41 protein-coding genes are annotated in these 40,572 nt (G+C 73.0%); 17 read left to right on the top strand and 24 right to left on the bottom strand.

All coding sequences use genetic code 11. The features are described from left to right. Positions 1 to 134: 134 nt before the first annotated feature. Complete coding sequence (locus E1258_RS04410; protein WP_132397059.1) at positions 135 to 383, top strand: hypothetical protein; 249 nt, start codon at positions 135 to 137, stop codon at positions 381 to 383. Positions 384 to 444: 61 nt separating this feature from the next. Here the strand turns inward: E1258_RS04410 and E1258_RS04405 are convergent, their stop codons facing one another. The 4 genes from E1258_RS04405 to E1258_RS04390 all read right to left on the bottom strand — a co-directional run bounded on the left by E1258_RS04405 (position 445) and on the right by E1258_RS04390 (position 4,193). Next, a complete protein-coding gene (locus tag E1258_RS04405; protein WP_243715173.1) occupies positions 445 to 1,758 on the bottom strand; it encodes a hypothetical protein in 1,314 nt (437 codons plus the stop codon). 82 nt (positions 1,759 to 1,840) lie between these two features. Beyond that, entirely contained in the window at positions 1,841 to 2,413 is a 573-nt protein-coding gene (locus tag E1258_RS04400; RefSeq protein WP_132397055.1) for a TetR/AcrR family transcriptional regulator, read from the bottom strand. After that, positions 2,406 to 3,206, bottom strand: coding sequence for an alpha/beta fold hydrolase (locus tag E1258_RS04395; protein WP_132397053.1), 801 nt, complete (start codon positions 3,204 to 3,206; stop codon positions 2,406 to 2,408). The genes E1258_RS04400 and E1258_RS04395 overlap by 8 nt, the downstream gene beginning before the upstream one ends. A 66-nt stretch (positions 3,207 to 3,272) precedes the next feature. Next, positions 3,273 to 4,193, bottom strand: coding sequence for a proline dehydrogenase family protein (locus E1258_RS04390; RefSeq protein WP_132397051.1), 921 nt, complete (start codon positions 4,191 to 4,193; stop codon positions 3,273 to 3,275). Positions 4,194 to 4,290: 97 nt separating this feature from the next. Here E1258_RS04390 and E1258_RS04385 point away from each other — a divergent pair, with 97 nt between their 5' ends. Genes E1258_RS04385 through E1258_RS04375 form a run of 3 tightly spaced genes read left to right on the top strand, consistent with a single transcriptional unit; the run spans position 4,291 to position 6,337 of the window. Continuing rightward, complete coding sequence (locus tag E1258_RS04385; protein ID WP_243715172.1) at positions 4,291 to 4,578, top strand: hypothetical protein; 288 nt, start codon at positions 4,291 to 4,293, stop codon at positions 4,576 to 4,578. A 1-nt stretch (position 4,579) separates the two neighbouring features. Next, positions 4,580 to 5,746 (top strand): glutathionylspermidine synthase family protein, encoded by a 1,167-nt coding sequence (locus E1258_RS04380; RefSeq protein ID WP_132397050.1) that lies wholly within the window; start codon positions 4,580 to 4,582, stop codon positions 5,744 to 5,746. 18 nt (positions 5,747 to 5,764) lie between these two features. Beyond that, on the top strand, positions 5,765 to 6,337 hold the full coding sequence (locus tag E1258_RS04375; RefSeq protein WP_007073176.1) for a CGNR zinc finger domain-containing protein: 573 nt from the start codon (positions 5,765 to 5,767) through the stop codon (positions 6,335 to 6,337). Between the two features lie 93 nt (positions 6,338 to 6,430). Here E1258_RS04375 and E1258_RS04370 read toward each other — a convergent pair whose 3' ends face one another. Both E1258_RS04370 and E1258_RS04365 read right to left on the bottom strand, forming a co-directional pair. Then, positions 6,431 to 7,237: a sugar phosphate isomerase/epimerase gene (locus tag E1258_RS04370; RefSeq protein ID WP_207919396.1), complete on the bottom strand. Its 807-nt coding sequence runs from the start codon at positions 7,235 to 7,237 to the stop codon at positions 6,431 to 6,433. Between the two features lie 107 nt (positions 7,238 to 7,344). After that, the gene (locus E1258_RS04365) at positions 7,345 to 8,289 is read right to left on the bottom strand and encodes a Ppx/GppA phosphatase family protein (protein WP_132397049.1); all 945 of its coding nucleotides are present in this window, start codon (positions 8,287 to 8,289) and stop codon (positions 7,345 to 7,347) included. A gap of 75 nt (positions 8,290 to 8,364) precedes the next feature. Here E1258_RS04365 and E1258_RS04360 point away from each other — a divergent pair, with 75 nt between their 5' ends. Then, positions 8,365 to 9,171, top strand: a complete 807-nt coding sequence (locus tag E1258_RS04360; protein WP_132397047.1) for a hypothetical protein — start codon at positions 8,365 to 8,367, stop codon at positions 9,169 to 9,171. Positions 9,172 to 9,189: 18 nt separating this feature from the next. Here E1258_RS04360 and E1258_RS04355 read toward each other — a convergent pair whose 3' ends face one another. From E1258_RS04355 to E1258_RS04340, 4 genes are read right to left on the bottom strand one after another with little or no spacing between them, the layout of a single operon-like run. After that, entirely contained in the window at positions 9,190 to 9,582 is a 393-nt protein-coding gene (locus E1258_RS04355; RefSeq protein WP_132397045.1) for a universal stress protein, read from the bottom strand. Continuing rightward, on the bottom strand, positions 9,579 to 11,081 hold the full coding sequence (locus E1258_RS04350; protein WP_132397043.1) for a tripartite tricarboxylate transporter permease: 1,503 nt from the start codon (positions 11,079 to 11,081) through the stop codon (positions 9,579 to 9,581). The genes E1258_RS04355 and E1258_RS04350 overlap by 4 nt, the downstream gene beginning before the upstream one ends. Beyond that, positions 11,082 to 11,708 carry a tripartite tricarboxylate transporter TctB family protein gene (locus tag E1258_RS04345; protein WP_132397041.1) on the bottom strand — a complete coding sequence of 209 codons (627 nt, stop codon included), beginning with the start codon at positions 11,706 to 11,708 and terminating at the stop codon, positions 11,082 to 11,084. Continuing rightward, positions 11,705 to 12,709, bottom strand: coding sequence for a tripartite tricarboxylate transporter substrate binding protein (locus E1258_RS04340; RefSeq protein ID WP_243715171.1), 1,005 nt, complete (start codon positions 12,707 to 12,709; stop codon positions 11,705 to 11,707). The genes E1258_RS04345 and E1258_RS04340 overlap by 4 nt, the downstream gene beginning before the upstream one ends. A gap of 105 nt (positions 12,710 to 12,814) precedes the next feature. Here E1258_RS04340 and E1258_RS04335 point away from each other — a divergent pair, with 105 nt between their 5' ends. Both E1258_RS04335 and E1258_RS04330 read left to right on the top strand, forming a co-directional pair. Beyond that, positions 12,815 to 14,446: an ATP-binding protein gene (locus tag E1258_RS04335; protein WP_243715170.1), complete on the top strand. Its 1,632-nt coding sequence runs from the start codon at positions 12,815 to 12,817 to the stop codon at positions 14,444 to 14,446. Then, entirely contained in the window at positions 14,443 to 15,117 is a 675-nt protein-coding gene (locus tag E1258_RS04330) for a response regulator (RefSeq protein ID WP_132397035.1), read from the top strand. Before E1258_RS04335 ends, E1258_RS04330 begins: the two co-directional genes overlap by 4 nt. 58 nt (positions 15,118 to 15,175) lie before the next feature. Here the strand turns inward: E1258_RS04330 and E1258_RS04325 are convergent, their stop codons facing one another. Together E1258_RS04325 and E1258_RS04320 are read right to left on the bottom strand one after the other, a co-directional pair. After that, positions 15,176 to 15,859, bottom strand: coding sequence for a response regulator transcription factor (locus tag E1258_RS04325; RefSeq protein WP_132397033.1), 684 nt, complete (start codon positions 15,857 to 15,859; stop codon positions 15,176 to 15,178). 13 nt (positions 15,860 to 15,872) lie between these two features. Then, positions 15,873 to 17,183: a cell wall metabolism sensor histidine kinase WalK gene (locus tag E1258_RS04320; protein ID WP_207919394.1), complete on the bottom strand. Its 1,311-nt coding sequence runs from the start codon at positions 17,181 to 17,183 to the stop codon at positions 15,873 to 15,875. Positions 17,184 to 17,397: 214 nt separating this feature from the next. On the opposite strand from E1258_RS04320, the gene phoU reads away from it, so the two are divergent. Next, positions 17,398 to 18,051, top strand: a complete 654-nt coding sequence (gene phoU, locus E1258_RS04315; RefSeq protein ID WP_132397031.1) for a phosphate signaling complex protein PhoU — start codon at positions 17,398 to 17,400, stop codon at positions 18,049 to 18,051. Positions 18,052 to 18,158: 107 nt separating this feature from the next. On the opposite strand, the gene E1258_RS04310 is transcribed toward phoU, so the two are convergent. Next, positions 18,159 to 18,926: a phosphoglyceromutase gene (locus E1258_RS04310; RefSeq protein WP_007073189.1), complete on the bottom strand. Its 768-nt coding sequence runs from the start codon at positions 18,924 to 18,926 to the stop codon at positions 18,159 to 18,161. Positions 18,927 to 19,086: 160 nt separating this feature from the next. Here E1258_RS04310 and E1258_RS04305 point away from each other — a divergent pair, with 160 nt between their 5' ends. Next, on the top strand, positions 19,087 to 20,430 hold the full coding sequence (locus E1258_RS04305; protein ID WP_305847264.1) for an MFS transporter: 1,344 nt from the start codon (positions 19,087 to 19,089) through the stop codon (positions 20,428 to 20,430). A 533-nt stretch (positions 20,431 to 20,963) separates the two neighbouring features. Here the strand turns inward: E1258_RS04305 and E1258_RS04300 are convergent. The 3 genes from E1258_RS04300 to mshA form a co-directional block, all read right to left on the bottom strand. Beyond that, positions 20,964 to 21,851, bottom strand: a complete 888-nt coding sequence (locus tag E1258_RS04300) for a hypothetical protein (protein WP_132397027.1) — start codon at positions 21,849 to 21,851, stop codon at positions 20,964 to 20,966. A 79-nt stretch (positions 21,852 to 21,930) separates the two neighbouring features. Continuing rightward, the gene (locus E1258_RS04295) at positions 21,931 to 22,464 is read right to left on the bottom strand and encodes a YbjN domain-containing protein (RefSeq protein ID WP_132397025.1); all 534 of its coding nucleotides are present in this window, start codon (positions 22,462 to 22,464) and stop codon (positions 21,931 to 21,933) included. A gap of 104 nt (positions 22,465 to 22,568) precedes the next feature. Further along, a complete protein-coding gene (mshA, locus tag E1258_RS04290; protein ID WP_132397023.1) occupies positions 22,569 to 23,933 on the bottom strand; it encodes a D-inositol-3-phosphate glycosyltransferase in 1,365 nt (454 codons plus the stop codon). A gap of 228 nt (positions 23,934 to 24,161) precedes the next feature. On the opposite strand from mshA, the gene E1258_RS04285 reads away from it, so the two are divergent. Together E1258_RS04285 and E1258_RS04280 are read left to right on the top strand one after the other, a co-directional pair. Next, entirely contained in the window at positions 24,162 to 24,926 is a 765-nt protein-coding gene (locus E1258_RS04285; RefSeq protein ID WP_132397021.1) for an SDR family NAD(P)-dependent oxidoreductase, read from the top strand. A gap of 82 nt (positions 24,927 to 25,008) precedes the next feature. Next, a complete protein-coding gene (locus E1258_RS04280; protein ID WP_132397019.1) occupies positions 25,009 to 25,788 on the top strand; it encodes a class I SAM-dependent methyltransferase in 780 nt (259 codons plus the stop codon). Positions 25,789 to 25,846: 58 nt separating this feature from the next. On the opposite strand, the gene hpxZ is transcribed toward E1258_RS04280, so the two are convergent. The 7 genes from hpxZ to E1258_RS04245 all read right to left on the bottom strand — a co-directional run bounded on the left by hpxZ (position 25,847) and on the right by E1258_RS04245 (position 33,264). After that, complete coding sequence (hpxZ, locus tag E1258_RS04275; protein ID WP_132397017.1) at positions 25,847 to 26,257, bottom strand: oxalurate catabolism protein HpxZ; 411 nt, start codon at positions 26,255 to 26,257, stop codon at positions 25,847 to 25,849. Positions 26,258 to 26,342: 85 nt separating this feature from the next. Next, positions 26,343 to 28,031 (bottom strand): regulator, encoded by a 1,689-nt coding sequence (locus E1258_RS04270; protein ID WP_132397015.1) that lies wholly within the window; start codon positions 28,029 to 28,031, stop codon positions 26,343 to 26,345. 13 nt (positions 28,032 to 28,044) lie between these two features. Continuing rightward, positions 28,045 to 28,737, bottom strand: coding sequence for a cysteine hydrolase family protein (locus E1258_RS04265; RefSeq protein ID WP_132397013.1), 693 nt, complete (start codon positions 28,735 to 28,737; stop codon positions 28,045 to 28,047). 8 nt (positions 28,738 to 28,745) lie between these two features. Beyond that, positions 28,746 to 29,435: a cysteine hydrolase family protein gene (locus E1258_RS04260; protein ID WP_132397011.1), complete on the bottom strand. Its 690-nt coding sequence runs from the start codon at positions 29,433 to 29,435 to the stop codon at positions 28,746 to 28,748. Between the two features lie 49 nt (positions 29,436 to 29,484). Beyond that, a complete protein-coding gene (atzF, locus tag E1258_RS04255; RefSeq protein WP_132397009.1) occupies positions 29,485 to 31,299 on the bottom strand; it encodes an allophanate hydrolase in 1,815 nt (604 codons plus the stop codon). A 147-nt stretch (positions 31,300 to 31,446) separates the two neighbouring features. Beyond that, positions 31,447 to 32,112 (bottom strand): GntR family transcriptional regulator, encoded by a 666-nt coding sequence (locus E1258_RS04250; RefSeq protein WP_132397007.1) that lies wholly within the window; start codon positions 32,110 to 32,112, stop codon positions 31,447 to 31,449. Between the two features lie 60 nt (positions 32,113 to 32,172). After that, positions 32,173 to 33,264 carry a UDP-N-acetylmuramate dehydrogenase gene (locus E1258_RS04245; RefSeq protein ID WP_256370953.1) on the bottom strand — a complete coding sequence of 364 codons (1,092 nt, stop codon included), beginning with the start codon at positions 33,262 to 33,264 and terminating at the stop codon, positions 32,173 to 32,175. Positions 33,265 to 33,332: 68 nt separating this feature from the next. Between E1258_RS04245 and E1258_RS04240 the strand changes: the two genes are divergently transcribed. The 6 genes from E1258_RS04240 to E1258_RS04215 all read left to right on the top strand — a co-directional run bounded on the left by E1258_RS04240 (position 33,333) and on the right by E1258_RS04215 (position 40,087). Next, the gene (locus E1258_RS04240) at positions 33,333 to 34,091 is read left to right on the top strand and encodes a maleylpyruvate isomerase family mycothiol-dependent enzyme (RefSeq protein WP_132397003.1); all 759 of its coding nucleotides are present in this window, start codon (positions 33,333 to 33,335) and stop codon (positions 34,089 to 34,091) included. A gap of 293 nt (positions 34,092 to 34,384) precedes the next feature. Beyond that, entirely contained in the window at positions 34,385 to 35,692 is a 1,308-nt protein-coding gene (locus tag E1258_RS04235; protein ID WP_132397001.1) for an extracellular solute-binding protein, read from the top strand. Between the two features lie 83 nt (positions 35,693 to 35,775). After that, a complete protein-coding gene (locus tag E1258_RS04230) occupies positions 35,776 to 36,792 on the top strand; it encodes a carbohydrate ABC transporter permease (protein WP_132396999.1) in 1,017 nt (338 codons plus the stop codon). Continuing rightward, a complete protein-coding gene (locus tag E1258_RS04225; protein ID WP_132396997.1) occupies positions 36,789 to 37,622 on the top strand; it encodes a carbohydrate ABC transporter permease in 834 nt (277 codons plus the stop codon). Before E1258_RS04230 ends, E1258_RS04225 begins: the two co-directional genes overlap by 4 nt. A 58-nt stretch (positions 37,623 to 37,680) precedes the next feature. Beyond that, on the top strand, positions 37,681 to 39,060 hold the full coding sequence (locus E1258_RS04220) for a GH1 family beta-glucosidase (RefSeq protein WP_132396995.1): 1,380 nt from the start codon (positions 37,681 to 37,683) through the stop codon (positions 39,058 to 39,060). 19 nt (positions 39,061 to 39,079) lie between these two features. Then, positions 39,080 to 40,087, top strand: a complete 1,008-nt coding sequence (locus E1258_RS04215) for a LacI family DNA-binding transcriptional regulator (protein WP_132396993.1) — start codon at positions 39,080 to 39,082, stop codon at positions 40,085 to 40,087. 105 nt (positions 40,088 to 40,192) lie between these two features. Here the strand turns inward: E1258_RS04215 and E1258_RS04210 are convergent. After that, positions 40,193 to 40,572: hypothetical protein (locus E1258_RS04210; RefSeq protein WP_207919392.1), on the bottom strand; the 380-nt coding region annotated here is incomplete at its 5' end.

The raw sequence follows: 40,572 nt of genomic DNA, 5'->3' as shown, positions 1-40,572 counted from the left end.
GGTGGGGTGCGGCCATGTCGGCGACATTGCGGTATCCGGGCACCTCTGACCCCGCTATTTCGGCGACATGGTGTCGATCAAGGCACCCGGTGGCTCCGGCGGCGCCACCGGAGCCACCGGGCGGGCGCCCCGTCGTGCTCTACGCAGCCGGGGCGGACGGCAAGCTCTACGGCGCGGGCCAGCCCTCCGCCGGGGCCGCCTTCGGCGCGTGGGGGGTCATGGGCACGGGCCAGCCGGCGGTGGGCTTCGACAGCGACCCGACCGCAGTGCTCAACGGCAACGACGCGATCACCCTCCTGGGTCGCAGCACCGACGGCCGGATCTACAAGACCGACCAGCCGTCTCCCGGCGCCGCCCTCGTCCCCTGGACGGAGATCCCCTGACCCGCGGTGGTGTCGCGCCCGCTCACGACGGTGGGCGGGCGCGGCGCCACCGAAGGCGGGTTCAGCCGGCCGCCGCGCGGGTGTATGCGACGCACTCGTCGTGCAGGGCCGCCCACGGCTCGCCGAACGCCTCCCCGGACGCCTCCTCCGGGGTGCGGCGGTCGTGCACCACCGCCTTGAAGAAGGCGAGCACCCGCTGCTCGCCGAACCGGTCGACGAGGTGCCGGAAGGCCAGGTAGCCGACGCCGTAGCTGCCGCCGACGCGCCGGGCGGAGGCGTCCTCGGCCGGGGTGAGGTCGCTGAGCCGGCCGGTCCAGCCACCTCCCGGGGCCAGCAGCTCGCGTACCTCGGCCAGCCCCTCGTACCGGCCCACCGGCGCTCCGCCGGCCCCCGCGTACTCGGCCAGCCCCTCCACCAGCCACCAGGTCTCCCGGCCCGGGTAACCGCGCTCGGGCAGGGACGCGGCGTGCGTCAGCTCGTGTCGGAGCAGGTCGTCGGCGCCGGTGGCGGGAAGCCCGTCGGCGTTGAGCACCACCTCGTGGTGGCCGCCGCCGACGGTGACGGCGTACCCGCCGGTCCACTCCGGACGACCGCCGCCGTACCAGCTCAGCCACTCCGCCTTTCCGGCGTAGAAGATTCGGTACCGGTCGGGCGGGGGCCCGGCGACCGCGTACCCGTCGGCAATGCGCGCCGCCGCCTCGGCCTGCCGGAGCAGGCCGGGAAGCTTCCCGCGCAGCGCCGGGGTGGTGGCCACGACGGTACGCGGGCCCACCGCGACGGTCAGGTCGCTCACCTCCCACGGCCGGGTGCCGGTCTCGGCGGACCGGGACTCCTCCATGGCGACCAGCCGGACCTGCCCGCCGGAGTCCCGCCACCGGGTGCCGATGAGCACGGGGCTCGGCCGGCAGCCGGGCACCACGAAGCAGTACTGGAAGCGGACCAGGATCCGCCATTCGTCGGGCCGCCCGGCGACGGTGGTCGGCAGGCCGGTCTGCTCGGGCCGCCAGACGGTGACCCGCAGCGCCCGGAGGGCGGCGTACCGGCGGGTGAGGGCGGGGTGGGCGGCCGGCTCGGCGACGGCGAGGAACCCGGCCCGGTCGCCGCCGAGCAGGGCGGCGGCCTGGCTGTCGAGCTGGCCGGAGATCCGCTCGCCGAGCTGCCGGGCGGCCTGGACCGCCGGGTCGTCGGAGGCGGCGGGCCCGAGACGACCGATCGTCGGCCGGTCTGCGGCCTCGCGCAGCACCCCGGCCAGCAGCACCGTCGGCAGGCCGCAGGTGAGCAACAGCAGCACCACGCCGAGTGCGGCCCGCAGTGGCCAGGGCTGACGCCGTTGCGGTTGGTCCCACCGGTGCATGCCGTCCAAGCCGTCGGTCACCCGGCGAAGGGTACGACCTCCGGGCGGGTCGGGCGAACGCGCCACGGCCCGGCGGGCCACCGCGGGGCGGCCCGGGCACCGGTCAGCCCTGCCCCGGCCAGGCACGGAACGCCACGTCGAGGCCGGCGACGAGTTGGTCGTACGAGCGGTCGACGTCGCGCGGCAGCCCGAAGCCGCCGGCCGCCTCCAGGGTGAGGAAGCCGTGCAGGGCGCTGCGGAGCATCCGGGTGGCGTCGACGGCGGCGTCGCCGTCCAGGCCGTACCCCCGCAGGATGGCGTAGATCGCGCCGACGGCCCGCTCGCTGGCGGCGACGTGGTCGGGGTCGCCCGCGTCGGGCGCGCGCTGCGCGGCGGAGTAGCGGCCGGGGTACCGGCGGGCGTAGTCGCGGAAGGCCGCGGCGACGGCGCGCAGCGCGTCGCCGCCCGCGCGGCCGACGGCGGCTGCGGTGAACGCGTCGGCCAACTCGGCGGTGGCCAGCGCGGCGAGCTTCTGGGTCAGCGCGTCCGCGCCCTTCACGTGCTTGTAGAGGCTGGGCAGGGCGACGCCGAGCCGGCCGGCCAGCGCGGCGAGGGTGAGCCGGTCGAGGCCGACCTCGTCGGCGAGCCGGGCCGCCTCCCGCACCACGACCTGCTGGTTGAGCCCAACCCTAGGCACCGGCGGTGGCCTTCAGGAGGGCGACGATCTGGGCGGCGGTTTCGGCCGGCCGGTCGGCGTGCGGGTAGTGGCCGGAGTCCTCGATCATCCGCGCCTCGGCGGTGGCGAAGAGCCGCCGGGCGGCGCGGGCCTCGGCACCGGGGTCGGGGAAGTCGGGGTCCTTCGCGCCCATCAGCACCAGGACCGGCTGGCGCACCTCGCGAACCCGCGTGGTCCAGTGCGGCTCGACCGGGGCGGCCACCCCGCGCATCGCCGCCATCCGGCCGGGTTCGCGCAGGTTGGCCACCATCGCCTTCCGGTACGCGGCGTAGTCCGCCGGCCGGCCGCAGGGAAAGAGGCTGCGGTGGAACATGCCGAACAGTCGAGGGCTGCGCAGCACCGCCGCCACGGCCAGCCGCACGACCGGGTTCAGCTTCGGCTCGGCGACGAACGCGCCCACCTGGACGATCGCGCCGACCAGGTCGGGGGCGTCGGCGGCGGCGAAGACCACGGCGGCACCGCTGGAGGAGCTACCGAGCAGCGTGGCGGGACCGCCGCCGAGGGCGCGGACGACGGCCAGCAGGTCGGCCCCGACCTCCGCCGGGGCGTACGTCGGCCAGCCGGCGCTGGACGCGCCGTGCCCGCGCACGTCCACCGTTGCCACCCGGTACCCGGCGTCGACCAGCAGCGGGACCAGGTGGCGGAAGGCCGCCCGGTTCTCCCCCATGCCGTGCGAGAGCACCACCAGCGGGCCGTCCCCGTGCACCTCGTAGGCGATCCGCCCGCCGCCCCGCTCCACCTGGCTAATGTTCATAGCTTATAAGCTAGCCCGGTTAGCCAAACTCGACAAGCTTGACCTCTAGCCCACGTGGGGTCGCGGTCACTTCTTCGACATCAGGGCCCGGCCGAAGAAGGCCAGGTTCGCGGGGCGCTCGGCGAGCCGGCGCATGAGGTAGCCGTACCAGTCGGTTCCGTACGGCAGGTAGGTGCGCACGGTGTAGCCGTCACCGACCAGCCGGGCCTGCTCCTCCGGCCGGATGCCGTAGAGCATCTGGAACTCGAACCGGTCCGGCCCCCGGTCGAACCAGCGCGCCCGGTCCTCGCCGATGGCGATCAGGCGCGGGTCGTGGGTGGCCAGCATCGGGTACCCGTCGCCGGACATCAGGATGTTCAGACAGCGCACGTACGACTTGTCCACCTCGCGGGCGGCCTGGTATGCCACCGACTCCGGCTCCCGGTACGCGCCCTTGCACAGCCGCACCCGGGACCCGGCGTACGCCAGCTCGCGGCAGTCGGACTCGGTCCGCCGCAGGTACGCCTGGAGCACCGCCCCCGTCGACGGGAAGTCCTTCCGGAGCCGGGCCAGGGTGTCCAGCGTCGAGTCGGTGGTGGTGTGGTCCTCCATGTCAAGGGTGACCGTGGTGCCCGCCGCCTCCGCCGCCACACAGATCGCCCGCGCGTTGTCGTACGCGAGCCGCTCGTCGAACCGCTGGCCGAGCGCGGAGAGCTTCACGCTGACCTCGGCGGCCGGAGTGAGCCCGGCATCGGACAGCAGCGTCAGAAGTTTTAGGTACTCGTCCCGGGTGGCGGTGGCCTGCTCACCGGTGACGGTGTCCTCCCCGAGGTTGTCGAGGGTGACCGCGAGGCCGTCTGCGACGAGTTCACGGGTCGCGCGCAACGCGTCGTCGGTGCCGGCGCCGGCGACGAACCGGCGGACGACGTCCCGGGTGAACGGGGCCGTCGCGACGAGCCGCTCAACCTGGGATGACCGGGACGCGGCAAGGATGACGGAACGGAGCATGAGCTGAGCGTAACGCCCGAGGGCGCCATCCCGCCGGGCGGCGGCACCGCCAAGCCCCGGGGCGGGCGACGTGGCGCGGATCGGCTACAACGATGCCGTGGAACAACGCCCCCGACGCCGGCTCCGGTCGGCCACCGTGCAGCTCGGCGCGCTGACCGCCCTCGCGCTCGCCCTCTCCGGCTGCAACACGTCCTCCGCCGACGACGACGATGACGACGACTGCGCGCTCGGGCCGGTCGGCGGCGGGACGACCGTGGCGCTGGCGATGCACGTGCCGGCCACCGCCGCCACCACCGACGCCGCGCGCGCCGACTCCCGACCGGTCGCCGCGGCCGTGCCGGAGCGCGGCGGCTTCGGCACCCACCTCGCCTCCTGCGGCGGCTGACGTGCGGCGCGAGGCGGCCACCCCGCGCCCGGGCTGGGACGCCACCGTCCGCTCGCAGGGCCTGGTCTACGTCGACACGGAGCTGCCCGACGGCGGAATCATGTCGTACTGGGACGAGACCGCCGCGTACGTCCTCGGCCTGGAGGAGGTGCTCCGGCTGGAGGAGGCGACCGCCGAGCTGCACCGGATGTGCGTCGCCGCCGCCGAGCACGTGGTGGCCCGGGGCCGGTACGCGGAGTTCGGCATCCCCGGTTGGGCGGCCGAGGCGGTGGCCCGCTCGCTGCGCGAGGCACCGCCGAGCCTCTACGGCCGGTTCGACCTCTGCTACGACGGCAGTTGGCCGCCGAAGCTGCTGGAGTACAACGCCGACACCCCCACCTCGCTGGTCGAGGCGAGCATCGTGCAGTGGTTCTGGCTGGAGGAGTCCCACCCGGAGGCGGACCAGTGGAACAGCCTGCACGAGCGCCTCGTCGCGGCCTGGGCACGGATCGGCGCGGGCCTGCACGACGGGCAGGTGCACGTGGCCTGGTCGGGCGAGGAGGAGTCGGGCGAGGACCAGATCACGGCCGGGTACCTGGCCGAGACCGCCCGGCAGGCGGGGCTGAAGCCGGAACTGCTGCCGATCCAGGACATCGGGTGGGACGGTCGGCGCTTCGTCGACGCCGCCGACCGGCCGGTCACCACCTGCTTCAAGCTCTACCCCTGGGAGTGGATGCTCACCGAACCGTACGGGCCACTGGCGCTGGAGCCGGGCACCCCGACCACCTGGATCGAGCCGGCGTGGAAGCTGCTGCTGTCCAACAAGGCGCTGCTCGCCGTGCTCTGGGAGCTGTACCCCGGGCACGAGTACCTGCTGCCCGCGTACCTCGACTCGCCGCGCGGGATGACCGAGTACGTGGCGAAGCCGCTGCTCGGCCGGGAGGGCGGATCGGTACGGATCGTCACGGCCGGCGGTGAGGTCAGCAACCCGGGTGACTACGGCGACGAGGGCTTCTGCTACCAGGAGTTCCGGGCCCTGCCGCGCTTCGACGGCAGCCACGTGGTGCTGGGCAGTTGGATCGTCGACGGCGAGCCGGCCGGCGCCGGCCTGCGGGAGAGCGCGAGCCTCATCACCGACAACTACGCCCGGTTCTTGCCACACTACATCGACACGCCGCGACTCCCGTGAGTCGTCTACCGTTGTGGGGTGAACTTCGACGCGTACGCCCGGACCGGGGTTGACCTCGTCAACGCCCGGCTGGACGACCTCGACGACCTGCGGGCCCTCTTCCCCGACGAGAACGCGTGGATGCGCGACGAGGTCGCGGACCGGGACCTGGCGATCTTCCGGCGGGCGCAGAAGCGCCTGCGGGACATCTTCGACTATGGCACCTCGGGGCGTGACGCCCAGGCGGTGGCCGAGTTGAACGCGCTGCTCGAGGCGTATCCGGTACAGCCGCGCATCTCCGGCCACGACTCCAGCGACTGGCACATGCACGTCACCAGCCGGGGCGCGTCGGTGAGCGCGGAGTACCTGGCCGGCGCGGTGTGGGGCCTGTCGGTGTGGCTCTGCCAGTACGGCAGCGCCCGGTTCGGGGTCTGCGCCGACGAGCGCTGCGGCAACGTCTACCTGGACACCTCGTCGAACTGCTGCCGGCGGTTCTGCTCGGAGCGCTGCGCCACCCGCTCGCACGTGGCCGCGCACCGGGCCCGCAAGCGCGCGGCGATCGGCGAGCAGCAGGCCACCGCCCCGGCCCCTGCCCTGACCCCGGTGAGCTGAGACGCGCCAGCCCGGTGGGGCCGCCGCGCCCAGTGGGGCCGCCGCGCCCAGTGGGGCCGCCGCGCCCAGTGGGGCCACCGCGCCCGAGGCGGTTCAGGCGTCGACCGGGGACGGGGCGGTCAGGTGCGCGCGGGCGAACTCCAGGGCCTCGCGCAGGTCGGCCTCGCGGACGGCACGGCTCTTCGCGCCCCGCGTGGTGACCTCCACGGCCACCGAGCCGGTGAAACCGCGCCCGGCCAGCGAGCGGAGCAGCTCGCCGCAGGGCTGCCCGCCGCGCCCCGGCACCAGGTGCTCGTCGCGCCCCTCGCCGGTGCCGTCGCCGAGGTGCACGTGGGCGAGGCCCGTGCCCATCCGGTCGGCCATGGCCAGCGCGTCGGTGTGCGACGCGGCGCAGTGCGACAGGTCGAGCGTGTACGACGGATAGCCGGTCTCGGTCGGATCCCACCCGGGGACGTACGGGACGAACTGCCGGCCGGCCATCCGCACCGGATACATGTTCTCCACCGCGAAGCGCAACCCGCCGAACCGCCCGGCGACCTGGTCCAGCCCGTCGGCGAAGTTGCGGGCGTAGTCGCGCTGCCAGGTGAACGGCGGGTGCACCACGACGGTGGGCGCCTCCAGGGTCTCCGCCAGCTCGGCGGCCCGGCGCAGTCGCTCCCACGGGTCGGTGCTCCACACCCGTTGGGTGACCAGCAGGCAGGGCGCGTGGACGGAGAGCACCGGCACGCCGTAGTGCTCGGCGAGGCCGCGCAGCGCGCCGGCGTCCTGGCTGACGGCGTCCGTCCAGACCATCACCTCGATGCCGTCGTACCCGAGCGCCGCGGCGAGTTGGAACGCCGCCGCGGTCCGCTCAGGGAACACCGAGGACGTGGACAGGAGCACCGGGACGCGGAAAGTCACAGCTGCCAGGGTAGCTTGGCGGACGTTGCGACATCGTGACGAGCAATCGCAAATCGCCCGTATCGCAGCATGGGGCCGCTGGGTCGTCACATTCCATCACCTCGCGCTCAGTTCTCGGTGAGTCGGTCGAGCTGGCGCAGGATGACCCCCTCCCGTAGCGCCCACGGGCAGATGTCCAGCGCGGGCACGTCGAGCCGGCGCATCACCGCCTCGGCCACCACAGCACCGGCCAGTAGCTGGTGTGCCCGGTCGACGCTCACCCCCTCCAGCGCGCACAGGTGGCGCGGCGAAATGTGCCGGACGAACCCGAGCACCTGCCGCAGGCCGTCCCGGGTCAGGCTGCGCCGGGCCCACAGCCCGGCCCCGGAGGGGGCCGCCCCGGCCAGCCGGGCCAGGGTGCGGAACGTCTTCGAGGTGGCCACCGGGCGCTCCCAGGCCACCTCGGCCATCTTCTCCACCACCGGGTCGAGCAGCCCGTCGACGTACTCCCGGAGTTCCTCCACGGCCCTCGCCGGCGGCGGTTCCGTGCTGTCCTGGTCGACCCGCAGCCGGTCCCGGGTCAGCCGGCCCGCGCCGAGCGGCAGGGAGACCGCGGCGTCCGGGTCCTCGTCGATGCCGGCGGCGATCTCCAACGACCCGCCGCCGATGTCCAACGCGAGCAGCCGGCCCGCCGACCAGCCGAACCAGCGCCGGACCGCGAGGAACGTCATCCGTGCCTCGTCCGCGCCGGAGAGCACCTCCAGCCGTACGCCGGTGGCCTCGCGCACCCGGGCCAACACCTCGGCCGCGTTGGTGGCGTCGCGCACGGCGGAGGTGGCGAAGGCGAGCAGGTGGTCGCTGCCCAGCCGGGTCGCCGAGGCGCGGGCCGCGCTGACCGCCTTGACCAGTCCGTCCGCCCCGGCCTCGGCGAGCGCCCCGTCCGGGCCGATCTGTTCGGCGAGCCGGAGCACCACCTTCTCCGAGTGCGCCGGCCAGGGGTGCGCGCCGTGGTGGGCGTCGACCACCAGCAGGTGCACGGTATTGGAACCGACGTCGAGGACTCCCAGTCGCATGTTGAAGACAGTAGGGCCTGGCCGGTTCGGCGGCTCGCCGGTGCGACCGGGGACACCGGGCGTACGCTGGTCCGAGTGACGAGCCAGATCGAGATTCAGGTCCTGGTGAACGACCCCGACGACCCGCGCAGCCGCGAGGTGGGGCTGGACTTTCCCCGGGAGTGGATCGAGTTCGTGGACCCGGCCGACGCCACGCACGTGATCCGGGCGGACCTGACCTGGCTGCTGTCCCGCTGGACCTGTGTGTTCGGCCGGGGCTGCCACGGCATCGTCGCCGGCCGGGCGGTCGACGGCTGCTGCTCGCACGGCGCTTTCTTCACCGACTCCGACGACGAGAAGCGGGTCCGCGCGGCGGTCAAGCGGCTCACCCCGCAGCACTGGCAGCACTATCGACGTGGGATGAAGAACTGGACCGAAAGCGACACGGTCGACGGCAAGACCCCAGCGCGGCGCACCGCCACCCGCGCCGCTGACGCCCCGTGCGTGTTCCTCAACGACGCCGACTTTCCCGGCGGGGGCGGCTGCGCGCTGCACGCCCAGGCCCTGCGCGACGGGGTGCACCCGCTGGAGTACAAGCCGGACGTCTGCTGGCAGCTGCCGATCCGCCGGGACCAGGAGTGGCACCGGCGGCCGGACGACACGAAGGTGCTGGTTTCCACGCTGGCCGAGTTCGACCGGCGGGGCTGGGGCGCAGGCGGGCACGACCTCGACTGGTGGTGCACCTCGTCGACGGACGCGCACGTCGGCACCGAGCCGATGTACGTCTCGTACGGCCCGGAGCTGACCGCGCTGGTCGGCGCGGAGGCGTACGCGAAGCTCGCGGAGCTGTGCGCGGCCCGGCTGCGGCAGGGCCAGGTCGCCCCCCACCCGGCCAGCGCGTAGGAAAAGCGGCTCAGCAGCTCAGCCGGCCTTGACGGCCAGCACCGGGCAGGGGACCCGGAGCAGGATCTCCTGCGCCGTCGACCCCATGATCAGCTTGCCGACGGCGGTACGGTGCCGGACGCCGATCACCACCAGCGACACGTCCTCCGCCTCGACGATGTCGACGATCTCCTCGGCTGCGTCGCGGCCCCGCACGAGCTGCCGCACCGTGTGCGGCACCCCGGCGGCGGTCAGCTCGCGGGCCACCCGGTCCAGGTCGGGTTCCTGGGCGAAACGCGGGTCCACGTACGCGTCGCCGCGCGAGGTGTTCACCACCAGCACCGGCTCGTCGCGGAACCGGGCCTGCTCCACGGCGGCCCGCAGCGCCGCCTCGCCCAGCACCGAGGGCACGTACCCCACCAACACCGTCATCCGACCAACCTTTCCCGCAGGGGGCGTACGACATGGCGGCCGAGCAGCGGCCAGAGCAGCACCACGGCGATCGTGGCGTAGATCGACCAGGACACCCAGCCGCCGAGCAGGCCGTGCAGCTCGCCGCCGGACAGTTGCAGCGCCCGCCGGCCCTGGAGTTCGGCGCGCGGACCGAGGATCACGCCGACGATCAGCGGCAGGATCGGCAGCCCGAACCGCCGCATGCCGAACCCGAGCAGGCCCAGCACGAGGAGCAGGAACAAATCGAACGGCGCGGCGTTGACCGCGTACGCGCCCATCGAGGCGAAGAACAAGATGCCGGCGTACAGGTACGGGCGGGGGATCCGCAGCAGGCGCGCCCAGACCGGCGCGAGCGGCAGGTTGAGCACGAGCAGCAGCAGGTTGCCCACGAACAGGCTGGCGATCAGCGTCCAGACCAGGCCGGACTCCCGCTCGAACAGCAGCGGGCCTGGCTGGATGCCGTACTGCTGGAAGGCGGCCAGCATCACCGCGGCGGTGGCGTTGGTGGGCAGGCCGATGGCCAGCATCGGCACGAGCGTGCCGGCGGCGGAAGCGTTGTTCGCGGCCTCCGGCCCGGCGACGCCCTCGATCGCGCCCCGGCCGAACTCCTCCGGGTGCTTCGTGAGCTTCTTCTCGGTGGCGTACGACAGGAAGGTGGGGATCTCCGCCCCGCCCGCCGGCAGCGCACCGAACGGGAACCCGTACGCGGTGCCGCGCAGCCACGGCTTCCACGACCGCTGCCAGTCCTGGCGGCCCATCCACGGCTGGCCCACTTCGATCACCTCGGCGGCCCGGCGGCGCAGGTGCGCGGCGATCCAGAGCGCCTCGCCGACGGCGAAGATGCCGACGGCCACCACGACCACGTCGATGCCGTCGGCGAGCTGCGGGACGCCCAGAGTGAGCCGCTGCTGGCCGCTGACCATGTCGATGCCGACCATGCCGATGACGAGGCCGAGCAGCAGCGACGCGAAGCCGCGCACCCGGGACGCGCCGAGCACGGCGGTGACCGCCACGAACGACAGCAGCATCAGCGCGAAGTAGTCCGGCGCGCCGAGGCCGATCGCGAACGCGACGACCGGCGGGGTGACCACGACCAGCAGCAGGGTGGCGATGGTGCCGGCGACGAACGAGCCGATCGCGGCGGTGGCGAGGGCCTGCGCGGCCCGGCCCGCCTTCGCCATCTTGTTGCCCTCGATCGCGGTCACCACCGACGACGACTCGCCGGGGGTGTTGAGCAGGATCGAGGTGGTGGAGCCGCCGTACATGCCGCCGTAGAAGATGCCGGCGAACATGATGAACGCCTGGGTGGGCTCCATCCCGTACGTCACCGGCAGCAGCAGCGCCACGGTCATGGCCGGGCCGATGCCGGGCAACACGCCGACGGCGGTGCCGATCGTCACGCCGAGCAGCGCGATCAGCAGGTTCACTGGGGTCACCACGTTGGCGAACCCGTCGAGCAGGTTGCTCAGGTTGTCCATCTACAGGATCCCTTGCAGCACGCCGGCGGGCAGGCTGACGCCGAGCCCGATGGCGAACGTGTAGAAGGTGACCAGCGACAGCACGACGGCGATCAGCAGGTTCCGCACGTGGTGCCGGTTGCCCAGCGCGAACGCCGAGCCCCAGAACAGCAGCGCCCCGCTGATGACCCAGCCGAGCCGGTCGATCAGCACGGCGTTGACCAGGAAAGCACCGATCAGCAGCAGGACGGTCCGCCAGTCGATCGGGGTGGTCAGGTCGACGTCCTCGCCGGCCTCCGGCTCACCCCGGCCGCCCCGGGCCACGTCGACGGCGTAGACGGCGGCCACGACCAGCAGCAGCGCGCCGAGCAGGATCGGCACGGGCTTCGGGCCGATCGGGTCGGCGGAACTGATCGCGTGCCCGGTGCGCAGGGCGTCCGCGATGACCAGGCCCCCGACCAGCGCGAGGAAGGCGCAGACCCCGTACTGGGCCCGGTCGCCACCCGGGGCCGCGTCCGGCGCGGCCTGCACGGCCTGCGCGGGACCGCCCGGCGGCGGGGCGTCGTCCGCCCCGGGCCGGTCCGGCTCCCGTTCGGGGTACGCCGGCGGCGCGCCGCCGGCGTCCGGTCGGGTCGCCTGGCCGGTCATGCCAGCCCGAGCTGCTTGAGCAGGTCGGCCACCGACCTGTCCTGCTCGGTGAGGAAGGTGGCGAAGGCGTCGCCGGTGACGAAGGCGTCGGTCCAGCCGCGCTTGGTCAGCTCGGCCTTCCACTGCGCGGACTCGTGCATCCTGGTCAGCGCGTCGATCCACACCTGCTTGTCGGCGTCGGAGATGCCGGGCGGCGCCACGATGCCCCGCCAGTTCGTGAAGACCAGGTCGATGCCGGACGCCTTGAGCGTCGGCACGTCCTTCAGCGCCTCGACCGGCGCCTCGCTGGTGACCGCGAGGACCCGGAGCTGGCCGGCCTCGACCTGGTCGAGGAACTCGCCGAAGCCGCTGGCACCGAAGGCCACCTTGCCGCCGAGCAGGGCCGGCAGCAGCTCACCGCCGCCGTCGTACGAGACGAAGTTGACCTGGCGGGGGTCGATGCCGACGGTCTTCGCGAGCTGCATGGGCAGCAGGTGGTCGGGGCCGCCGGGCGACGAGCCGCCGCCGACGGCGAGGCCCTTCGGGTTGGCCTTCCAGGCCGTGACCAGGTCGCCGATCGTCCGGTACGGCGAGTCCTTCGGCACCACGATCGCGCCGGCCTCCTCGATGAGCTTGGCCAGCGGGGTGGTCTGGGTGAGCGTCGCCTGCGACTTGGAGGTGTACGAGGCACCGACCACGCCCAGCCCCATCAGCATGGCGAGCTTGCCGTTGTCCTTTTCGTTGACGGTGCGCTGGAGGCCGACGGTGCCGCCGGCACCGGGCAGGTTGAACACCTGCAGCCCGGTGGCGATCTTCGCGTCCTCCATGACCTTCGCGGCGGTGCGGGCGGTGGTGTCGTACCCGCCGCCCGGGGTGTTCGGCACCATGATCCGCAGGCCGGTCGCCGGCCCGCCGCCACCGGAGCCGCCATTGGCGCTGTCGGCGGTGGCACCGCAGGCGCCCAGCGCCAGCGCCGTGACGGCGGCGACGCCCGTGACCAGGATGTTTCTCCGAGTTGCCATCATGTTTCTCTTCCGTTTCGAAGGGGTCCGGCGGCAAGATGATGGCTTCCGGACGGGCGTGCCGTCTGCCTTCTGTCACCAGCGGAGATTGAGGTCTTTGTGGTCGTGGTCACTCCCCGCCGCACCCTGGCCGGGCAGTTGCTGGTCCTCCAGCTCGCGATCATCGTCGTCGTGCTGGTGGCGGTGGCCGCCGTGTCGCTGGCCCAGTCGGCGGCCACCTTCAACCGGGTCGAGGGGCGGCGCGTGGCGGCCCTCGGCGAGCAACTCGCCGGCAGCCCGCTGCTGCGCGACCGGCTGAACACGCCAGCGCCGGCGGAACTGGTCGCCCCGCTGGTGCAGAACGCGCGTACCCAGTCGGGGGTGACCTCGGTGACCGTGGCGGACGCCCGGGGCCGGGTGGTCAGCTCCACCGACCCGACCCTGGTGGGCACCCCGCTGGTGCTCGGCGACCCCCGGGTGGTGCGGGGACGAAGCTGGTCGGGCGAGTTGGCGGTCGGCGGGTCACGGGAGCTGGTGGCCCAGGTGCCGGTGCTCGGCGCCGGGGCGGAGAACCTCGGCGACCAGCTCGGCGTGGTGGTGATCGGGGAGGCGGCGCCGAGCTGGTCGGCGCGGCTGGTCGGCGCGTCGTCGTACCTGTTCACCTATCTCGGCATCGCCAGCCTGCTCGGGGTCGTCGGGTCGTGGCTGCTGGCCCGGCGGATCAAACGGCAGACGCTGGGCCTGGAGCCCCGGGAGATCGCCGGGCTGGCTGAGCACCGGGAGGCGCTGCTGCACGGCATCGCCGAGGGGGTGATCGCCCTGGACCCGCAGCAGCGGGTCACCCTGGTCAACGCGGTCGGCAGCAGGCTGCTCGACCTGCCCGAGCAGTGCCTCGGCCGCAGCCTCGCCGACCTGCGGATCTCCGGCCGGCTGCGGGACGTGCTGGCCGGCACCGGCGACCCGGAGGCGCGCGACGAGGTGGTCGTCCGGGGCGGCCGGGTGCTGGTGATGAACCGGATGACGGTGGTCAAGGACGGCCGCCGGCTCGGCTCGGTCACCACCCTGCGGGACCGCACCGAGCTGGCCCGGCTGGAACGGGAGATCGGGTCGTTCCGCAGCACCACCGAGCTGCTCCGGGCGCAGACCCACGAGTTCGCCAACCAGCTGCACACCATCTCCGGGCTGATCCAGATCGGCGAGCACGACGAGGTGGTCCGGTACGTCGACGCGCTGAGCCAGCACCGGGCCTCGCTGGACCTCACGGTGACCAGCCGGATCCACGACACGGCGGTGGCCGCGCTGCTGATGGCGAAGTCGGCGCTGGCCGCCGAGCGACGGGTGGAGCTGCGGATATCCGAACGGACCGGCCTGGACCGGCTGGAGCCGGGGCTGGCCGTGGACGTCGCCACGGTGCTCGGCAACCTGGTCGACAACGCGGTGGAAGCGGTCGCGGACGGGACGGCGCGGGACGACGACCGGCCGGCCTGGGTGGAGGTCGAGCTGCGCCGGGACGCGACGTCGGTCGAGATCGTCGTGCGGGACTCCGGGCCGGGGGTCGCGCCGGAACTCGCCCAGGAGGTCTTCACGCACGGCTTCACCACGAAGGCGGCGCAGGGCGGGGAACGCGGCATCGGGCTGGCGCTCACCCGGCTGGTGTGCAAGCGTCGCGGCGGCGAGGTCGCGGTCACGAACACCACGGAGGGTGCCATGTTCACCGCCCGGATGTCGGTGACCGCCGTCGCGGAGGGGGTCTCATGATCGACGTGCTGATCGTCGACGACGACTTCATGGTCGCCCGGATCCACCGGGGGTTCGTCGAGCGCGTCGACGGCTTCCGGGTCGTCGGCACCGCGAGCACCGGGGAGCAGGCCGTCGCCGCCGTCGACGAGCTCCGCCCCGACCTGGTGCTGCTCGACCTCTACCTGCCGGACATGTTCGGCCTGGACGTGGTGACCCGGCTGCGCGCCGCCCGGCACGACTGCGACGTCCTGGTCATCAGCGCCGCCCGGGAGGCCGAGGCCGTCCGCCGCGCGGTCCGCTACGGCGCGGTCAACTACCTGCTCAAACCGTTTCACTTCGACGAGTTGCGGGCCCGGCTGGAGCAGTACGCCGCCCGGCGCAACTCGCCCCGGGCGGCCGTGGTCAGCGACCAGGCCGACGTCGACCGCGTGCTGTCCCGGGCCGGCGCGCACATTCCCACCTCGGCGCTGCCCCGGGGCCTGAGCCCCGAGACCGCCGAGCTGGTCGAGCGCGCCCTGCGCGAGCACACCGGCACGCTCTCGGCCGCCGAGTGCGCCGACCGGGTGGGAATCTCCCGGGTCAGCGCCCGCCGTTACCTGGAGCACTTCTCGGACACCGGTCGGGCGGAGGTGAGCCTGCGGTATGGCGTAGCCGGCCGGCCGGAGCGCCGCTACCGCTGGACGGGATGACCCCGTCCGCCCGGCAGGCGGCCGGGCCCGGCCCGGTGGGGGCCCGCCGGGCGGCCGGTCAGGGCTCGAACTTGTAGCCCAGGCCCCGGACGGTGACGATGAAACGCGGCGCGGACGGCTCCGGCTCGATCTTCGAGCGCAGCCGCTTGACGTGCACGTCGAGGGTCTTCGTGTCGCCCACGTAGTCGGCACCCCAGACCCGGTCGATGAGCTGGCCCCGGGTCAGCACCCGGCCGGCGTTGCGCAGCAACAGCTCCAGCAGCTCGAACTCCTTGAGCGGGAGCTGGACGGCGCCCCCGTCCACGGTGACCACGTGCCGCTCGATGTCCATCCGCACCGGGCCGGCCGCCAGGGTCGGCGCTCCCGACTCGGCCACCTCGGGGCTCTGCCGGCGCAGCACCGCCCGGATCCGGGCCACCAGCTCCCGGGGCGAGTACGGCTTGGTCACGTAGTCGTCGGCCCCGATCTCCAGGCCGACCACCTTGTCGATTTCGCTGTCCCGCGCGGTGACCATGATGATCGGCACGTGCGAGCGCTGGCGGAGCTGCCGGCACACCTCGGTCCCGGACATCTCGGGCAGCATCAGGTCGAGCAGCACGATGTCCGCGCCCGTTCGGTCGAACTCGGTGAGGGCGGACGGGCCGGTGGCCGCGACCGAGACCTCGAAGCCCTCCTTGCGGAGCATGTACGACAGGGCGTCGGAGAACGACTCCTCGTCCTCGACCACCAGAACGCGGCTCAACGGGGTATTCCTTTCATAGCGGTCGGACCTGCCGAGGCTCGGCCGGGCCGGCCTCGATCCCACCGGGTGACGGTGTCGGCAGCAGGTCGTCCGGTGGACGGGCGGGCAGCCGAAGGGTGAACGTCGACCCACCACCAAGAGTGCTCGACACCTCGACCCGGCCGCCATGGTTGCTGGCGATGTGTTTGACGATGGCCAGGCCGAGGCCGGTGCCGCCGGTGGCCCGGGAGCGGGCCTGGTCGGCCCGGTAGAACCGTTCGAAGATCCGCTCGACGTCCGTCGGCGCGATCCCGATCCCCTGGTCGGCGACGGAGATCGTGACGTGCTCGTCGTCGGCCTGGGTGGTGACCCGGACCGTGGTGTCCTCGCCGGAGTAGGTGATGGCGTTCTCGACCAGGTTCGCCACGGCGGTGGCGAGCTGGGAGTCGCTGCCGTACATGGTCAGGCCACGCTCACCCTCGGTGATCACCTCGACCCGTCGGGCGGCGGCGGTGGTGCGGGTGCGGTCGATCACCTCGGCGATGACCCAGTCCACGGCGACCGGCTCCGGGGCGGGCTGCGGCTCGGCCCCCTGGAGCCGGGTCAGTTCCAGCAGTTCCTGCACCAGCCGTCCCAGCCGGGTCGACTCGTGCTGGATGCGCTCGGCGAACCGGCGCGCGGCGACCAGGTCCTCGGAGAGGTCGGGGGCCGCCGCGCCGGCCGGCTCGGTGGCGTCCAGCAGCGCCTCGGCGAGCAGTTGCAGGGCGCCGATCGGCGTCTTCAGCTCGTGGCTGACGTTGGCCACGAAGTCCCGGCGGACCCGCGCCAGCCGGTGCGACTCGGTGACGTCGGCCGCCTCGACGGCCACGTGCCCGCCGCCGATGGCCATCGCCCGCAGGTGCACGCCGAGCGGGTCGGGGCCGGAGGCGTCACGGCCGCGCGGCAGGTCCAGCTCGATCTCGCGCCGCACGCCGGTGCGCCGGACCTGACCCGCGAGGGTACGGATCAACGGGTGCGCGGCGATCGAGCCGGGCGTGGCCCCGGTGCGGAGCAGCCCCATCGCGCGGGCCGCCGGATTGACCAGGACCGGCACGTCGTCTGGGCCGAGCACCACGACGCCGGCCCGCAGCGAGTCCACGGTTCGGCGGCCCAGGCTGGAGAGGCCCGTCTGCTGATCGTCGACCATCACGGGCCTCCCCCTGGTCTGGGACAGGCGGCCGGCGCCGCCGCGTCCGGCGGCCGGGCCGCGGCGGTGCCACGCCCGCACGAGCCGGGGCAGCAGCGAACCGATGGCCAGCCCGGCCACCAGCGCCACGACCACCGCCGTCGTCACCGCCCACTCCACCGGGCGATCGTAGGGTCATTGTTCACCCTAAGATCGCTACAAACAGGATGAAACGCTCTCGCTTCTGGCAATGTTCACTCCTCGGTCCCGCGTCGTTCACCGGCGTTCACCTCCGATCATCTCCCCCGGCCTACGGTGGTCGCGCACCCTGCCAGAGCCTGCGCCGGCGCCCGTACCCCATCGGGCCGGCGACCACCGACCACAGGACGTGATGATGCGCGACGAGTTCCGGGCCGACCTCCAGATTGTCAGCCAGCTGCTGGTGGACATGGCCGAGGCCATCCGCGCGGCCATGCGCCAGGCCACCCACGCCCTGCTCACCGCCGACCGCCGGGCCGCCGAGAACGTGATCGAGCGGGACGCCGAAATCGACGAGCTGTACCGGCACGTCGAGGAGCGGGTCTGCGACCTGCTGGCCCGGCAGGCCCCCGTCGCCTCCGACCTGCGCGCCATGATCACCGCTCTGCACGTGGCCGCCGACCTGGAGCGGATGGGCGACCTGGCCGACCACGTCGCGAAGACCGCGCTGCGCCGGCACCCCTCACCGGCCGTACCGGCGGAGCTGCGGCCGATCTTCGTCGACATGGCGTCGGTCGCGGACCGGATGGCCGAGAAGATCGGCTCGGTGCTGGCCAAGCCCGACGCGGACCTCGCCGCCGAGCTGGACCGCGACGACGACGCGATGGACGACCTGCACAAGAGCCTGTTCGGGGTGCTGCTCAGCGACGACTGGCCGTACGGGGTGGAGACGGCGATCGACGCCACCCTGCTGGGCCGCTTCTACGAGCGGTTCGCCGACCACGCCGTCAATGCCGGCGAGCACGTCGTTTACCTGATCACCGGGGAGCCCGCCGCCGCGACCGAGTGAGCACACGCACCGCCCGACGGGCGCCGCGCGACACGCCGGCGGCGGCACGCGTCAGGAAGGGCCCCTTGTCATCGCCGAAGCGATGACGAGGGGCCCTTCCTTGCCGGTCAGCGGCCCTGGTTGGCGACCGCCGCGGCGGCCTCCTTGGCAGCGGCCGGGTCGAGGTACGTCCCACCGAGGACCTGCGGGCGCAACTGCGGGTCCAGGTCGTAGCGCAGCGGGATGCCGGTCGGGATGTTCAGCTTGGCGATCGCCTCGTCGGAGATCTGGTCGAGGTGCTTGACCAGGGCGCGCAGCGAGTTGCCGTGCGCGGCCACCAGCACCGTCCGGCCCGCAAGGATGTCCGGCACGATCGAGTCGTACCAGTACGGCAGCATCCGCTCGACGACGTCCTTGAGGCACTCGGTGCGCGGCATCAGCTCGGTGGGCAGCAGCGCGTACCGGGGGTCGCCGACCTGCGACCACTCGTCGTCGTCGGCGATCGGCGGCGGCGGGGTGTCGTACGACCGGCGCCAGAGCATGAACTGCTCCTCGCCGTACTCGTCCAGCGTCTGCTTCTTGTTCTTGCCCTGCAACGCGCCGTAGTGGCGCTCGTTGAGCCGCCACGACCGGCGCACCGCGATCCAGTGCCGGTCGGCGGCGTTCAGCGCCAGCTCGGCGGTGCGGATCGCCCGGCGCATCACACTGGTGTGCACCACGTCCGGCAGCAGGCCGTGCTCGTGCATCAGCTCACCGCCGCGGCGCGCCTCCGCCTCGCCCTTGGCGGTCAGGTCGACGTCGACCCAGCCGGTGAAGAGGTTCTTCGCGTTCCAGTCGCTCTCGCCGTGCCGCAGCAGGACCAGCGTCCCGACGGTGGGCCCTTCGCTCGCAGTCATGCCGATCATCCTGCCGCACGCCGCCAACGGACACGCGGGGACCTGCGGTGACGACCACCACGTGGAAAAGCCGGTGACCGGCCTGCGACGCCGCGACTAGGGTGTAAGGCGCTATAGATACATCGGTCATTACCGAAGCGGGGGCGCGAGCGTGCGGACGATGCGGGGCTGGTTGCGGGACACCACTGGCGGGCTGCCGAGGACCTTCTGGTACCTGTGGACCGGCACCCTGATCAACCGCCTCGGCTCGTTCATCCTGGTCTTTCTGGCCATCTACCTCACCCAGGAGCGCGGCTTCAACGAACTGGCGGCCGGCCTGGTGCTCAGCCTCTGGGGCGTCGGCGGCGCGGTCGGGACCACGCTGGGCGGGATGCTCGCCGACCGGTGGGGCCGGCGGCCGACGCTGCTCACCTCCCACCTCGGCGCGGCGGTCATGATGCTCGCCCTCGGCTTCGCCCAGGAACTCTGGGCAGTGGCCGGCGGCGCGCTGCTGCTCGGCTTGTTCGCCGAGGCGGCCCGGCCGGCGTTCGGCGCCATGATGATCGACGTGGTGCCGGAGCAGGACCGGCTGCGCGCGTTCTCGCTCAACTACTGGGCGATCAACCTCGGCTTCGCCTGCGCTGCGGTCCTCGCCGGCCTGGCCGCCGAGGCCAGCTACCTCCTGCTGTTCGTGATCGACGCCGCGACCACCCTGGCCACCGCCGTGATCATCTTCGTGAAGGTGGCCGAATCCCGCGTCCCGGTCCGCGCCAGCAGGATCCCCGCCGGCGCCGCCCGCCCCCGGGGGGCGCTGCGCGTCATCCTCGGCGACCGGGTCTACCTGGGCTTCGTGGCGCTCAACCTGCTTGGCGCGGTGGTCTTCCTCCAGCACATCTCGATGCTGCCGATCGCCATGGCCGACGACGGCCTGAGCCCGTCCACGTACGGCATGGTGATCGCGCTCAACGGGGTGCTCATCGTGGCCGGGCAGCTCTTCGTCCCCCGGCTGATCCGCGGGCGCAACCGCTCGCACGTGCTCGCCCTGGCCGCCGTGGTGATGGGGGTCGGCTTCGGGCTGACCGCGTTCGCCGACGCCGCCTGGCTCTACGGCCTGACCGTGCTCATCTGGACCATCGGCGAGATGCTCAACTCGCCGTCGAACTCCACCCTGGTCGCCGAACTCTCCCCCGCCGACCTGCGCGGCCGGTACCAGGGCGTGCTCTCGCTGTCCTGGCAGGTCGCCGGGGCCACCGCGCCGATCTTCGGCGGCCTCGTGCGGCAACAGGCCGGCAACGCGGCGCTCTGGCTGGGCTGCGCGGCGATCGGCGTCGTGATGGCGGTCGCCCATCTGGTTTCCGGGCCGGCCCGGGAGCGGCGGGCCGCCGCGCTGCGCCCATCGACCGAACCGGCCAGACCGGCCGAACCCCTCACCGCCGTCCGGTCAGCGGTGCCGCAGGCGGCCGAGGCCGCGGTCGCCGCGCCCGCGATCGAGGGGCACGCCCCGGAGCCCACCCCGGCGCGGTGACCGGACGCCCGCCAGCCTCGGCTTGCCAGGTGACCGGTCCCGGGCGGGCCTGCCGCCCGCACCTTCGAATCTTGGACAGTTGACGTGCGGCAGGAACGGCAGGTGTCCACGTTCGGGGCGTACCGGCCGAACCGTCCGGGCCAGCAACGCGGGGGGAGACGGGACAACGCAAAGCGCCCACCTCGACCTGTCGGTCGTGATGGGCGCCCGCGTCGTGCCGGCGGCGGCGGGCGACACTCACCCCCGTAAGCGTCGCCCGCTCGCGCCGCCGGTTCCAACGGGCGGCGCCGTCCCCCAACGGCGGGATCCACCCGTTCCTGCGCCCGCGCTCGTGCACGGATCTGAACGATCCACCGCTCCCCCGAACGGTTCCGAGCGTGGCGCGTACAATAAAGTTAGTTCGCCCTGATTGCGGATTCAACTCGAATCGGCTGTCTCGCCGGTCACAGCACCACCATCCGAAACAGCGTTTCCGCTCTCCAGGCTCAGTGTCAGCCATCCGGGACTACCCGTGGGCCGTTCCCGCAAACACCCTAGGCGTCCTCACGATCGGGTGACTCCGTACGGAAGAAGTTGCTCTGCCGTCCGTCGCGCAACTGCTCCTGATAAATCAGGTTCAGCCTGCGGCCGTCGAAGGTCCGGAACCACTCGTCCCAGGTGATCTCGCGTACCCGGCTGCTCTCCCGGTAACCCGGCAGGTTGAACGTCAGCACGCCTGCCCGGCCTTCTCGCTCGGTGCCGGCGATCGTGGCCGGCCGGGCGTTACGCTCCCGCGCCCACCGCCGGATCACGTCGTGGTTCGTGGTGACCAGGCTGCGTCCGGGACGCTCCGGCCGATCCTGCAGCGAGGTGATCGGCTGCGAGGACCGCGCCGACCGGGACGACGACCGCCCGGTCCGGATTGCCGACCGCTGGATCGGGCCCTGGCGGGCCTGCGCCGGTGCGCCCGCCCGCTGGGCGGGACCCGCCTGCCCCGCCGGGGAGGTAGCCGCCTGGCGGGCGCGGACCCCCGTCGCCCGCCGGGTCGGGGCGGCCTTCGCCCGTGCCGGGGACGGGGCGGCCTTGGCCCGTGCCGACGTCGCCTTCGCCGGGGAGGGGGCCGCCTTGCGCGTACCCCCGGAGGCCCTGCTCGCGGCCGTCGCCTTCGTGCCGCTGGCCCGGCCCGCAGGCCCGGTGCCGCGCCGCGCCGCACCGCGACCCTCGGCGCGCAGTGTGCGGGCCAGGGTTTTCACCAGCTCCGGCTTACGCAGCGCGGAGATCCCGGCGACGCCCCGACGGCGCAGTTGGCCGCGGATGTCGTCCACCCGCATCCGGGAGATCTCCGACTCGGAGATGGTCGGGGTGTTCGGGGTCTGGTTGCCCGTCTGCCGTTTCGTCCTGGTCGCAGTCCCGCCGCGACCTGAGCTGTTCCGCTGAGCCATGGGATGCTCACGCTCCTTGACAGTCCGTCCTCGGCGCGCGGTGGGCCCTATGCCGCACCCGCGCGGTGCGGCATACCCGTCAGGACGGCTCCGAACCTCCCCCCGCGGCCTTCGCGGCCGGCGACGGCTCGATGAGGTGCGCGAACGCCGCCAGGTTGGCCGTCGACTCGCCGCGCTTCACCCGCCATTCCCACTCCCGCCTGATGGCGGTACCGAAGCCGATCTCCAGCATGGTGTCGAACGACTCGTCGGCGTACGTCAGCACGCTGCCCAGCAGCCGGTCCAGCTCGTCCTCGTCTACCCCGGCCAGGTTGACCCGGCCGGTCAGGTAGACGTCGCCGACCGCGTCGATGGAGAAGGACACCCCGTACATCCGGGCGTTGCGCTGCAACAGCCAGGTCCACAGCTCCTCGCGCCGTTCGTCCGGCTGGCGCATCACGAACGCCTCGATCCGCAGCGCGTGCTCGCCCACGACGAGGTTGCAGATCGTCTTGAGCTTGTGGGTGCCGGGCAGGGTGACCGCGTACGATGCCTCGCCCGTGGACTCCACCGTCAGCTCCCGCTCGGCGCAGACCGACTCGATCAGGGCGGCGACTTCGCTCCTCGCGCTCATCCGCCCCACTCTACGGCCGCCGCCGCCCAGCTGCCGTGGACGTGGACGTGGTGAGAGGGGTTCCCCTCTTTACCGCAGGCGTTAACAGGGGGCCCTTCCTCGTGTCACCAGGCGCAGGAGAGCGCCGGGTCCCCCGCGAGCTGGCTGGCGAGCCGCCCCCGGTGCTCGGCGATCGTCTGGCTGTAGACGGCGAGCAGGTTGCCGACCGTTCGGTCCCAGGAGAAGTTGCGGGCGTGCCGCTCGGCGCCCCGCCCCAGGGCGGCCCGCCGCGCCCGGTCCGGCAGCAGCCGCGCCAGCGTACGGGCCCAGTCGACCGGGTCGTGGCCGTCGATGAGCACTCCGCTGACCTGGTCGCGCACGGCGGTCACCAGGCCCCCCACGGCGGCGGCCAGCACGGGCGTGCCACACGCCTGCGCCTCCAGGGCGACCAGCCCGAACGACTCGTTGTACGAGGGCACGGCGACCAGGTCGGCGGCCCGGTACACGGCCGGCAGGTCGTCGCCGGTGCACGGCGGCAGGAAACTCACCCGGTCGGCGACCCCGAGCGAGGCGGCCAGCTCGATCAGGGCGGTGGGCCGGTCCAGCCCGCTGCCGCTGGGGCCGCCGACGATCACCACGGTCAGCTCGTCGGCGAGCCGGGGGTCCCGTTCCCGCAGCGCGGCGGCGGCGCGGATCAGCACGTCGGGAGCCTTCAGCGGCTGGATCCGGCCGACGAAGGCGACCACGTACCCCTCGGTGGGCAGGCCGAGCCGGCGACGGGCGGCGACCATGGCCGCGTGCCGGTTCCCGGCGGCGGGCCGGAACCGGTCCAGGTCGACGCCGGGCTCGACCACTGCGACCCGGGCCGGGTCGGCGTCGTACCGGTCGAGGAGTTCACGGGCCTCGACCTGGGTGTTCGCGACCAGCCGGTCGGCCTCGACGACCACCTGCTCCTCGCCGATGACCCGGGCCTTCGGCTCGGGCCGGTCCCCGGCGGCGAGCCGGGCGTTCTTGACCTTGGCCAGGGTGTGCGCGGTGTGCACCAGCGGCACCCCCCAGCGCTCCCTGGCCAGCCAGCCGACCTGGCCGGAGAGCCAGTAGTGCGAGTGGATGAGGTCGTAGTGGCCGGGCGGACGCGCCGCCTCGGCGCGCAGCACCCCGGCCGTGAACGCGCAGAGCTGACCGGGCAGTTCCTCCTTGGTCAGCCCCTCCAGCGGGCCGGCGGTGACGTGCCGGACGTGCACGCCCGGGGACATCTCGACCACCGACGGCAGGTCGCCCGAGGTGGCCCGGGTGAAGATCTCCACCTCGACGTCGGCCTCGGCCAGCCGGCGCGCGACCTCCAGGATGTAGACGTTCATCCCACCCGCGTCGCCCGTGCCGGGCTGGTGCAGGGGCGAGGTGTGCACCGACAGGGTGGCGATGCGCCGGGGGCGCGGCCGCGGCCGGGCACCTCGCTGACGACCGACGCCGGTGTGCTGTTCCGCCACGTCCGCTCCCTCTGCCACGGTTGATGCCGTCCCGCACGACCGGCGCTCCTCGATCAACCCGCGCGCCGCGTGACATCTTCCCCATCGGGTACCGGAAATGCGTACCGGCGGCCCCCGAGGGTGACGGACCTCATCGACACTCGCCGCGAGACCGGACGTGACGGACCTCATCGGCGCGACCGCCCGGCCGGCGACGCGCGCCCGCTCCGGCGGGGTGAGAATGACCCGATGAGCTCTGTCGCGATCGTCACCGGGGCGTCCAGCGGAATCGGCGCGGCCACGGCCCGCCGGCTGGCCGCCGAGGGGTTCCACGTGCTCGCCGCCGCGCGGCGCACCGAACGGCTGGCCGCGCTCGTCGCGGAGATCGAGGCGGCCGGCGGGTCCGCCACCGCCGTCGAGTGCGACGTCACGTCCGCGGAGTCGGTGGCGGGCCTCGCCGAGGCCGCCGCAGCGTCCCCCGGCCCGGTCACCCTGCTGGTCAACAACGCCGGCGGCGCGCGCGGGCTCGACCCGGTGGAGTCCGGGTCGGTGGGCGACTGGCAGTGGATGTACGACGTCAACGTGCTCGGCACCCTGCGCGTCACCCAGGCGTTGCTGCCCGCGTTGGAAGCGTCCGGCGCCGGCACGATCGTGATCGTCTCCTCGACCGCCGGCCACGTCGTCTACGAGGGCGGGGGCGGCTACAGCGCCGCGAAGCACGCGCAGACGGCGATCGCCGGCACGCTGCGCCTGGAGCTGTGCGGCCGGCCGGTCCGGGTGATCGAGATCGACCCGGGGATGGTGAAGACCGACGAGTTCGCGCTGATCCGCTTCGGCGGCGACACCGGCCGGGCCGAAACCGTCTATGCCGGGGTGGCCGAGCCGCTGGTCGCCGAGGACATCGCCGACTGCGTCGCCTGGTGCGCGACCCGCCCGCACCACGTCAACGTCGACCGGCTGGTGGTCCGCCCGTTGGCCCAGGCCGCGCAGCACAAGGTGCACCGGTCGAGCTGATGAGGCCCCGGTCGCGGCGGGACGGCGGGCAGCCGAGGCGGGCCCGGGGCAACCGGCGTCCGGCGCGCTGGCGCTGGCGGCGATGAGGCCGCAGGGCGTCGTCACCCGGGGGACGACGAACCCGAACCGGCTGCGCCGGGTGGACAACTGGATCGTCGAGACCTGCGGCGGCCGGCTACGGGACGCGGCGGACCCGCTGGTGGTCGACCTCGGCTACGGTGCCACCCCGGTCACCGCCGTGGAGCTGCGCGCCCGGCTGGCCGCCGGGGTCCGCGCCGACGTGCGGGTGGTCGGGCTGGAGATCGATCCGGTACGCGTCGCCGCCGCACAGCCCGCCGCCGACCCGCCCCGGCTCACCTTCGCCCGGGGCGGGTTCGAGCTGGCCGGGCTGCGGCCGGCCCTGGTTCGGGCGTGCAACGTGCTCCGCCAGTACGACGAGGCCGAGGTCGCCGCCGCCTGGCGCACGATCACCGACCGGCTGGCCCCGGGCGGGCTGCTGGTGGAGGGCACCTGCGACGAGTTGGGCCGGCTCGGCGGTTGGCTGCTGATCGACTCCGACGGCCCCAGCACGCTCACCCTGGCCGCGAAGCTCGGCATGCTGGGCAGCCCCGCCGAGCTGGCCGAGCGGCTGCCGAAGGCGCTGATCCACCGCAACGTGCCGGGCGAACGGATCCACGACCTGCTCCGCGACCTCGACGACGCGTGGCGCTCCGCCGCCGGGTACGCGCCCTTCGGGCCCCGCCAGCGGTGGCTGCGGGCGGTGGCGGCGGTCCGCGATGCCGGCTGGCCGGTCCTGGACGGGCCCCGCCGCTGGCGGCACGGCGAACTCACGGTCGGCTGGCCCGCCATCGCCCCCGCCTGAGCCGGGGCAGCGGCAGCGGCAGCGGCAGCGGCAGCGGCAGCGGCAGGGTCGGCCGGGCTCAGCGGGCCGTTCCGTCTGCCGGGTCGGGGCGGCAGGCAGCGGGTTCGGAGACGTGGGCGGTGACGATACGCCAGCCGGCGGGCAGGCGTACCCAGGTCTGGGTCTGCCGGCCCCTGGCGGCGGTGCCGGCGTACGTGAAGCGGGTGGTGACCACCGCGAGGTCGGCGCCGAAGGTGGTGATCACCGTGTCGACGAGGCGGCGACCGGGCGGCAGTGGCGGCTGAACAGCCCGCCACGCACGCTGCGCGCCGAGCCCGTACTGATGGTCGTCGATGCCGAACCGCACAGTCCGGTCGGAGTCCCAGAAGTATCCGCAGATCCGGTCGGCGTCGCCGTCGACCAGCGCCTGTTCGTAGCCGGCGAAGGCCGCCGCCACCTCGGCGACCACGTCGGTCCGGTCGATCTCCACGCGAGCATCCTCTCCGCACGACGGGCCGGGCGTACGCGGGGCCCGGTCGGGCGGCCGGTGCCGCCACCCGACCGGGTCGGCGGGTTCAGCCGCTCACCGCGCGCTCCCGCTGCCCGCCGTCGGCCGGGTCCACCGGGCCGACCGGCTCGGCGACCGCGGCCGGCTCCGCCGGGGAGGCCACGGTGGCTGGCTTCGCCAGGGTGGCCTCGCCGTGCAGGCGGTCCAGTTCGATCTCCTCAGGCTCGGGGACCCGGGGCGCGACCCGGCCCAACGCGAAGACCCCGCAGATCGCCGCGATGAGGAGGTAGCCGAGCGAGACCGGGCCGTTCGCGTTCCACTCGATCCTCTCGCCGTGGATCAGCCCGACGAACGAGAGCACCGCGCCGGACCCGGCGAAGATCGCCGCCCGGACGAACCGCTTGTCGATGATGAAGACCACCACCGCGCCGAGCACCAGGCCGGCGAGGATCGCGCCCTGGCCGAGCACGAGCAGGCCGTCGTAGACCACGCCCGCACCGGCCAGCGCCTCGTCGCCCACCTCGGCGGCCGTGGTGCCGGCCGCCGCCAGCGTGTTGTCGATCTGGCTGGTGGCCCAGGCCGCGATGTTCGGGATCAGCGCGGCGACCACGGCGGCGGCGTGCGCCCGGGGCGTCGCCTGGAACGCCTGGGCGCCGATCAGCAGCCCGATGTAGAGCAGGATCGGCACGATGGCCGCCGTCGGGAAGACGGTCGCGAGCAGCCCGAACATGCCGAGGAAGCAGAGGATCGCGATCACGATGCCGGTCGCCATCGAGTAGCCGCTCCGGCCGCCCGCCGCCTTCCAGCCCGGGTGCCCGACGTAGACGGCGGGCGGGAACGGCGAGCCGAGGGCCGCGCCGATCACCGCACCCGCGCCGTCGGCGAGCAGGACGCTGCGCAGGTTGTAGTTGTCCCCAGCGGTCGCCGCGCTCTCCACGTTGGACATGCCCTCGGTGAAGTTGTAGACCCCCAGCGGAATCGCCGTCGCCAGCAACGGCGCCATGTCGGCCAGGCCGGTGAAGAGCAGGTCGAGCTTGAACGAGGGTACGGCGAACGCGATGTCCCGGGCGGCGGCCGTGACGTCCGGCACCGACATCGCGCCACCGGCCCAGCCGAGCGCCGTGCCGACCAGCAGCGCGGCGAGCCCGATCGGAAAGTTGAACGGCAGCTTGACGTCTGTGAGCAGGCCGATCAGCAGCAACGCGAAGACGGGCAGCGCGATCCAGGCCATCTGCCACATCTGCCCGGCCGGGTTCATCGAGATGAAGGTGACGGAGATCCCGGCGAGGGTGCCCAGCAGCGCGGCCCGGGGTGCGTACCGGCGGATGTACGGACCGACGAACGCGCCGATCAGCACGATCACGCCGATGATGAAGGCCCACGCCAGCCCCGCCTCCCACGCCCGCACCGGATCCTGCGTGCGCAGGTAGATCGGGAGCATGATGACGAAGATGACGATGAACATGTGCGGCACGCTCGGCCCGTACGGCAGGGCGGTGACGTCGGAGCGGTTCTCCCGCCGGGCCAGGCGGCGCGCCAGGTAGGTGTAGTAGATGTTCCCGGCGACCAGCGCGATGCCGAGCGCCGGCAGGATCGTGCCGAACACCTCCCGGTCGCAAAGCTTCACCACGGCCAGGCAGAGCCCGGTCAGGGTGAGCACGTTGACCAGGACGTTGACGCCGAAACCAAAGAACGCGTTGGTGTCGCCGCGCACCCAGAACGGGAGCGGGGCGGCGGAGGGCTTGGTGGGGACCATGGCTGCTCCCGATTCAGGAGGAGGGTTGCGACACGGTGGCGCTGGGCAGCGCGGCGAGCACCTCGGTGGAGTCGACGACCCACCCGAAGATCCCGCCCTGGGCGGCGATCATGTCGAGCCCGACCCGCTGGAACTCGGGGAAGTAGGACCCGACGCAGTCGGCGAGTACGAGGCACTCGTACCCGCGGTCGTTGGCCTCCCGGACGGTGGTGTGCACGCACACCTCGGTGGTGACGCCGGTGACCAGGAGGCTGCGGATTCCCCGCTGGGCGAGCAGGGCGTCCAGCCCGGTGGCGTAGAAGGCGCCCTTGCCGGGCTTGTCGACGACCGGCTCACCGGGTAGCGGCGCGAGTTCGTCGACGATGTCGTGGCCGTATTCGCCCCGCACGAGGATGCGGCCCTTGGGGCCGGGGTCGCCGATCCGTTTGCTCGGCGCGCCCCGCTGGAGCTTTGCCGGCGGGCAGTCCGAGAGGTCGGGCAGGTGCCCCTCGCGGGTGTGCACGACGGTCAGGCCCACGGCGCGGGCGCCGGCCAGCAGCGCCGCGAGGGGCGCGATGGTGCGGCGCAGTTGGCCGACGTCGTTGCCCAGGCTCTCGCCGAACCCGCCGGGCTCCAGGAAGTCGCGCTGCATGTCGATGACGAGCAGCGCCGTGGTCGCGATGTCGAAGGAGTACGGGAAGGGCCGCGCGGCAGCAACGGTCGGCATGGCGCACCTCACCTCGCCGTGGCGGCGATGACGTCGTCGGATGTGGCGACGCAGCCGAACACGCCGCCCTGCATGGTCACCATGTGCAGCGCCGCGTCGTGGTTGCCCTTGTCGGTGGCGCCGGTGCAGTCGGAGAGGATCAGGCACTCGTACCCCCGGTCGTTCGCCTCGCGCATGGTGGTGTGCACGCAGACGTCGGTGGTGATGCCGGTGAGGATGAGGTGGGTGATGCCCCGGGTCCGCAGCACCAAATCGAGGTTGGTGGCGTAGAAGGCGCCCTTGCCGGGCTTGTCGACGATCACCTCGCCGGGCGCCGGGGCGACCTCGGGCACGATCTCCCAGCCCGGTTCGCCCCTGACCAGGATCCGGCCGCACGGGCCGGCGCCGCCGATCTCGGCACCGATCCGCGCCGAGCGCCAGCGCTTGTTCGCCGGCAGGTCGGACAGGACGGGGTCGTGCCCCTCGCGGGTGTGCACGACGAGCATCCCGAGCGACCGGGCGTGTGCCAGCAGCCGGGCGGTGGCCGGCAGGCCGGACCGGGTGAGGCTGATGTCGTAGCCCATCGCGTCGACGTAGCCGCCCGGCCCGCAGAAGTCGGTCTGCCAGTCGATGCAGAGCAGCGCGGTGCGCGTGGTGTCGGCCGCGCCGTCGTACGGCCACGGGTAGGGATTCGCGGTTACCGGCCCGATCCTTGCCATCCTCTCCTCCTCCTGTGTCGTTGCCGCTCCCGCCCGGGGCGGCAGCCGCTCATCGCCGGCCAGCGCTCCGGTACGCCCGCCAGCCCCCGGCGGCGCTGATGTCCTCCGCCTCCGGGCCAGCGGCGTACGCCTCGCAGAGGAAGCCCAGGACGGCGCGCCCGTCGTCCAGCCGGACCCAGCCGAGCGAGAGCGGGGCCGGGACCCCGGCCAGCAGCCCGCCGACGGCGGACGTGGGCAGTCGCCACAGCTCGACGTCGATGCGGTGGCCCCGGGCCGGGTCGACCCGGACCAGGCCGGGCAGCCCCTCGCCGTCGGGGGTGTCCATCCGGTAGAGCCGGTAGCAGGGTGCGGTGCGGCTGGTGCCGGCGAGGGTGGCTCCCAGGTCGGTCAGCTCACCGTTGCGGGACTCGCCGCTCAGGTGCCGCCCGACGACGGCGACGAGCACCTCCACCGGTCCCGGTTCCGGTGCCGGCCCGGTGCCGGCAGCCGGCGGGCCGGCGTCGGCCGGTTCCGCGCCGGTCCCGGCGGCGAAGGCGGCGGCGAGCCGGGCCAGGGTGGTGTCGCTGAACGCCGGGCCGACCAGGGTCAGGCTCGCCGGCCGGCCGGCGGCGGTGAACCCGTTGGGCACGGTCACCGCGGCCAGGTCGAGCAGGTTCGCGAACTGGGTGTAGCGGCCGAGCATCGCGTTGCGCCCGATCGGGTCCTCGGCGATCTCGTCGAGCGTGAACGTGGTGCCGACGGTGGGCACGACGAGCACGTCGACCTCCTGCCACACCTGGTCTACCCGCGCCCGCAGCTCCCGGAGCCGGTGCCGGCCCCGGAAGGCGTCGATCGCGTCGTAGCGTCGCCCGGTTTCCAGCACGGTCCGGGTGACGGCGAGGACCGCCTCGGGGTGCTCCCGCAGGAAGCCGTCCAGCCCGGTCAGCCGCTCGGCCACCCAGGGCCCCTGGTAGAGCAGGTCCCCCGCCTCGAAGAAGGTGCCCAGCGGCACCGGCTGCGCGTACGCGACCAGGTCGCGCAGCCGCCCGACGCCCGCGGTGAACCGGTCCCGCTGCCCGGCGTCACCGAAGAACTCCAGGTCTTCTGCCCGGGGTGCCCCGAGGCGTAGCGTCCCCGGCATGCGGGCAGGCACCCGCTCGGCCGGCAGCGGACGCCCCCACGGGTCGGCCGCCGTGACGCCACGGGCGGCGTGCAGCACGTCCATGGCACCGGCGACGTCGGCGGCGAAGACCGAGACGCAGTCCAGCGAGCGGCAGGCCGGGACCACGCCGGCCGTGCTGAGCAGGCCCCGGGTGGGCTTGACGCCGACGATGCCGTTGAGGGCCGCCGGCACCCGGCCGGAGCCGGCGGTGTCCGTGCCCAGGGCGAAACTGACCTGGCCGGTGGCGACCGCGACGGCCGAGCCGGAGCTGGAGCCGCCGGAGATGAGCCCGCCGCCGAAGACGCTCTCGCAGCTGCCGTACGGCGAGCGGGCGCCGGTCAGGCCGGTGGCGAACTGGTCGAGGTTGGTCTTGCCGACCAGCAGCGCGCCGGCGTCGAGCAGCCGGCGCACCACGGGTGCGTCCGCGTTCGCCTCGTATCCGAAGTCGGGGCAGCCGGCCGTGGTGACCATGCCGGCGACGTCGATGTTGTCCTTCACCGCGAACGGGATGCCGTACAGCGGAAGGGTCGCCGGGTCACCGTCCCTGGTCAGCGACGCGGCGCGGGCCCGCAGGCGGTCGGCCGGGACGGTGCTGATCCAGACCGGAGCGCCATCGCGGCCGGCGAGCCCGGCCAGCACGCGTTCGGCCTGGTCGGTGGGGGTCAGGGCACCCTCGCGGTACGCCGACCGCAGCTCCGCGAGCGATCCGATCCGTTCTGACATACAGTCGATTGTCGACCGTTCTGTTACAGGGAACGGCGCGGCAGGTAACGACGACATGACGCCGGCCGCACATCTGGCCCCGGGCGGACCCTCGCGTCGGCCACCGGCCCGCCTGGTCGAGGTAGGAACTAGCCGAGGTACGAACGCCTAACCGAGGTACGAACGCGCGCCGTGCTCCGAGAGCACCGCGAGCACGGCCTCCGGATCCTTCCCGGCGACCGCCTCGAACAGCCGTTCGTGCCGGTGGACCCCGTCCGACGGCTGCGCGACCTCCGCCTCACGGCGCAGGTTGATCGCCATGTATAGCTGCAACTTCATCAGGATCGAGTCGTACACGGCGGAGAGCTGCCGGTTGCCGGCCAGCGCCACCAGCGCGACGTGGAACGCCCGGTGCGACTCGGCGACCGCCAGCCGATCACCGATCCGGGTCGCGTCGCGCATCTGGTCCAGCGCCGTTCGCAGCCCGGCCAGGTCGGCCTCCCGGGGCACCGGGATCGCCCTGCGCACCGCCACCCGCTCCAGCACGTCGCGCAGCTCGTACAGCTCCCGCACGTCCCGGTCGGAAAGGGTGGCGACCCGGACCCCCCGCCGGGGCACGTGCTCCACCAGCCCCTGCTGTGCCAGCAACCGCAGCGCCTCCCGCAGCGGGGCCCGGCTGATCCCGAGCCGCCGGGTCAGCTGCTCCTCCACCAGGCGTTCGCCCGGCTCGCTCCTACCGCTGAGGATCTCCCGGGTCAGCCGGGAAACGGCGAGATCCACCAGGCTGGGGCTCTCCAACTCGCCATCCATCGGCGATGCGGCCACGTCGCTCACTTCGAAGAGTCTGCCATTGCCACCAAACGGTCGGTGTGGGCGCGCCCCGCGCCCCCGCCGTCAGACGGCGCAGTTGACCAGGACCGGTTCCGGGTGCAGGGGTACGCCGAAACGGGCGTGCACGCCGTCGCGGATGTCGCGGGCCAGGGCGATCAGGGCGGCCGTGCTGGCCGTGCCGCCCCGGTTGGTCAGGGCGAGGGTGTGCTTGCTGGAGATGGCCACCCCCTCCGGGCCGGGGTGGCCCTTGGCGAAGCCGGCCTTGTCGATCAGCCAGGCGGCGCTCACCTTGACCGTGTCGCCGGCCCCGGGCCAGTGCGACGGCTCGCCGAGGTCGGCGGCGCGCTCCCGCAGCAGCTCGTACGCTCGGCGGTCGAGCACGGGGTTGGTGAAGAACGAGCCCACCGAGCGGGTGTCGGGGTCGTCGGCGTCGAGCACCATGCCCTTGCCGGCGCGCAGCCGCAGCACGGCGGCCCGGGCGTCGGCCAGCGGCACCGCGTCGCCCGGCTCGACGCCGAGCGCCCGGGCCAGCTCGGCGTAGCGGACCGGGCCGGACAGCGGGGATCGGGCGAGCCGGAAGTCGACCGAGAGCACCACCCAGCGCTCGCTGTACTTGAAAACGCTCGACCGGTACGCGAAGCCGCAGTCGGCCGCCTCGATCCGGCCGAGGGTCCCCTCGGCGCGGTCGTGCACTCCGACGCCGACTATCGTCTCGGCCACCTCCTGGCCGTACGCGCCGACGTTCTGGATCGGGGTGGCCCCGGCCGACCCGGGGATGCCGGCGAGGCACTCCAACCCGGACCAGCCGTTGGCCACGGTGGCCGCGACGAGGTCGTCCCACGGCTCGCCGGCCTCGACCCGTACCGTGACGGTGTCGGCGTCCTCCGCGACGACCCGCAGCCCCCGGGAGCGCACCAGCACGACGGTGCCGGGGAATCCGGCGTCGCCGATCACCACGTTGCTGCCCCCGGCGAGGATCAACACCTCCTCGTCCCGCAGGCGGGCCTGCTGCACCTTTTGTACGATCTCCTCGGCGCTGGCAGCGATCTCGATCCGTCCGGCCGGGCCACCGAGGCGCAGGGTGGTGTATCCCGCCAACATCGTCGAGTCGGCGGCGCGGGTTTCGGTGGCCGGGTGGGCACTAACGTCTGACACGCCCTTCACCCTAGGCTGAGAGGGAGCCGTGGCACCCACTGGTGGCCCGGTCGCGCGGGAGGATCGTGATGAGCAGACTGCACGGCACGAAGGACTTCTGGATCGGCGCGCTGCGGGCTGAGGGGCCCGCGTTCGCCGCCGCTGTCGCGGACGCTCCCCCCGAGACACCCGTGCTCTCCTGCCCGGGCTGGACGGTCACCGACCTGACCCGGCACCTCGGCGAGGTCTACCACTGGGTGAACATCGTCGTGACCGCCGGGGGCACCACCCGACCGGAGCACCCGGAGCTTGGCGCGCTGCCCGCCGGGACGTCCGCGCTGGAGTTCTGGCAGCAGGAATACGGCCGGCTGATGGCGACCTTCGAAAGCCTGGAGCCGGAGGTCCCGGCGTGGAACTGGGCGCCGCAGCCGAAGAAGGCCGGTTTCTGGCCGCGCCGAATGGCGCACGAGACGGCGGTGCACCGCTGGGACGCCCAGCTCGCCATCGCCGCCGGCGAGCCGATCGAGGCCAAGCTCGCGGCCGACGGGGTGAGCGAGGTGCTGGACACCTGGCTGCCGGCCGGCAGGCGCACGGCCACCGGCCGGTGGCACGGGGTGGTGCACCTGGCCGCGCCCGACGCGGGTCAGGACTGGTACCTGCGGCTGCGCGGCGAGGGGGTGGCGCTGCTGGACACCGACACCATCCTCGACCACGACAACCACCACGCCCGGGCCGAGGTCACCGGCACGGCGAGCGACCTGCTGCTGGCGCTGATGGGGCGGGTCAGCTTCGACACCCTCGGCGTGCGGGGCGACCGGGCCCTCCTCGACGGGCTCCGCACCGGCTGACCGCCCGCGCGACTCCCGCCCTCACGTGGCCTCTCGGCGTACCCGGGGGGCCACGCGTCGTCGTGCCGACCGACCCACGCGGGCGGGCCGTGCGCGACGGGGCGCTGGTCAACTGGTTGAGAAGGGGCCCCTGCTCTACCGGATGCGTTAACAGGGGGCCCTTCCATAACGCATCGAGGGCGTTCTCTTGACATCTCCCGGGCCAGCGATCACTCTCTTGTGAGAGCGCTCTCTCACCGGTTAAATCCCGTCCCCACCACCACCTGCACGACCTGAGAGGGGTCCAAGAACAGATGGGTGTCTTTCCGCGCCGCCACCTCGCGGCCGTGGCCCTCGTCGCGGCCACCGCACTGCTCACCACCGCCGGCTGCGGCGGCGGAGACGAGCCCGCCGAGGGCGGGCCGATCACGCTGACCGTCGACATCTTCGGCCAGATGGGCTACCAGGAACTCTACAAAGAATACATGGCGGCCCACCCCAACGTGAAGATCGTCGAGCGGGGCACCGGCGGGACCCTCGACGAGTACTCGCCGAAGCTCACCCAGTGGCTCGCCGCCGGGAAGGGCGCCGGCGACGTGGTCGCCATCGAGGAGGGCCTGCTCGTCGAGTACAAGGCCAACCCGCAGAACTTCGTCAACCTGCTCGACCACGGCGCGGCCGAACTCAAGGGCAACTTCCTGGACTGGAAGTGGAACCAGGGGCTGACCGCCGACGGCAAGCAGCTCATCGGCCTCGGCACCGACGTCGGCGGCATGGCGATGTGCTACCGCAGCGACCTCTTCGCCAAGGCCGGGCTGCCGACCCAGCGCGACGAGGTGTCCAAGCTCTGGCCCACCTGGCAGGACTACATCGCCACCGGCGAGAAGTTCAAGGCCGCCAACACCGGTGCGTCGTTCCTGGACTCGGCGACCAACACCTTCAACACCATCGTGCTACAGACCGCCGGCAACGCGCAGGGCTACCACTACTACGACACCGCCAACAACCTGGTGGTGGACAGCAACCCGGCCGTGCGGCAGGCCTGGGACACCACGATGGACATCCTCGACTCCGGTCTGTCCGGCAAGTACAGCTCCTGGTCCGAGGAGTGGGTGTCGGCGTTCAAGCAGGCCAAGTTCGCCACCATCGCCTGCCCGGCCTGGATGACCGGCGTCATCGAGGGCAACGCCGGCCCGGCCGCCAAGGGCAAGTGGGACATCGCCCAGGTGCCCGGCAACGGCGGCAACTGGGGCGGCTCCTTCCTCGCCGTGCCGAAGCAGAGCAAGCACCAGGCCGAGGCGATCGAGCTGGCGAAGTTCCTGACCAGCGCCAAGGGACAGATCGGAGCGTTCAAGGCCAAGGGGCCGCTGCCGTCCAACCCGCAGGCGCTGGACGACCCGGCGGTGGCCGATTCGACGAACGCGTACTTCTCCGACGCCCCCGTCGGCAAGATCTTCGCGGCGGGCGCGAAAAGCCTCAAGCCGGTCTACATGGGCCCGAAGAACCAGGCCGTCCGCACCGAGGTGGAGAACGCGGTCCGCACCGTCGACCTCGGCCAGCGCAGCCCCGAGCAGGCATGGGCCGACGCGGTGAACAACGCCAAGAAGGCCGCCGCCAAGTAAGCCGGCGCGGGCGCGCGGGCGGCGCTCCGGTACGCCGGGGTGCCGCCCGCGCCGCGCAGAAAGCGGAAAGGAGTGACCGGGCCATGAGCGTCCAGCTCGACGCCCGGCCGCCGGTGAGACCGGCGGTCCGGGGCAGCGCCCGCCAGTTGTGGGAGTATCGGCTCAGCCGGCTCGACGAGAAGTACTCCCCCTACCTCTACATCGCCCCGTTCTTCCTGCTCTTTGGCGTCTTCGGGGCCTACCCGCTCGCGTACACGTTCTGGGTGTCGCTGCACGACTGGGACCTGCTCGCCACGGAACACCAGTTCGTCGGCGGGGAGAACTACAGCCGGCTGCTGGCCGACCCCGACTTCTGGCACTCGCTGACCAACACCCTCGGCATCTTCGTCATCTCGACCGTGCCGCAGTTGCTGGGCGCGCTCTGGCTGGCCAGCCTGCTCAACCGGCGGCTGCGGGCCCGGACCACCTGGCGGATGGCGGTGCTGGTGCCGAACGTCACCTCGACCGCCGCCGTGGCGATCGTCTTCGGCGTGCTGTTCGGCCGACAGTTCGGCATGATCAACTGGCTGCTCGACCTGGTCGGCGTCGGCGCGATCGACTGGAAGGCCAACCGGTTCGCCTCCTGGGTGGCCATCTCCGCCATGGTCGACTGGCGGTGGACCGGGTACAACGCGCTGATCTTCCTGGCCGCCATGCAGGCCATCCCCCGCGACCTGTACGAGTCGGCGGCGATCGACGGGGCCAGTCGGGCCCGGCAGTTCTGGTCGATCACCGTGCCCCTGCTCAAGCCGACGATCATCTTCGCGGTGATCGTCTCGACCATCGGCGGTCTCCAGCTCTTCACCGAGCCCCGGATGTTCCACTCCGGAACCAACCCGATCCGGGGCGGGTCGCTGCGCGAGTCGCAGACGATGACCATGTACATGTTCGAGAACGCTTTCGCGCCGCACTACAACTTCGGCTACGGCTCGGCGGTCGCCTGGCTGCTGTTCGCCCTGATCGCGATCGTCGCGGCGATCAACGTCGTGGTTCTGCGCCGGCTCGGCGGCGTTGACCGGCCGGCGCGGACCCGCCGGCCCCGCAAGGAGCGCTCCCGATGAACCGACTCTGGTCCGCCAACCGGCTCACGTACGCCGCCCTGGCCGTCACCGCCCTGCTGTCGGTCTTCCCGATCTACTGGATGTTCGTGGTGGCCAGTCGGTCCAGCGACGCGATGGGCCAGATACCGCCGCCGGTCACCCCCGGCGGCAACCTGGGCGCGAACATCTCCCGGCTGTTCGCCAACACCGACGCGTACTTCCTCACCGGCCTGATCAACTCGGCGATCGTGGCGGTCACGGTCACCGTCTCGGTGGTCTTCTTCTCCACCCTGGCCGGGTTCGCCTTCGCCAAACTGCGGTTCCAGGGCCGCAACGCGCTGCTGCTGGTGATCATCGCGACGATGATGGTCCCCACCCAGCTCGGGGTGATCCCGCTGTACCTGCTGATGACGAAGTTGAACTGGAACGACCGGCTGCCGGCCGTGATCGTCCCGGCGCTGGTCACCGGGTTCGGGGTGTTCATGATGCGCCAGTACGCCAGCCAGGCGGTCAGCACCGAACTGATCGAGGCCGCCCGGATCGACGGCTGCGGCACCGCGCGGATCTACTGGAACGTGGTACTGCCGGCGCTGCGCCCGGCCGCCGCCGTCCTCGGCCTGCTGACGTTCATGACGACCTGGAACGACTTCCTCTGGCCGTACGCTGTCCTCAACGACCCGGGGAACCCGACCGTGCAGCTGTCCCTGCGGGCGCTGTCGGACGGCTACTACCAGGACATGTCGCAGGTCTTCACCGGCACGGCCATCGCAACCCTGCCTCTTCTGCTGGTCTTCGTCCTGTTCGGCCGCCAGATCATCGGCGGAATCATGGAAGGCGCGGTCAAGGCGTGAGCGCGAGGAGTGAGCCGACCCTGCGAGCCCCACAGTCGCGAACGAAAGAGGGTAAGGCGTGAGCGAGCTTCGATTCCCCGACAACTTTGTCTGGGGCGCGGCCACCGCCGCGTACCAGATCGAGGGCGCGGCCCGCGACGACGGTCGCGGCCCGTCGATCTGGGACACCTTCAGCCGTACGCCGGGCCGGGTCCACGCCGGCCACACCGGCGACGTCGCCTGCGACCACTACCACCGGTACGCCGACGACGTGGCCCTGATGGCGGAACTGGGACTGAAGGCGTATCGGTTCTCGATCGCATGGCCCCGCATCCAGCCGGACGGCACCGGGCCGGTCGAGCCGCGCGGGCTGGACTTCTACGACCGGCTCACCGACGCGCTGCTCGACCGGGGCATCGACCCGATCGTCACGCTCTACCACTGGGACCTGCCGCAGGCCCTGGAGGATCGGGGCGGCTGGACGAACCGGGAGACCGCCGAGCACTTCGCCGCGTACGCGGCGGCCGTGCACGGCCGGCTCGGCGACCGGATCCGCACGTGGACCACGCTCAACGAGCCGTGGTGCTCGGCCTACCTCGGGTACGGCAACGGGTTGCACGCCCCCGGCGTACGGGACGCGGGCGCGGCCTTCGCCGCCGTACACCATCTGCTGCTCGGGCACGGCCTGGCGGTCCGGGCGCTGCGCGCGGGTGGCGCGGAGGTCGTCGGGATCACCCTGAACCCGGCGCAGGTGCAGCCGGCGGACCTGGACAGCGCGGCGGACGCGGCGGCGGTCCGGCTGGTCGACGGGTTGCAGAACCGGATCTTCCTGGACCCGCTGACCGGTGCCGGGTACCCCGCCGACGTGCTGGAGCACGTGTCCCGGATGGTCGAGCCGACGTTCGTCCGGAACGGGGACGAGAAGCTGATCGCCGCGCCGATCGACCTGCTCGGCATCAACTACTACGCCCCGACGTACGTGGCCGGGCGGCCGGACGGGGCGGGCGGCAGCGCGTACCCGGGCACCGAGGGGGCGGTGGAGTTCCTGCCGGCGACCGGGCCGTGCAGCGACATGGGCTGGGCGATCGAGCCGGCCGGGCTGGGCCGGCTGCTGGACCGGTTCGCCGCCGACTACCCGGGCCTGCCGCTGATGATCACCGAGAACGGCGGCGCGTTCCCGGACCGGGTGATCGAGGACGGGCCCGACTCCACCGGCCGGGTGGCCGACGCCGACCGCATCGACTACCTCGACGGGCACCTTCGGGCGGCGCACGCGGCCATTGGCCGGGGGGTTGACCTGCGCGGCTATCTCGTATGGTCGTTGCTGGACAACTTCGAGTGGGCCGAGGGGTACCGCAAGCGGTTCGGGATCGTGCACGTCGACTACCTGACCCAACGGCGCACACCGAAGGCCAGTGCCCGGTGGTACCAGGAGGTGATCTCCCGGAACGGGCTGTGACGAGGTAGCGGGCGCTTCGATGACCGAAACTAAACGGCCGACCCTGGAGGCGGTGGCCCGGCAGGCCGGCGTCTCCCGGGCGACCGTGTCCCGGGTGGTGAACGGCTCCACCACCGTCGCCGCACCGATCCGGGAGGCGGTCCGCCGGGCCGTGGCCGAGCTGGGGTACGTGCCGAACCTCGCCGCCCGCAGTCTGGTCACCCAGCGGACCGACTCGATCGCCCTGGTCCTGCCCGAGGAGGCCACCCGGGTCTTCTCCGACGACCAGGTGTTCCCGAGCATCATCCGGGGGGTCGCGCAGGAGTTGGAGGCGGCCGACAAGCAGCTCGTGCTGATGCTCGCCGGTTCGCCCGCCGGGCACGCCCGGGTGGAGCGGTACACCACCGGGCGGCACGTCGACGGGGTCGTCTTCGCCTCGCTGCACGGCGCCGACCCGCTGCCGGCGAAGCTCGCCCGGATCGGCATCCCGGTGGTGTGCAGCGGCCGGCTCCTCGGCGACGTCGGCGTCCCGTACGTCGAAGTCGACCACGTCGGCGGGGTGACCCGGGCGGTGCGGCACCTGCTCGACTCGGGACGGCGGCGCATCGCCACCATCGCCGGCCCGCAGGACATGTTCGCCGGGGTGGAACGGCTGGTCGGGTACCGGGCCGCGATCGCCGAGGCGGGGCTGCCGGAGCGGGTGGCGTACGGGGACTTCACCCGCGAGTCGGGGGCGGCGGCCATGCGGCAGCTCCTCGATGCCGACCCCGACCTGGACGCGATCCTCGCCGCGTCCGACCTGATGGCGCACGGCGCCATGCGTACGCTGCGCGAGGCGGGGCGGCGGGTGCCCGCCGACGTGGCGGTGATCGGGTTCGACGACATCGAGACGGCCGCGTACACCGACCCGCCGCTGACCACCGTGCGGCAGCCGATAGTCGACCTGGGCCGGAAGGCGACCCGCCAGCTGCTGCGGATCGCGGCCGGCGAGGACGTCGAGCCGGCCCTCGTGCTGCCCACGGAGCTGGTGCTGCGCGCCACGGCGTAAGGAGGGGCCCCTTGTTAACGCCTACGGTAGAGAGGGGTCCCCTTCTCACCACCTCCGGCGGGGCGTCACCCTGACGGCTACGGGTTCACAGGGCTAAGAGCCTGCTCAGGCCGATGGCGTCGCAGACGCCGGGCATACCCGCGCGAGCACGAAGGATCTGGCGTCCCCGGCGAGGACGGCCGACCCGCCCACCAGGGTCCAGCCTGCGGGCAGGCGCAGCCACGCCACGTCGGCACCGGCGTCGTCGACGACGAGCGCGCCGCCCTCGGTGGGCACGGTGAGGGCCACGCGCTCCCGGTTCGGGGTGACGAACTCGGGTGTCACGGCGACGAACCGGGCCCCGGCCGCGCCGGCCGGCAGCCCGAACACCCACACGTCCTCGTCGGGATAGGGCCCGCCGCCCAGCCCTGCGGCGCAGGCCGGCTCGCGCGCCGCCGCGGGAAGCGGCGCGTCGGCGGGGTTCAACCGGATCGTCGTACGCGGGC

This window comes from Micromonospora sp. KC207, from assembly GCF_004348615.1.
Lineage (GTDB): Bacteria > Actinomycetota > Actinomycetes > Mycobacteriales > Micromonosporaceae > Micromonospora.
The sequence above is the reverse complement of the archived record's forward strand: the minus strand, read 5'-3'. Positions and strand labels throughout refer to the sequence as shown.

What these genes read in the sequence shown, in the direction of transcription:
- E1258_RS04365 (WP_132397049.1), bottom strand. Translation starts at nt 8,289, where the DNA reads ATGCGACTGGGAGTCCTCGACGTCGGTTCCAATACCGTGCACCTGCTG.
- E1258_RS04390 (WP_132397051.1), bottom strand. Translation starts at nt 4,193, where the DNA reads ATGCTCCGTTCCGTCATCCTTGCCGCGTCCCGGTCATCCCAGGTTGAG.
- E1258_RS04265 (WP_132397013.1), bottom strand. Translation starts at nt 28,737, where the DNA reads ATGCCGACCGTTGCTGCCGCGCGGCCCTTCCCGTACTCCTTCGACATC.
- E1258_RS04355 (WP_132397045.1), bottom strand. Translation starts at nt 9,582, where the DNA reads ATGACGGTGTTGGTGGGGTACGTGCCCTCGGTGCTGGGCGAGGCGGCG.
- phoU (WP_132397031.1), top strand. Translation starts at nt 17,398, where the DNA reads ATGCGCGACGAGTTCCGGGCCGACCTCCAGATTGTCAGCCAGCTGCTG.
- E1258_RS04240 (WP_132397003.1), top strand. Translation starts at nt 33,333, where the DNA reads ATGAGCAGACTGCACGGCACGAAGGACTTCTGGATCGGCGCGCTGCGG.
- E1258_RS04280 (WP_132397019.1), top strand. Translation starts at nt 25,009, where the DNA reads ATGAGGCCGCAGGGCGTCGTCACCCGGGGGACGACGAACCCGAACCGG.
- E1258_RS04300 (WP_132397027.1), bottom strand. Translation starts at nt 21,851, where the DNA reads ATGGCTCAGCGGAACAGCTCAGGTCGCGGCGGGACTGCGACCAGGACG.
- E1258_RS04225 (WP_132396997.1), top strand. Translation starts at nt 36,789, where the DNA reads ATGAACCGACTCTGGTCCGCCAACCGGCTCACGTACGCCGCCCTGGCC.
- E1258_RS04230 (WP_132396999.1), top strand. Translation starts at nt 35,776, where the DNA reads ATGAGCGTCCAGCTCGACGCCCGGCCGCCGGTGAGACCGGCGGTCCGG.
- E1258_RS04310 (WP_007073189.1), bottom strand. Translation starts at nt 18,926, where the DNA reads ATGACTGCGAGCGAAGGGCCCACCGTCGGGACGCTGGTCCTGCTGCGG.
- atzF (WP_132397009.1), bottom strand. Translation starts at nt 31,299, where the DNA reads ATGTCAGAACGGATCGGATCGCTCGCGGAGCTGCGGTCGGCGTACCGC.
- E1258_RS04295 (WP_132397025.1), bottom strand. Translation starts at nt 22,464, where the DNA reads ATGAGCGCGAGGAGCGAAGTCGCCGCCCTGATCGAGTCGGTCTGCGCC.
- E1258_RS04260 (WP_132397011.1), bottom strand. Translation starts at nt 29,435, where the DNA reads ATGGCAAGGATCGGGCCGGTAACCGCGAATCCCTACCCGTGGCCGTAC.
- E1258_RS04330 (WP_132397035.1), top strand. Translation starts at nt 14,443, where the DNA reads ATGATCGACGTGCTGATCGTCGACGACGACTTCATGGTCGCCCGGATC.
- E1258_RS04345 (WP_132397041.1), bottom strand. Translation starts at nt 11,708, where the DNA reads ATGACCGGCCAGGCGACCCGACCGGACGCCGGCGGCGCGCCGCCGGCG.
- E1258_RS04285 (WP_132397021.1), top strand. Translation starts at nt 24,162, where the DNA reads ATGAGCTCTGTCGCGATCGTCACCGGGGCGTCCAGCGGAATCGGCGCG.
- E1258_RS04395 (WP_132397053.1), bottom strand. Translation starts at nt 3,206, where the DNA reads ATGAACATTAGCCAGGTGGAGCGGGGCGGCGGGCGGATCGCCTACGAG.
- E1258_RS04270 (WP_132397015.1), bottom strand. Translation starts at nt 28,031, where the DNA reads ATGGTCCCCACCAAGCCCTCCGCCGCCCCGCTCCCGTTCTGGGTGCGC.
- E1258_RS04340 (WP_243715171.1), bottom strand. Translation starts at nt 12,709, where the DNA reads ATGGCAACTCGGAGAAACATCCTGGTCACGGGCGTCGCCGCCGTCACG.
- E1258_RS04305 (WP_305847264.1), top strand. Translation starts at nt 19,087, where the DNA reads ATGCGGGGCTGGTTGCGGGACACCACTGGCGGGCTGCCGAGGACCTTC.
- E1258_RS04235 (WP_132397001.1), top strand. Translation starts at nt 34,385, where the DNA reads ATGGGTGTCTTTCCGCGCCGCCACCTCGCGGCCGTGGCCCTCGTCGCG.
- E1258_RS04215 (WP_132396993.1), top strand. Translation starts at nt 39,080, where the DNA reads ATGACCGAAACTAAACGGCCGACCCTGGAGGCGGTGGCCCGGCAGGCC.
- E1258_RS04350 (WP_132397043.1), bottom strand. Translation starts at nt 11,081, where the DNA reads ATGGACAACCTGAGCAACCTGCTCGACGGGTTCGCCAACGTGGTGACC.